Origin of the sequence: Peptostreptococcus sp. (assembly GCF_036639115.1) — a bacterium.
Lineage (GTDB): Bacteria > Bacillota > Clostridia > Peptostreptococcales > Peptostreptococcaceae > Peptostreptococcus.
Genome location: NZ_JAVWJH010000001.1, coordinates 452,199 through 505,616 on the forward strand (window position 1 = coordinate 452,199; position 53,418 = coordinate 505,616).

Annotated in this window: 39 protein-coding genes (1 of these 39 cut by a window edge); 37 read left to right on the top strand and 2 right to left on the bottom strand. The window is 31.8% G+C overall.

Annotation, left to right across the window (positions count from 1 at the left end):
* The 21 genes from RR561_RS01880 to RR561_RS01980 form a co-directional block, all read left to right on the top strand.
* Window positions 1–1,464, top strand: partial view of a hypothetical protein gene (locus RR561_RS01880; RefSeq protein ID WP_332505723.1) — the 3' portion only. The gene continues 636 nt to the left of window position 1, outside the view; 1,464 of the gene's 2,100 nt are visible here — the last part of the coding sequence; its start codon lies beyond the left edge, outside the window; the stop codon is at window positions 1,462–1,464.
* Complete coding sequence (locus RR561_RS01885) at window positions 1,454–2,650, top strand: hypothetical protein (RefSeq protein ID WP_332505724.1); 1,197 nt, start codon at window positions 1,454–1,456, stop codon at window positions 2,648–2,650. The genes RR561_RS01880 and RR561_RS01885 overlap by 11 nt, the downstream gene beginning before the upstream one ends.
* Before the next feature lie 8 nt (window positions 2,651–2,658).
* Entirely contained in the window at window positions 2,659–4,584 is a 1,926-nt protein-coding gene (locus tag RR561_RS01890; RefSeq protein WP_332505725.1) for a vWA domain-containing protein, read from the top strand.
* A gap of 203 nt (window positions 4,585–4,787) precedes the next feature.
* Window positions 4,788–5,378 (top strand): TetR/AcrR family transcriptional regulator, encoded by a 591-nt coding sequence (locus tag RR561_RS01895; protein WP_332505726.1) that lies wholly within the window; start codon window positions 4,788–4,790, stop codon window positions 5,376–5,378.
* Window positions 5,379–5,382: 4 nt separating this feature from the next.
* Window positions 5,383–5,622, top strand: a complete 240-nt coding sequence (locus RR561_RS01900) for a DUF1653 domain-containing protein (protein WP_332505727.1) — start codon at window positions 5,383–5,385, stop codon at window positions 5,620–5,622.
* A gap of 105 nt (window positions 5,623–5,727) precedes the next feature.
* The gene (locus RR561_RS01905; RefSeq protein WP_332505728.1) at window positions 5,728–6,693 is read left to right on the top strand and encodes a macro domain-containing protein; all 966 of its coding nucleotides are present in this window, start codon (window positions 5,728–5,730) and stop codon (window positions 6,691–6,693) included.
* A gap of 533 nt (window positions 6,694–7,226) precedes the next feature.
* On the top strand, window positions 7,227–7,814 hold the full coding sequence (locus RR561_RS01910; protein WP_332505729.1) for a helix-turn-helix domain-containing protein: 588 nt from the start codon (window positions 7,227–7,229) through the stop codon (window positions 7,812–7,814).
* A gap of 352 nt (window positions 7,815–8,166) precedes the next feature.
* On the top strand, window positions 8,167–8,892 hold the full coding sequence (locus RR561_RS01915) for a GntR family transcriptional regulator (RefSeq protein ID WP_332505730.1): 726 nt from the start codon (window positions 8,167–8,169) through the stop codon (window positions 8,890–8,892).
* Window positions 8,893–9,132: 240 nt separating this feature from the next.
* Entirely contained in the window at window positions 9,133–10,818 is a 1,686-nt protein-coding gene (locus RR561_RS01920) for a class I adenylate-forming enzyme family protein (RefSeq protein ID WP_332505731.1), read from the top strand.
* 210 nt (window positions 10,819–11,028) lie between these two features.
* The gene (locus RR561_RS01925; protein WP_332505732.1) at window positions 11,029–12,267 is read left to right on the top strand and encodes a CaiB/BaiF CoA transferase family protein; all 1,239 of its coding nucleotides are present in this window, start codon (window positions 11,029–11,031) and stop codon (window positions 12,265–12,267) included.
* 89 nt (window positions 12,268–12,356) lie between these two features.
* On the top strand, window positions 12,357–13,145 hold the full coding sequence (locus RR561_RS01930) for an acyl-CoA dehydratase activase (protein ID WP_332505733.1): 789 nt from the start codon (window positions 12,357–12,359) through the stop codon (window positions 13,143–13,145).
* Between the two features lie 13 nt (window positions 13,146–13,158).
* Window positions 13,159–14,397 carry a 2-hydroxyacyl-CoA dehydratase subunit D gene (locus tag RR561_RS01935; protein WP_332505734.1) on the top strand — a complete coding sequence of 413 codons (1,239 nt, stop codon included), beginning with the start codon at window positions 13,159–13,161 and terminating at the stop codon, window positions 14,395–14,397.
* Window positions 14,390–15,508 carry a 2-hydroxyacyl-CoA dehydratase subunit D gene (locus RR561_RS01940; RefSeq protein WP_332505735.1) on the top strand — a complete coding sequence of 373 codons (1,119 nt, stop codon included), beginning with the start codon at window positions 14,390–14,392 and terminating at the stop codon, window positions 15,506–15,508. The genes RR561_RS01935 and RR561_RS01940 overlap by 8 nt, the downstream gene beginning before the upstream one ends.
* Window positions 15,509–15,539: 31 nt before the next feature.
* On the top strand, window positions 15,540–16,673 hold the full coding sequence (locus RR561_RS01945) for an acyl-CoA dehydrogenase family protein (RefSeq protein WP_332505736.1): 1,134 nt from the start codon (window positions 15,540–15,542) through the stop codon (window positions 16,671–16,673).
* A gap of 15 nt (window positions 16,674–16,688) precedes the next feature.
* On the top strand, window positions 16,689–17,480 hold the full coding sequence (locus RR561_RS01950; RefSeq protein WP_332505737.1) for an electron transfer flavoprotein subunit beta/FixA family protein: 792 nt from the start codon (window positions 16,689–16,691) through the stop codon (window positions 17,478–17,480).
* Between the two features lie 56 nt (window positions 17,481–17,536).
* Window positions 17,537–18,547 (top strand): electron transfer flavoprotein subunit alpha/FixB family protein, encoded by a 1,011-nt coding sequence (locus RR561_RS01955; RefSeq protein WP_332505738.1) that lies wholly within the window; start codon window positions 17,537–17,539, stop codon window positions 18,545–18,547.
* A gap of 331 nt (window positions 18,548–18,878) precedes the next feature.
* Window positions 18,879–19,868 carry a 2-hydroxyacid dehydrogenase gene (locus RR561_RS01960; RefSeq protein WP_332505739.1) on the top strand — a complete coding sequence of 330 codons (990 nt, stop codon included), beginning with the start codon at window positions 18,879–18,881 and terminating at the stop codon, window positions 19,866–19,868.
* A 73-nt stretch (window positions 19,869–19,941) separates the two neighbouring features.
* Window positions 19,942–21,264, top strand: coding sequence for a branched-chain amino acid transport system II carrier protein (gene brnQ / locus RR561_RS01965; RefSeq protein ID WP_332505740.1), 1,323 nt, complete (start codon window positions 19,942–19,944; stop codon window positions 21,262–21,264).
* 156 nt (window positions 21,265–21,420) lie between these two features.
* On the top strand, window positions 21,421–22,605 hold the full coding sequence (locus RR561_RS01970) for a pyridoxal phosphate-dependent aminotransferase (RefSeq protein WP_332505741.1): 1,185 nt from the start codon (window positions 21,421–21,423) through the stop codon (window positions 22,603–22,605).
* Window positions 22,606–24,102: 1,497 nt separating this feature from the next.
* Entirely contained in the window at window positions 24,103–25,428 is a 1,326-nt protein-coding gene (gene brnQ, locus RR561_RS01975) for a branched-chain amino acid transport system II carrier protein (protein WP_332505742.1), read from the top strand.
* A gap of 148 nt (window positions 25,429–25,576) precedes the next feature.
* Complete coding sequence (locus tag RR561_RS01980) at window positions 25,577–26,761, top strand: pyridoxal phosphate-dependent aminotransferase (protein WP_332505743.1); 1,185 nt, start codon at window positions 25,577–25,579, stop codon at window positions 26,759–26,761.
* A 215-nt stretch (window positions 26,762–26,976) separates the two neighbouring features.
* Here RR561_RS01980 and RR561_RS01985 read toward each other — a convergent pair whose 3' ends face one another.
* The gene (locus RR561_RS01985; protein WP_332505744.1) at window positions 26,977–28,107 is read right to left on the bottom strand and encodes an AI-2E family transporter; all 1,131 of its coding nucleotides are present in this window, start codon (window positions 28,105–28,107) and stop codon (window positions 26,977–26,979) included.
* Window positions 28,108–28,223: 116 nt separating this feature from the next.
* Between RR561_RS01985 and RR561_RS01990 the strand changes: the two genes are divergently transcribed.
* The 15 genes from RR561_RS01990 (at window position 28,224) to rlmD (ending at window position 50,868) form a co-directional block, all read left to right on the top strand.
* Window positions 28,224–28,628, top strand: coding sequence for a hypothetical protein (locus tag RR561_RS01990; RefSeq protein ID WP_332505745.1), 405 nt, complete (start codon window positions 28,224–28,226; stop codon window positions 28,626–28,628).
* 2 nt (window positions 28,629–28,630) lie between these two features.
* Window positions 28,631–30,604: an excinuclease ABC subunit UvrB gene (gene uvrB / locus RR561_RS01995; protein WP_332505746.1), complete on the top strand. Its 1,974-nt coding sequence runs from the start codon at window positions 28,631–28,633 to the stop codon at window positions 30,602–30,604.
* A gap of 209 nt (window positions 30,605–30,813) precedes the next feature.
* Window positions 30,814–33,657, top strand: coding sequence for an excinuclease ABC subunit UvrA (gene uvrA, locus RR561_RS02000; protein WP_332505747.1), 2,844 nt, complete (start codon window positions 30,814–30,816; stop codon window positions 33,655–33,657).
* Window positions 33,658–34,284: 627 nt separating this feature from the next.
* Window positions 34,285–36,099 carry an excinuclease ABC subunit UvrC gene (gene uvrC, locus RR561_RS02005; protein ID WP_332505748.1) on the top strand — a complete coding sequence of 605 codons (1,815 nt, stop codon included), beginning with the start codon at window positions 34,285–34,287 and terminating at the stop codon, window positions 36,097–36,099.
* Between the two features lie 84 nt (window positions 36,100–36,183).
* Window positions 36,184–37,116: an HPr(Ser) kinase/phosphatase gene (gene hprK / locus RR561_RS02010; RefSeq protein ID WP_332505749.1), complete on the top strand. Its 933-nt coding sequence runs from the start codon at window positions 36,184–36,186 to the stop codon at window positions 37,114–37,116.
* A 94-nt stretch (window positions 37,117–37,210) separates the two neighbouring features.
* The gene (gene murB / locus RR561_RS02015; protein ID WP_332505750.1) at window positions 37,211–38,131 is read left to right on the top strand and encodes a UDP-N-acetylmuramate dehydrogenase; all 921 of its coding nucleotides are present in this window, start codon (window positions 37,211–37,213) and stop codon (window positions 38,129–38,131) included.
* A gap of 17 nt (window positions 38,132–38,148) precedes the next feature.
* A complete protein-coding gene (locus tag RR561_RS02020; protein WP_332505751.1) occupies window positions 38,149–38,886 on the top strand; it encodes a PHP domain-containing protein in 738 nt (245 codons plus the stop codon).
* A 22-nt stretch (window positions 38,887–38,908) separates the two neighbouring features.
* A complete protein-coding gene (gene rapZ, locus RR561_RS02025) occupies window positions 38,909–39,772 on the top strand; it encodes an RNase adapter RapZ (protein ID WP_332505752.1) in 864 nt (287 codons plus the stop codon).
* A gap of 12 nt (window positions 39,773–39,784) precedes the next feature.
* A complete protein-coding gene (locus RR561_RS02030) occupies window positions 39,785–40,936 on the top strand; it encodes a gluconeogenesis factor YvcK family protein (protein ID WP_332505753.1) in 1,152 nt (383 codons plus the stop codon).
* Between the two features lie 19 nt (window positions 40,937–40,955).
* Window positions 40,956–41,387: an NUDIX hydrolase gene (locus RR561_RS02035; protein WP_332505754.1), complete on the top strand. Its 432-nt coding sequence runs from the start codon at window positions 40,956–40,958 to the stop codon at window positions 41,385–41,387.
* Entirely contained in the window at window positions 41,387–42,355 is a 969-nt protein-coding gene (gene whiA, locus RR561_RS02040) for a DNA-binding protein WhiA (protein ID WP_332505755.1), read from the top strand. The genes RR561_RS02035 and whiA overlap by 1 nt, the downstream gene beginning before the upstream one ends.
* Window positions 42,356–42,470: 115 nt before the next feature.
* A complete protein-coding gene (locus RR561_RS02045; RefSeq protein ID WP_332505756.1) occupies window positions 42,471–46,082 on the top strand; it encodes a DNA polymerase III subunit alpha in 3,612 nt (1,203 codons plus the stop codon).
* Between the two features lie 394 nt (window positions 46,083–46,476).
* Complete coding sequence (gene pfkA, locus RR561_RS02050; RefSeq protein ID WP_332505757.1) at window positions 46,477–47,445, top strand: 6-phosphofructokinase; 969 nt, start codon at window positions 46,477–46,479, stop codon at window positions 47,443–47,445.
* A gap of 104 nt (window positions 47,446–47,549) precedes the next feature.
* Window positions 47,550–49,289, top strand: coding sequence for a pyruvate kinase (gene pyk, locus RR561_RS02055; protein WP_332505758.1), 1,740 nt, complete (start codon window positions 47,550–47,552; stop codon window positions 49,287–49,289).
* A gap of 220 nt (window positions 49,290–49,509) precedes the next feature.
* Window positions 49,510–50,868 carry a 23S rRNA (uracil(1939)-C(5))-methyltransferase RlmD gene (gene rlmD, locus RR561_RS02060; RefSeq protein ID WP_332505759.1) on the top strand — a complete coding sequence of 453 codons (1,359 nt, stop codon included), beginning with the start codon at window positions 49,510–49,512 and terminating at the stop codon, window positions 50,866–50,868.
* Between the two features lie 175 nt (window positions 50,869–51,043).
* Here rlmD and RR561_RS02065 read toward each other — a convergent pair whose 3' ends face one another.
* Window positions 51,044–51,457, bottom strand: coding sequence for a hypothetical protein (locus RR561_RS02065; protein ID WP_332505760.1), 414 nt, complete (start codon window positions 51,455–51,457; stop codon window positions 51,044–51,046).
* A gap of 639 nt (window positions 51,458–52,096) precedes the next feature.
* On the opposite strand from RR561_RS02065, the gene hydE reads away from it, so the two are divergent.
* Window positions 52,097–53,134: a [FeFe] hydrogenase H-cluster radical SAM maturase HydE gene (gene hydE, locus RR561_RS02070; RefSeq protein WP_332505761.1), complete on the top strand. Its 1,038-nt coding sequence runs from the start codon at window positions 52,097–52,099 to the stop codon at window positions 53,132–53,134.
* Window positions 53,135–53,418 lie beyond the last annotated feature (284 nt).

Genomic DNA, 53,418 nt, shown 5'->3' on the forward strand with positions numbered 1-53,418 from the left:
ACTATAGAAAATAAGATACAAGATTTTTTAGAAAATAAGATGCAAGAGTGGTATTTTGACAATGAAAATACTAGCTTTGAAGAGGTCTTAGAAGTTTTTCAAAAAAACAATGAAGATATTAGGAATCATTATAAAAATATATTGATAAATGGAAGTAAAGAAGATTTGGAAAAAATACAACCCTTGTTTATATCAGGTTCCCATAATCTTACTTATGAGGATATGTTTATTGAAAAAACATTAATTTTAAACAGTAATTTTTCAAGTGAAGACTTTGAGTATTACTTGAACTATCTAAGTGAAAATTTTTTTGGTTGGATTGAAAATCATCAAAAGGAACTTGAAAGTGTACCGATTAAAGAACAATTTCAAATAAAAATGCAAATTTGGAAGTCTCTATCAGATTTACTTGTTGCTAAAAATAGTGCTTTTGGTACAGAAATTAAAAAAATAGAAAAAGAGATACTAATAGCTGTAAAAGAAGGCAGGCCTGTAATAGTGGATGAATTAAATGCTATTGCTATGCAAAATTTAATAGCTTTAAATGATATATTGCAAAAAAATATAGGAAGCTTGGCATATATAACAGGTGTTGGACCTGTCAGAATAAAAAGAGGTTTTGCCTTTATAGGAACAGGTAACTTATCAACTAGATTGGTTAGCTATGAGGGGACAAATGAGCTAAATCCTGCATTTAAATCAAGATTTATGACTATAGAGTACAATTATCTTCCACAAAGTTTGATTGGATCACTGTCTGACCAAGATGATAACTCTAAAAATGAGTTATTTAGAATCATAATTACTAGATTACTTGATGACAATGGGAATTTATATATACCTAATCCTCAAAAAACTTTGGACGAACTGTTTAGATTTGCTCAGTTAAGTAGAGTGACACAAAATGTGTTTATGGGTAAATGGAAAGATGCTGGTGACGAACAGTCTACTTTTGATGAATTAGAGTTGAAAGAATCAGTATTATCAATTAGAAATATATTGCATGTACTAGATGATTGGAACCTAGGAGAAGAAAAGAATATAGATTTAGCACTATGGGATTCATTTATAAGTTCGATTACATATCCAGATGATCAGAGCTATATATTATCTCAATGTTTAAGATTTGGTTTCTTTTCAGAAAGTGAAGGCTGGAGTATTAAAACAAAGTCAATAGGTGAGGCAAGCACTACCTTTGATGAGGTTCGTACTAGACCTTATAAGTATGTACGCCCTAGAATAGAGGCATTAAGTTACCTAGATGTTATTGATATTATCTTTGGGAAAAGCAAATTTCATGAAGATGAAAAACTTTTAGAATTTTTAGGTATAGAGGGTGAAGATAAAACTATTACAGTAGATCAATTACAAAGTTTGGATCAAGAAATAAATCATCTAGAGTATTCAAAAGACATTATGGATTATCTTGATAAAGGAAGAAATGGAGAAAGTAATGAAGGATAAACTAAGTGATGAGATAGATGACTATAAAAATGAGGTAAAGAAATTAAGAGAGAACTTTAATAAAATCAAAAAAACTGGAGTTTTGCTGGAGGATTTTGATGAAAATATCAAAAAAACAAGATTTATTCAAAATGAACTACTAGAAAAATTAATACCATACTATAGAAATAAAAACATAGAGAAGACAAAAATATATTTAAATCAGCTTAAAAAAATTGGGAGTTTTGAAAATAAGGCAATAATTGAATCTGTTGCGATCTTTAATGAAGAGACTTTAATAGTAAGTAATTCAAAGGGTGAGTTGTGTATAGTAAAAATTGACTCTAACCAATATATTGTGGAATGGTCAGAGCTAGTAAATATAGGTGCCAAAATATCATATATAGAAAAGATATCTGATAAAGAATTACTACTATTAGGAGAATCTGGAGAAATGATTCTTATTGAAATTCTAGAAAATATAAAAAATAATACTGCAAGGAAATATTTTAAAATACTTAAACGTAGAGATAAAGTGGATGAGTATGGATTTTTAGAGATTTCAAAGATAGGAGAAAAGTGCTATATAAGGAAGAAAGAAGAAAACTTACTAGAAGTTTTTTACATTGAAGTATCTTTAGAGAACATAGATGTAGTAGAAGAAAAAAGATCTGATATATATATAGAAAAAGAAATAATAGATTCAATTTTAGTTTTTAACACAGAAACAATTTTTATAGGTACTCACTTTGGAAATATGTACTGCTATAGAAGAGATAGCAATAGATATTTTTTAGAAGATAAACGCAATGTATTTGATTTTCCAATATCTAATATATCTAAACTTGAGAGTGATGATGAAAATATAATAGTATTTTCATCAAAAGGTGATTTTAGGATATACTCTTTTAATGAAAGTGAAATATATTTTAAAAAAAGTAGTAGTATTGATGGGGAAGTATTTAGATTGGAGTCTAGAGAATCTACAGGAGTAATGATTAGTCAAGAGGGGAGAACTTATATTATAGAAGAAAACAATAAAAACTGGTATATAAATGAAAATATTACAAAAGGTTTTTTTATAAAAGTATTGGGATACAAAGATTTCAAATATTTGTTGTTTGATTTAGATAGTAATATATACATATTGCAGGTTGATAGAATAAGTTCAGTTGATGATTTGTATAATAAAATAAAATTTAGTTAGGTGATAATATGGTTGAATTATTAGATGAAGAGAGATTAATAGAGATTTCAAAAAAGAATTTGGAAAAGTTCCTGGATAGCGAAGCCAGATCTTTGGCAAGTTTTACATTGGACCCAAGTCTTATGTATGTAGCTGAAGCTAAATTAGAAAAATTTGTATTTAAAGCATCTAAAGGAATTCTATATTTGCCCTTAGCAAGTTTTTTAGAGGAGAAGATCGATCACCAGCAAATGTTATGGCATATATATTATGAGCTTGCCTTGTATCCTGATTGGAAAAAAAATACAAAAAACTATGCTAAGAGATATTTATATTGGGATAAAGAAATAGAATCTGTTACTTTTTATATTATGAAAAAAGTTGAAAAAGTAGGTTTAGAAGATGATGAGGCATATCAAGCTTCAATGATAAAAAACTATGTCAAAAGAGAAATTATGGATTTTCTGTATACTATTGATAGATATATAAGTTTTCTAAGAGTTTTACAATTATGCCCAACATATAGAAAAAAAGAAAATTTTTTAAATATAGTTGATTATATGAAAAAGACTGGTAGAACAATGGATAGTATAACAGCGATACCAAAGCATTATGCTTTTTCTAAGGGATTTTTACTATATGAGCTATATAATGAGAGACCGGATATTAGTAATACAGAAAATCCATTTAAATCCAAAGTATTCAATATGGATTATTTCGATTTTATAAGATCGAATTTTATTGAGCAGATAAACTCTTCTCAAGGTATAAAAGTTCGAGAAGAATTTGTAAGAACTTTTGTCTATAGTGAATTTGAAAGATTGTGGAAAGAAGAAATAGATGCTATGACACTATTCAAATCTAAGGGAAAGACAAAAGATGAACTTAAAAAAGGCAAATCTAGCATTGAAGGTGAAGAAAAGGAACTTCCACAAAATCTTGAGTTATCTAGAGATGAACAAGATGAAATTTTAGAAGAAATGTTAGATGATACAGGAGTAGGAGGAGCTATAGGAGATACTCAGTATTTAGACCTTGTATCATATGGCATAAGCCAAAGTGATCAAGAGATTTTTGACTACTATGCAAATAAAATGAAGTATGAACGAGATGAAATGCAAAAATTTTGGAGAGAGTTAGTAGGAAATGCAAAAAAAGAAGTAAGCAAAAAGAAAAAAAGACAAGCTAAGGGTAAAATAGATATAGATAGCTTTATACAGGCATATCCAGATTTTGTAGAAGCAGAAAAAAAGGCAAACTATAGAAATTTACCTATATTTAGCAGATACCTTTTAGAGGTTGAGAAAAATATACTTCCAAGTAAAATAGAAATATCATTTTTGATTGATAACTCAGGTTCAATGAACCCAATGAAAATTGATGCAGCAAGAAAGGCTTTATCGGTAACATTATTATCGATTGAAGATTTTAATAGATATTTATTGAGTAATTCAGATAAATTAAATCAAAGCATAAAGGTATATACAGAAACTTGGTTTTTTGGAAGTGGATTTTATAATGTTAAGAAATTTAACGAGAAAAGTAATAATGAAAAAGAAAAAAGTGATATCATAAAATCTATTATAAAGTTAAATGCATCAGACGGAGCAACCGATGATGCTGGTTGCTTGAAAAAAATAAATGACTCAATTTCTAAAAAACAAGAAAAGGATCTAAAAAAAGGAAGTGAAATTAAAATTATTTTTGAAATAACAGATGGAGCTTCAAGTTTTCCTGGATTAGCGAAAAATGAAATAGACAGTTTAAAATCTAAAAATGTATTTGTGTATGGATTTCAAATTGGTAAAATTAGTGAAAAGAGTAAGGAAACATTTAATTTTATATGGAATGAGGGCACAGAGGAAAGAGGAATAATATTAGGAGAAGAGGTTAATAGGCTTCCAAGAGAACTATTGAAACTGATAAGATTAAATATGAAATCAATATTTATTTAGGCTACCATGTCCATGGTAGCTTTTATTTATATATATTAGAGGTAAAAGGCAAATAAAAATAAAATTGGATGCAAAAATGAGAATAATCAGATAATAATCAGATAATAAGGTTCTATATCTCTATAAATGGTTGACTTATACTGTTGAGTAAGCTTAGAATTAAGTAAAGGATAGTATAATCATTTATTAAGGAGTTGATTTTTTTGGTTCAACAGTATACAAAAGCGATGATAAGAAAAGAATTTATTGAAATGCTTAATGAAAAGCCGATAAATAAAATTACAGTAAAAGATCTGTCAATTAAGTGTAATATAAATAGAAATACATTTTATTACCACTATTCAGATGTCTACGAACTATTGTCTGAGTTGTTTCAATTAGAACTTGAAAAGGTAATAGATGAGTATAATGATACATTTTCCTGGGAAGAAAGCTTTGTAATGGCAGCAGAGTTTGCTCTTAAAAATAAAAAAGCTGTATATCATGTATATAATTCTATGCAAAGAGAAGAACTTGTTAATTATATTTATAATATAGCAGGCAATATAATGGGAAAATATGTAGAGAAACAGAGTCAATCAATAGATTCATATGAAGAGGATGTAGTTCTGATATCATCATTTTATCAGTGCGCACTAACAGAAATGGTATTGAGATGGATATTGGATGGAATGAAAGAGAATCCAGAGGAAGTAATAGGAAGAATAGGTAAATTATTCGATGGAAATATTAAAATGTCATTAAAAAGAAGTGAAGAACTAAAAAAAGAAGAAAATTTTAAAGAAGTTAGGTGATTTTATGATAGATAGAAAAATAGTAGTTGGGGCATTGTATAAACATTTTAAAGGTAGACTTTACTATGTAAAAGATATTGCCATACACAGCGAGACTGGTGAAAAATATGTGGTATATCAGCAATTATATGGAGATCTAAAAACTTTTATAAGACCACAGGATATGTTTATGAGTGAAGTGGACTCAGTAAAATATCCTAATATAAAACAAAAATTTAGATTTGAGCTAGTCAAAGAAGATTAAAATATTTATATTTGACAGTTTGAAAAAATTAAAACTACTATTTATAGTATAGTATACTCGCTTTAATAAAAAAATAATATTATATTTAAAATCAAGGAGGTATAGATGTCTTTTAATATTATAGAAGAAGATATAACAAAATTGGATGTAGATGTTATTGTAAATGCTGCAAATTCATCACTTTTAGGTGGTGGTGGAGTTGATGGAGCTATACATAAGGCTGCAGGAGATGGCTTGTTAGAGGAATGTAGTACTTTGGGCGGATGTAAAACTGGAGATGCGAAATTAACCAAGGGTTATAATCTTTTAGCGAGCTATGTAATACACACTGTTGGTCCCATATGGAGAGGTGGTGACTATAGAGAAGAAATACTGTTGAGAAGTTGTTATAAAAAATCTCTTGAGATTGCAAAAGAAAGAAAATTAAAAAGCATAGCATTTCCTTTGATTTCCTCAGGTGTGTATGGATATCCAATGAGTGCTGCCATAGACATAGCAATGTCAGAAATTAAAAAATTCCTTAAAGAAAATGATATGAAGGTTATTTTGGTTATATTTAATAGAGAGAGCTTTATAATACCTGATAGCAAGATTAGAGATGAAATATCAAATATCTTAAGAAAAAAAATAGTAGATCAAAAAGACAATATATATAGTTCACAAAAAAAATTAGATGATGGCGAAGAAAATATAGATAATGACAAGGAAAAAAAGGTATATAAAGAGAAAAAACGAAAGAATTTTACTGAAGAATTGGCTGTTTTAATAGATAAAAACAATATATCTATAGATGAGCTATACAAAAAAGCAAATATAGATGAAGATTTACTGAAAGAATTAAAAAATAGTAAGCTATATTGTCCTAGTAAAAATGTACTTATTTCAATTTCTATAGCACTTAAATTGAATATAGCTGATTTAATAACACTATTAGGGGATTATGGATATAATTTATCTGATAGTAGCATATATGATATTATAATAAAATATTTTATAGATAGTAAAAATTATGACCTATTTAAAATTAATTCAGTGTTATTTAAGTATGGTGAGAAGTTATTAGGATTCTAGAAATAAGCCCCAAGATTATTTTTTGGGGCTTATATTTTTTTATAAAAGATAGCATATAAATACCGCTATTTAATATAGGAAAAATGTTAAATAAAAACTATATCGTAAAATATATTTATATCTAGATTAAACACTAGTATTAATTTTGCTGAGAGTATATATAATAAAAGAAATTATCATATTATAGTGAGAAAAAATATTTTAAAAATAAGATTATAATAAAAATATTTAAAACCTATAGGAATGTAAAAGAAAAATATATAAATAAGTAATAAAAATAAAATCAAAAAATATTGTACTATGTGAATAAAAATATAAAAATTCTAAATATTAAAACAATAAAGGTCTACTGAACGTGGATTGTTTACTAGTTAAAAGATGGGTATAATTATATATACTGAAAGTTGTATTTATAAATTTATAAAATTGTGACGTGAGGAAGTAATTATATTAGCTTATGAGTTGCATCTTAATCTTGTATTAGGAAGTGATACATGAGAGCTTAGTTATAGCAAACTTGTGAGGAGGTACATATGGATTGTGCAAAAACAGGGAAATTAATAGCCCAATTAAGAAAAGAAAAAGAGTTTACTCAACAGAACTTGGCAGATGCCATAGGTGTTACAAATAAAACAGTTTCAAAATGGGAGTGTGGTTTAGGATTTCCGGACTCATCTGTATGGTCAGATCTATCTCAGATATTAGGTGTGGATATGATGCAAGTAATGGAAGGTGAAATAACGGCAAATGAGCCAGATATAGGAAATATTAACAGGATTAAGTTTTATGTGTGCCCAGTATGTTCCAATGTGTTGATTAGTACAGGAAGTTCAACAATATATTGTTGTGGTAAAAAACTTGAAGCTGTAAAGTCAACTTGGGAGGTAGAAGAAAGTGAGTATAGTGTCGAATTAATGGATATGGACTACTATGTAAGTCTAAAGCATCCAATGGAAAAGAATGATTATATATTATTTTTTGCCTATGTTAAAAATGATAGAGTTTATTTTTACAGAATGTACCCTGAACAGTCATCTGAAGTAAGATTTCCTATGATGAAAGGGGGCAAATTGTATGTCTACAGTACTAGTAAAGGGCTATCAAAAGCAATAAAAATATAGTTTTTCGTAAAAATGAAATAAAAGCTTTAAAAGACCTAATTATATTTAAAAAATTAGGTCTTTTTTCGTATTTATGAAAAAAATGTATTTTAATGATGTACAAATGGGCTTAGATTCTAAAAATTCAATTTATTGTAAAAGAAATTGATATTGATTAAATTGTACGAAATTTCAAAAAAATAAACGGGCTTTGTTAATGAATACTTTAACTTCTTTTATAAGATAAGCAATTAAGCCTTTTTTATAATGAAAAGTAAGAAACGTTACCATAAAAGAAGTATACGACATAATTAAAATAAATATGTTAAAATTGCTTAAAAATATTGTTAAAAATAGTTGATTAAACCGTAAATTGTGGTATACTAGTATATGTAAAGTGATTGGAGATGATGTTATGGAAAAACCAATCTCTTCGGAGGAAATTTATCAGGATATTCTCAATAGAATTATTGATCTTGAGTTAGAACCTGGTAGTAAAATTAGCGAAAATAGAATTTCAGATGAGTATGGCGTTTCAAGGTCAGTCATTAGGAATGCGTTTGCACGACTTACTCAAGATATGTTTTTGACGGTTTATCCTCAGAGGGGAACATACGTCAACTATATAGATTTAGACTATATTAGAACAGCATTATTGATTAGAATATCGATTGAAAAAGAAATGCTGTATCGCTTTATGAAGAAAAAGGACAAATCTAATATAATAGAAAAGATGAAATTAAACATTAAAAAACAAGAGAACTTTTATTATGCTAATGAGTACATGGAAGAGTTTCAAGGGTTAGATGAAGAGTTTCACGAGTATATAATTGTTAGTGTAGAAAATAAAAATATACTTAATTTGATAAGTGTGCATTTATTGCATATATCAAGATGGAGAAATGTATATATAAGGTTAGGATATAAAGTTTCTCATTTAATTGATGAACACAGACTGATTTTGAAATATATTGAAGAAGATGATTTGGACATGGCATTACAATGTATGACAAACCACATAGAAACAGTAACTGGTGAAATACATATTGATCCTGAGTATAAACACTACTTCATGAGTTCTGAATCTGGCAAGAGGTAAGTTTTAGGGTGAGGTTTAGAGTGGATTTTTGTTTTTAATAAATTTGTTAATTTTTTTTTAACAATTATTTAAATTTGCTTTACTTGATGATAAAAAAATGTTAAACTGTTGTTGAGAAAAAGAACTAGTATACAAGTAGCCAAGGAAAGACATGTTTTTATAGATGTAAATCATATATATAACGGTTGACTAATGGGGGTTAGAACTTGGTTGTTGTTTTGTAGCATTGGGGGTAAAAATATGGAACTGGTAAACATGACGGTGAGCGAATGTTTAGAGAAAAGAGCGCACGAAACACCGAATAGTATCTTCATGAATCATGGAGAAGAGGTTTTTACATGGGGTTGTGTTAATAATGTAACCAATAAAGTGGCGAAAATTTTAATAGAACAGGGTATTAAACCAGGTGATAGAGTTGGAATCTTAGGAGTCAACAGCGCTAGTTGGATAATAGCATTTCTCTCATTACAGAAGCTGGGTGCAGTGGCAGTGTTGATAAATCCTTGTTTTAAGGAAAAAGAATTGATAGACTGTATCAAAATAGCTGATATAAAACATCTTTTCTATACAAATCTTTGTGGTGGTGATTCAACTGAAGATGTTATGGAAAAAGTTAGAAAAGATAGAGAGTCCAGTCATGTTAAGATATACAATATTGAGCGAACTTATAAGCAGTGGTTAAAGTTAGTTGAGAGTAAACTTCCAACAGAAAGAGAATTGCCAAAGCAACCAAACGCTCATGAATTGGCATGCGTTTTATTCACATCAGGTACAACTAATAACTGTAAAGGTGTAATGTTGAGCCATCATTCAATAGTAAATAATGCTAGAGAAGTAGTAAAACAGATGAGATGGGATGAAAATGACAGAATGTGCTTGGCTGTACCGTTATTTCATTGTTTCGGTATAACAGTTAGTTTATTAACTAGCATAATCGCTGGAATGCCAATATCACTTATACATAAATATAAAACAATGCACGTTTGTGATGTTATTGAAAGAGATAAATGTACCATATTAAATGGTGTTCCAAGTATGTTTTTAGCCATGGTTAAAAACCCAAGAATGCAAGATTTTGATCTTAGCAGTCTAAAGAGTGGAATAATAGCAGGTTCTCCGATATATCCTCATGAATATAAAGAAGTATGCAGCAAGCTAAATGGAATGAAGTTGCAAACTTCATATGGATTGACAGAAGCATCACCTTGTGTTTCAATAGCAGGGTATGATGATCCTATAGATTTGAAAGCAAAGTCATCAGGAAAAGTCGTAAGTAATGTAGAAGTTAAAATAATTAATTTGGACACAATGGAAGAATGTAAAAGAAATGAAGTCGGCGAAATATTTGTCAAAGGATACAGTGTCACAAAAGGTTATTTAGCATCAGATCCAGTAGTATGTGATGCAGTTCAATCAGATGGTTGGCTCAGAACAGGGGATCTTGCTTATATGGACGAGGATGACTACCTATATGTAGTAGGAAGAAGAAAGAATTTGATAATAAGAGGTGGAGAGAATATATCTCCAGTTGAGATAGAACAGTTTATAAAAGAATCTAAAAGAGGCTTAGAAGTATATGTATTTGGAATGAAATCAGAGGTACTTCAAGAAGAAATAGTTGCCTGTATAGAACATAAAAAAGACGAGAATTTAGAAATACAGATAAGAGAATACTTGGAAAAAAATATTAGTAAATATAAGATACCTAGTTACTTTCTATTTATAGAAGAGTTCCCTAAGAATCCTACAGGGAAGATAAATGAGAAAGAAATAAGAAAAATTGCGACAGAAGAGTTAAAAGAAGAGGTTGCAAGAAGAAACAGGGAAAGATTAGAGAAGAAAGAAAAGAAAGCTAGAAAGATACATGAAAAAATGGAGAAAGAAAAGAAAAAACACAAAGAAAAACATCATCATGAGAAACACTAAGATGATGGTTTTAATTGCGGCTATTAGATAAGTAAAAAACAAACTAAGTGTTTGTTTAAATATAACTAAGATTGTTAACGATATGTTTAAAATGTTAAGTAAAATAAAAATTTGTAACAAAAAATAATATTAAACTTAATATTGATAGTATCAAAGACATTCAAGACATAATTACATTAAATTAATTAATATTTTGTGGGAGGTAATGTGATGAGCACTAGAAAACAACCATTAAAGGGGATCAAAGTCGTTGAACTTGCTAACTTTATTGCTGCAGCTACAACAGGTAGATTTTTAGCAGATTTGGGCGCAGACGTAATAAAGATAGAAAGCGCTAAGGGGGATCCATTAAGATATACAGCACCTACAGAAGGTAGACCTTTAGATATGTATGAAAATACAACTTGGGAACTTGAAAATGCAAACAAGAGATGTATATCTCTTAACATGAAAGACCCAGCAGGTAAGGAAGCATTCTTTAAATTATTAGATGATGCTGACGTACTTATAACAAACTGGAGAGTTCAGGCATTAGAAAGAGCTGGTCTTGACTATGAAACTCTAAAAGTTAAGTATCCAAGCTTAGTATATGCTCTATGTACTGGTTATGGTGAATTTGGACCAGATAAGGATCTTCCAGGATTTGACTTTACAGCATTCTTTGCTAGAGGTGGATACCTAGAAAACCTTAGACAGAAGTCAGATGTTCCAATGAACGTTGCTCCTGGACTAGGTGATCACAATGTTGGTATAAATCTTGCAGCTGGTGTTCTTGCAGCACTATATCATGCTAAGCTTACTGGCGAAGGTGAAAAGGTTGAAACAAGTTTATTCGAAAGTGCAATATTCAACATGGGTATGATGATTCAGGCAGCTCAGTATCCTGATGTCGGAGTAAAGTATCCAATAAATATTAGAGAATCAAGTAATCCATTCAATGCTTGTTGGAGAACAAGTGAAGGAAGATATATTCAGACTTGTATGCCTGATTACAATACTTACTTCAAGAAATTCCTTACAGCTTTAGGATTAACTGAAATGGTTGAAGACGAAAGATTCTTCCCAGTTCAGAACCTACACGAAAACGGATTAGGAACAACAGTATATGACAGAGTAATGTCAACATTTGAACAAAAGAGCCATGAAGAATGGGCACAGATATTAACTGACGCTGACATTCCATTTGCACTAGCAAAGACTTGGGAAGAACTTCTTGAAGATGATCAGGCTTGGGCAAATGACTGCTTCCATAAGATGGAATATCCAAATGGAGAAAGAGTACTAGTTAAGCATCCAATTAAGTTTGCTGAAATGGGACCTACTCCATACAACAAGGGACCAATGATTGGTGAACACGGTGTTGAAGTAATGAAGGAACTTGGATACAAGGAAGATCAAATAAATGAAATGATAGAAAACAAAACTCTATACATTTGGGAAGATAAATAATACTTTTTATGAGTATTACTAATTCGCCGTTTAAGTATTTTAGTAGAGTGTGTTTGTAACTAATTTAAATAGTGAAGGATGATGAAAAAATGAGTGAAATATATACAATGGGTATTGACATAGGTTCAACTTCATCAAAATGTGTAATACTCAAAAATGGAAAAGATATAGTAAGTAAAGGCGTGGTCAACTTAGGCGCAGGAACAAAGGGCGTAGATCGCGTAATAGATGAAGTGACAAAAAAAGCAAATTTGACTTTAGATGATGTTGAAGTAATTGTTTCTACTGGTTATGGTAGAAACAGTTACGACGATGCAAAGAAAACAATGAGCGAATTAAGTTGTCACGCAAAGGGCGGATCTTATATATTCGGCGATGTAAGAACAATAATCGACATCGGCGGACAGGATATAAAGGTTTTAAAATTAAACAATAAAGGGCAGCTAATGAATTTCTTGATGAACGATAAGTGTGCCGCTGGTACAGGAAGATTCTTAGAAGTAATGTGTGGAGTGCTAGACGTTGAACTAGGGGACTTAGGTAAACTAGATGAACAAGCCACAGAAAAAACACCAATAAGTTCTACTTGTACAGTATTTGCTGAATCAGAGGTAATCTCTTGTATGGCAAAGAAAATTCCAATCCCAAATATAGTAAGGGGAATCCACTACTCTGTTGCTAGTAGAGTTGCTGGACTTGCTAAAAGGGGAGGACTTACACAACCTGTAGCTATGACTGGTGGAGTTACAAAAAACTCTGGAATCGTTAGAGCTTTAAGTGAAGAATTAGAAACTGAAATAATGATTTCTGAAGATTCACAGATGGCAGGTGCGATAGGGGCGGCCTTATACGCATATGAAGAATATTTAAAAGGCTAGAAAGGAGCTTATCATGAGTAATACAGGAATGGTAGAAGAAAAACCAGCAAAGAAAATGTTGGGAGAAATTGTTGCAAAGCACTATCAGGAAGCATGGGATGCAAAAGAGAGAGGGGAAAAAGTTGGTTGGTGCGCGTCTAACTTCCCTCAGGAAATATTTGAAACACTAGACATAAAGGTTGTTTACCCTGAAAACCAGGCAGCTGCAATATCTGCTAAGGGTGGTGGACAGAGATTATGTGAAGTTGCAGAAAATAATGGATATTCAAATGATATCTGTGCATATGCTAGAATAAGCTTGGCTTATATGGATGTAAAGGATGCACCAGAACTTAACATGCCTCAGCCAGACTTCGTTGCTTGCTGTAACAATATATGTAACTGTATGATCAAGTGGTACGAAAATATAGCGAAAGAATTAAATATTCCACTAATATTAATAGATGTACCTTATAATAACGAATATGAAGCTGGAGATGACAGAGTTGAATACCTAAAGGGTCAGTTTGACTATGCTATCAAGCAGTTAGAAGACTTAACTGGTAAGAAATGGGATGAAGATAAGTTTAATGAAGTTATGGAAATATCTCAGAGAACTGGTAGAGCTTGGTTAAAGGCTACTGGATATGCTAAATATACTCCATCACCATTTAGTGGTTTTGATGTATTTAACCATATGGCAGTTGCAGTATGTGCAAGAGGTAAGTTAGAGTCAGCTTTAGCTTTTGAAAAACTTGCAGAAGAATTTGACCAAAACGTTAAGGAAGGTAAGTCTACTTTCAAGGCTGATGAAAAATATAGAATTGTGTTTGAAGGTATAGCTTGTTGGCCACACTTAAGACACACATTCAAACAACTAAAGGATAATGGTGTAAACGTATGTGGTACTGTATATGCAGACGCATTCGGATACATTTACAATAATACTTATGAATTGATGCAGGCTTACTGCGGAACTCCTAATGCTATTTCTTACGAAAGAGCTACAGATATGAGACTTAAGTTGCTAGAAGAAAACAACATAGATGGTATGTTATTCCACATTAACAGAAGCTGTAAGCAGTGGAGTGCTATTATGTATGAAATGGAAAGAGAAATCAGAGAAAAGACTGGAATACCAACAGCTACATTTGATGGTGACCAGGCGGATCCAAGAAACTTCTCAGAAGCACAATATGATACAAGAGTACAAGGTCTTATAGAAGTAATGGAAGCAAGTAAAGCAGCAAAGGAGGCACAAAAACATGAGTAATATAAATTTATTATTAGAAAAGCTAGATGTATGTCCATTTGAACAATTGGATAAGTATACAAATGAAGGCAAGAAGGTAATAGGTTGTGCACCAGTATATGCACCAGAAGAATTAGTATATGCAGCAGGAATGATACCAATGGGTATATGGGGAGCTGAAGGTGAAGTAACTTCAGCAAAGGAATATTTCCCAGCGTTCTATGCAGCTCCAATATTAAGACTTATGGATTTAGGTTTAGAAGGAAAGCTTGACAAGATGTCAGGAATGATAATAGGCGGTTTAAGTGACGGACTAAAGGGTCTTAGCCAGAACTGGAAAAGAGCAGTAAAGAACGTTCCTTGCCTATACATAGGATATGGACAAAACAGAAAGATAAAGGCTGGTATTGATTACAACGAAAAGCAGTATATAAAGCTTAAAAAGCAATTAGAAGAAATTGCTGGTTGTGAGATAGAAGACAGCAAGGTTGAAGAAGCAATAGTTTTATATAATAGACATAGAAAGGCTATGCAGGAATTCAACCAACTAGCATCAACTCATCTAAATACTATAACACCAACATTTAGAGCAAGAGTAATGTCGAGTGCTTATTTCTTTGACAAGGCTGAACACTTAGCTATTGTAGAAGAAATAAACAATACACTAAAGTCAACTCCAGAAGAAAAGTTTGAAGGTAAGAAGATAGTTACTACTGGTATACTAGCAAACAGCCCTGATATCATGAAAATATTAGAAGAATTCAAGCTAGGTATAGTAGATGATAACGTTAACCACGAATCTGGACAGTTTGATTATTTAGTTGATGAAGCTACTGACAATCCAGTAAGAGCTTTAGCTAAATGGATTTCAGATATAGAAGGTAGTGCATTATTGTACGATCCAAGCAAGCTTAGAGGACAGATAGTAATAGACAAGGTTAAAGAACACAAGGCCGACGGTGTATTATATCTTATGACTAAGTTTAGTGAATCAGATGAATTTGATTATCCAATCATCAGAGATGAACTTAATGAAGCTGGAATAATGAACATTCTAGTTGAAGTGGATCAGCAAATGACTAACTTCGAACAAGCAAAGACTGCATTGCAGACATTTGCAGATATGATTTAATTAAACATTAAAAATTTTAAGGAGGCAATCTATGATTTTCGAAAAAGAACACGAATTAGTTCGTCAGCTAGCAAAGCAATTTGCTGAAGAAGTAATAAAGCCAACTGCTGAAGAAGTAGATGAAACAGGCGAATTTCCAATGGAAATATATCACAAAATGGCTGACGCTGGATTTTTAGGTATCAAGATACCAAAGGAATATGGTGGATCAGGAGGAGATCACCGTTCATATGCAATAGTTATGGAAGAGTTAGCTAAGGCTTCTGGTGTTTCAACTATATGGATATCATCTCCAAACTCACTACAGTCAACACCAATATTAAGAGATGGTACTGAAGAACAAAAGGAACAATACCTAAGACCAATGGTTACAGGAGAAAAAATGTTCTGTTTCGCACTTACTGAGCCAGGCGCAGGTTCTGATGCAGGTTCAATATTAACTACTGCAGTTGCTGATGGAGATGACTACATCATCAACGGTAGAAAGACATTTATAACTGGAGCACCAGTATCTGACTATGTAATCTTATTTGCTAAGACTAATCCAGAATTAGGAACTAAGGGAATATCTACATTTATAGTAGATTCAAAGGCAGAAGGTGTATCATTTGGTAAGCCAGAAAATAAGATGGGTGTAATTGGTTGCCCAACTAGTGACGTTGTTCTAGAAAACGTTAGAGTTCCAAAAGCAATGATGTTAGGAAAAGAAGGTAGAGGATTTATCAACGCAATGAAGACACTTTCAGTTGGTAGATTAGGTATAGCTTGCCAGGCACTAGGTATCGCAGAAGGTGCTATGGAAGAAGCTGTTAAGTATGCAAAGGCTAGAAATCAGTTTGGTAGATCAATAGCTAATTTCCAGAACACTCAGTTCATACTAGCTGAAATGGAAACTAAGATTTGTGCTATGCGTCACCTTGTATACGATGCTGCATATCAGATGGATATGGGTAAACCAGCCGATAAGGAAGCTTCAATGGCAAAATTATTTGCTACAGAAGAAGGTAAGTGGATTGTAGATAAGGCATTACAGATTCATGGTGGTTATGGTTATATCAAGGAATATCCAGTAGAGAGAATGTATAGAGACATGAGAGTAACTTCAATATATGAAGGTACTTCAGAAGTACAGAAGATGGTAATAGCATCAAACGTATTGAAATAAGGGGAGGTAGTATAAATGAAAATTGTAGTTTGCATTAAGCAAGTACCAGATACAACAGAGGTAAAGCTTGATCCTGTTAAGAATACTTTAATTCGTGACGGAGTACCAAGTATAATAAATCCTGATGATAAAGCAGGTTTGGAATTAGCACTTCAGATAAAGGAAGATGTTCCAGGAAGTACTGTAACAGTAGTATCAATGGGACCTCCACAGGCACAGTTAGCAATAAGAGAAGCATTAGCTATGGGATGCGATGATGGTGTATTAGTATCAGATAGAGCATTCGGTGGAGCAGATACATGGGCAACATCAACAACAATAGCAGGAGCTTTAAGAAACTTAGATTATGATATAATCATAGCTGGTAGACAGGCTATAGATGGTGATACAGCTCAGGTTGGACCACAGATAGCAGAACATTTACAGATACCACAGATTTCTTATTGTGAAAGCCTAAAGGTTGAAGATGGAAAGTTCATAGTTAAGAGACAATTCGAGGACAGATATCATATTATCGAAATACAGCCACCTTGTCTAATAACTACTTTAAGCGAAGAAATAACTCCAAGATATATGTCAGTTGGTGGAATATTTGACGCTTATAAGAAGGACATAAAGGTTTGGGGACTAAAAGACATAGAAGACAAACTTGATGTAGCAAATATCGGTTTAAAGGGATCACCTACAAATGTTAAAAAGTCATTCACTAAGCAGGCTAAGGGCAAGGGTGTTAAGCTAGAAGGTTTAACTCCAGAAGAAGCAGCAGATGCAATTCTTGCTAAGCTACAAGAAAAGTATTTAATATAATACTGTAAATTTTGAAAGATAACTTTAATACAATAATTTGAAAGGAAGATAACCCAATGAACAAAGATATTTATGTAGTAGTTGAACAGATAGATGGTGTCATTCAGAAAGTAGGCATCGAGCTTATCGGTATAGCAAATACACTAGCAGCAGACCTAGATCAGAAGGTAGTTGCAGTTTTATTAGGAAACAATGTGAAGGGATTAGCTGACACATTAATATACCATGGAGCAGAAAAGGTAATATGCGTAGATGATCCAATATTAGACATATATGCAACAGAACCATACACAAAGGCAGTAAATGCAATAATAGAGGACAAGAACCCAGGAATAGTACTATTCGGTGCTACTTCAATAGGTAGAGACCTAGCTCCTAGAGTTTCTGCAAGAGTACATACTGGACTTACAGCTGACTGTACTAAGTTAGAAATAGATCCAGAAACTAAGTTATTACTTATGACTAGACCAGCATTTGGTGGTAACATCATGGCTACAATAGTTTGTAAGGAATTCAGACCTCAGATGGCAACAGTTAGACCAGGTGTTATGAAGGCTCTTCCAAGAGATACTTCTAAGACTGGTGAAGTAGAAGACTTCAAGGTTGACTTCAAGCCAGAAGATATGAATATCAAGATAAGAGAAGTTGTTAAGTCAACTAATCAGTCAGTAGATATTACTGAATCTAAGGTACTTATATCAGGTGGTAGAGGTATAGGAAGCGCTGAATACTTTGACGTATTAAAGGAACTTGCTGATGAACTTGGCGGATTAGTTACTTCTTCAAGAGCTAACGTTGATGCTGGTTGGATAAGCAGAGATAGACAGGTTGGACAGACTGGAAAGACTGTTAGACCAGACCTATATATGGCTTGTGGTATCTCAGGTGCTATACAGCATTTAGCTGGTATGGAAGACTCTGAATTTATAGTAGCAATCAACAAGGATGAAAATGCTCCTATATTTGGTGTTGCAGACCTAGGTGTAGTTGGTGATTTACATCAGATTATACCAATATTAATAGAAAAAGTAAAAGCCCTTAAGAGTGCTGAAGAAGCAATGATGTAATTCATTGTTCTTAAGAACTAAGAGCATTTAAATAAAGAGTTTATAATAAACAAGTAGTTTAAAAACTTGAAATGATTCAAAATAATATAAAGTATATCTACTTTATATGCAAGACAAGCAATAATTTATAGTTTAATGTGTCTAGGAGGTGAGCGTAATCTCCTAGATACTAACTATAATCGATAAAATATAATCAATAAGTTATAATCAAAATAAAATGTTATTTATTTTCTTGTTTTAGTGTGGATTGTTAACAAAGAAGGTAAAATTTTTTAACAGTTTGGTTAAATAAATAACGAAAATAACTCAAATTTCTAAGGGGGAAGCAAAAATGGTTAAGGTTAGAGTCACTTGTAACAAAAACATTATTGAAAGATTCGGTGTAAAGAAGCCTGAAGGATGGGATTTCCAGTATATTAACTACCCATGTAGCGATGAAGAATTAGTAGCACAGTGTAAGGATGCTGACATAATATTCTGTGGTCCAGTAGACCATTTCAGAAAAGAAGTTGTTGAACAACTTGACAACTGTAAGCTAATACATTCACTAGGTGTTGGATTTGATAAGATAGATCTTGCAGCTACTAAGGAAAAGGGAATCTTTGTTTGTAATAATAGAGCTGTTAACGCTGTACCAGTTGCTGAATTAGCTGTTGGTCATATGATTAGTTGTTTAAGAAGAATGCCTGAAGCTGATGCACTAATAAAGGCAAAGGGTGTTGATGGATTCAACGAAAGCTTTAAGTCATACCAGGTTAAGGGACAGAGTGAATTAAGTTCTAGAGTAATCGGACTAGTAGGACTTGGCGCTATAGGTCACGCAGCAGTTAAGATGCTTCAGGCTTTTGGATGCACAATCAAGTATTATGATGTATTTAGAGCTGAGGAATTTGAAAAAGAACACGGATTAGAATACTGTACATATGAAGAAATACTTGAGACTTGTGATATTATCTCTTATCACGTTCCAGTATTGGACTCTACAAGAAATATGGTACGTAAAGAAACTATAGACAAGATGAAGCAAGATGCAATAATAATAAACGTTGCTAGAGGTGAAATAGTAAACAATGAAGATTTAGCAGAAGCTCTAAACAACGGAAGAGTATTCGCTGGATTAGATGTTATAGCTCCAGAACCTCCAACAGCTGATCACCCAATCTTCAATTTAACTGAAGCTGGTAAGGCTAGACTTTCTATAACTCCACATATTGCTGGTACTACAGATGATGCATTTATAAGAATGTCTCAGTGGTCATATGAAAATATGGTTAGAGTTATGGATGGAGAAAGACCAATAAACATAGTAAACGGTTTATAAGAACTTTGTAAGTTAAATATTTTTAAAAAATAGTTGCTGATTATCTATTTTAGAAAAGGTGAAAAAAAAGAATATGGAAATTAAAAAGAAAGATATAATAATTTGTGGGTTTGCATTATTTGCAATCTTCTTTGGTGCGGGTAACTTGATATTCCCACCGTATCTTGGAGTATTAGCAGGTGACAGATGGTACGTTGCAATGTTTGCATTCTTATTATCTGACCCAGTACTACCTATACTTGGTGTTGTGGCAACAGCAAAGTTAGGCGGCAAAGCAGATGACATTGGTAAAAGAATAAGCCCTAAGTTTGCTAAGTTAGTAGGTACAATAGCAATACTTACAATAGGACCTTTATTTGCTGTTCCAAGAACAGGTGCTACAACGCATGAAATACTAATAAGACCACTATTCCCAGGAGTTCCTGGTTGGTTGACAAGTGTAGTATTCTTTGCAATAACATACTATATAGCATTGAATCCAACAAAAGTAATAGAAATAATAGGTAAGTATCTTACTCCATGTCTATTATTAATACTTGGATTAGTAGTTGCAGTAGCAATAATAAATCCTCCAGATCCAATGGTAACTACAGGAACACCTCAGTTATTTACATTAGGATTTAAGGAAGGTTACCAAACAATGGATGCTTTGGGAGCCCCACTTATGGCAGGTATAGTTATATCGGACCTTGTCAGACGTGGCTATAATGATGAAGAAACAAGATTAAAGGCAAGTTTACAGGTTGGCCTAGTAGCATTTGTTCTTCTTGCATTAGTATACGGAAGTTTAACTTATGCAGGGGCAACAGTTGGTGGTCATTTTGATGGAAATACAGAAAGAACTGCATTATTAATTGGTATGGTTGAACTTATGTTAGGTGATGTAGGTAAGGTATTTATGGGTCTTGCAGTAACACTTGCTTGCTTGACAACATCTACAGGACTTACTTCTACATGTGGTAACTATTTCGAAGACATATCAAATGGTAAGATTAAATATAAGCAGGTTGTAACAATTGCTGTACTAGTATCATTCGGACTTTCATTCTTAGGAGTGGACGGCTTGATATCAGTAGCAGTTCCTATTCTATCTGCAATATATCCAGTAATGATCGTGTTGATCTTAATGTCATTATTTGATAGTAAGATTAAGTATAATTGGACATACACAGGAGCTGTTTTAGGTGCGTTTTCAGTATCTTTAGTACAGAGCTTGAATATGGCATCTACAATGAGAGGTGGGAGCTTCTTGTCAAGTACAGTAGAATTTATACAAACACTACCACTTGCTAAATTTGGTTTTGAATGGTTGCTTCCAGCAGTAATAGGAGCAGTTATACTTACATTAATTAGTAAGTACGCTAGCGTTGGTAAGACAATAGCAGATCCAGTTTAAAGTATAGTTGAGTTTAAAGTACAATAATTATTAGAAAAAGATATATGTAAAATTTTAAGAATAGTTACTCAATACATACAAAAGTAGTTGTTGAGTTTGTACGGCTAGAGGTTGAGAGTAACACATATTTTTTATGTAAATTTAGGAGGTAATATTATGATTTCTCAAGATATGGTAAAGTTAGGTACATCTAAATCTGTGATAAGAGAATTATCAGGTTTTGGTGCAGTAAGAGCTGCTGAAATAGGTGCAGAAAACGTTTTAGACTTCAGTTTAGGAAACCCAAGTGTTCCAGCTCCAAAGGAAGTTCAGGACGCTATAATAGATATAATTAAAGATAATTCACCAAAGGTATATCACAGTTACAGTTCAGGTGCTGGACACAATGGAACTAGAAAAGCAATAGCTGATAACTTAAATAAGAGATACGGAACTGATTATACATTAGATAATCTATTAATGACTTGTGGTGCAGCTGCATCATTAAACATAGTTTTCAAGGCTTTAGTAGCTTCTAACGAAGATGAAATAATGGTACTTGCACCATTCTTCCCTGAATATACTGTATTTATTCAGGCTCAAGGAGCAAAGCAGGTATTAGTTCCAGCTCAGAACGATATGCAGTTAAACCTTGATGGTATAAAGGCAGCTTTAACTCCAAATACTAAGGCAATAGTAGTAAACTCTCCAAATAACCCATCAGGTGTTGTTTATTCTTTAGAAGAAATAAAGGCTTTAACTGAATTATTAGAAGCAAAGTCTAAGGAATATGGACATACTATATACCTAGTAACTGATGAACCATATAGAGAATTAGTATTAATAGATGGATTAGAAGTACCATTTATACCAAATTACTATGATAATACAATAGTTTGTTACTCATGGTCAAAATCACTTTCACTACCAGGTGAACGTATAGGGTATGTTCTTGTACCAAACAAGGTAGAAGAAAAAATGGTAATGGCTGCTTGTGCAGGAGCTGCAAGATCACTAGGATTCGTTTGTGCACCAACTCTATTCCAGATGGTAATAGAAAGATGCGTAGATGTAGAACCAGATCTAACAGTTTACAAGAAAAATAGAGATTTACTATATGATGGTCTTACTAAGATGGGATACAATGTTGCTAAGCCAGCAGGAGCATTCTACTTATTCATCGAAGCTCCAGATGGAGATTCACAGAAGTTCTCAGATAAGGCTAAGGAACATGATATGCTAGTAGTACCTGGAGCAGGATTCGGTTCAGCATCACATATGAGATTATCATACTGTGTTGAAACTGAAAAGTGTGAAAGAGCTCTTCCAATATTTGAAGAACTAATGAAGGACTACAAGTAGTCAATATAGAATACTTTTAAATAAACTTAACAGTATTATTTTGCCAAAAGCAGGGGGAATTCCCCCTGCTTTTTTAATTACAAAAATTTATATTATCGAAATAAATTATAAAAATTAAACTTAACATAATTAGGTGATTTACAAAAATAATAAGAGTAAAAGTATTAGGATGTAATAATATAAAAAATATTATATAAATAGACTAAAAACATACTAATAATTTTTAAAAAAATAGATATAAAAAAAAATTAAAAGCATAATAAATAAAAAGATATTATTTTATATTTGAAATTAAGTAAAAAAAGTAAGTATAAAAAAGTAATAGAGTATTTAAAATTAAAGCTGCAAAAGAAGTCGTTAAAAAGCAAACAATAACTACTAAAAGTTTTACTATTTCTATTATTTGAAAAATCAATCGTTAACGCTTATACTATAAGTAATATATTAAAAAGACTATACCTGAAATTAGTATAGTATATAAGTATTGAATTAAGGAGAGTTTATATTATTAAATTAAATGATTGGGTTAAACAGAATAGCTACAGAAATTAAAAAATAAACAATTTGTTTATAGAAAGTTGATAAGATTCGGAAAACTTAATAAAATAAAACTCAAAAGGTAGAAAAATTCAGTAATATATAGTATAATAATATATGTAGACAAGGGGACTATTTGATAATTAACTTTTAGTAAAGTGGTTTATTATTTTGTTTATATAAAGATAAACGAAAAATCATATAGGGTGCCTACATTAAAGAATAAACAACTTTAAAATAATAAAAAAAGAAGGAGGTTAAACTGAAAAATTTTAGAAGGTTAGTTATTTTAATATAGTGAGTCAACTAGAATCTGCAAGTTAACCTAGCAATGCCTTATAAAAATATTTCATTATTATTTAGGAAAACGATTTATAACTATGGTTATAAAAGTTAAAAAATTAGTAAAATGCAATTTTAATTATCTGAAAATTCATTATTAATAAAAACTTCAGATAAGCAAAGCGATTAAATGTAGAAAAAAGTAGTAATAACCTAAATTTTAAATTGAAATATGTAAAAGAAAACTGATTAAATATTGTTTATATAAATCCGTTTTTAAAATTATTTTAAGGTGTTAAGGAATGTCTAAGAATTGAGATATATGAAAAGTAATTGCGAGTTTACTTGTTGGATAATGGTAATCTTGTATACAAGTATGTCAATTTTATATATTTGATTACAATAGTATTATATTTATTGGCCAAATACTAGATCTTCCAAATTTAGACTTTATGTAATTAATCTGATGCAGCGAATATTTTTATAAACTCCGCACTTTAAGTAAGTAGTAAAAATAAAAATCGTTTTGTTGATATCAATTGATTCTCAGGTCGTGGTTTAAATAAGCTTTTGAAAAAGTTTATGGTTATTCTTAAGAAGTTAAGTACTTCAATTTAAAAGCGTGATGTGCTTTGATGGAAAGCACTTTGCTGAGTATTTTAGAAAAGGTGAAAGAATATGGAAATTAAAAGAAAAGACATAATTATTTGTGGTTTTGCATTATTTGCAATCTTCTTTGGGGCTGGTAACTTAATATTCCCACCATATCTTGGTGTATTGGCAGGGGATAGATGGTACGTAGCAATGATTGCATTCTTGCTATCAGACCCAGTACTACCGATTCTTGGTGTTATTGCAACAGCTAAGTTGGGTGGTAGAGCGGACGACCTTGGTAAAAGAGTTGGTCCAAAATTCGCCAAGTTGGTAGGTACAGTAGCAATTTTAACAATAGGGCCATTCTTCGCAGTTCCAAGAACAGGTGCTACAACTCATGAAATATTTATAAGACCGTTATTCCCAGCAGTACCTAGTTGGTTAACTTGCTTGGTATTCTTTGCAATAACATTTTATATAACTTTGAACCCAACAAAGGTAATAGATATAATAGGTAAATATCTTACTCCTTGCCTATTGGTAATACTAGGATTCATAGTAATAACTTCTATAGTAAACCCTCCAGGAGAGATGGTTGCTACTGAAACTACTAAGTTATTTACATTAGGATTCAAGGAAGGTTACCAGACAATGGATGCCTTGGGATCTCCATTGATGGCAGGTATAGTAATATCTGACCTAATCAGACGTGGATATAAAGATGAAGAAACACAGCTTAAAGCCAGCTTACAGGTTGGTTTGGTAGCATTCGTTCTTCTAGCACTAGTATACGGTGGACTAACTTATGCAGGTGCAACAGTTGGTAAGTTCTTCGATGGAGATACTGAAAGAACAGTTCTTCTAATAGGAATGGTAGAACTTATGCTTGGAAACGTAGGTAAGGTGTTTATGGGTCTTGCAGTAGCTCTTGCTTGCTTGACAACATCTACTGGACTAATATCTACTTGTGGTAACTATTTCTCAACTATTTCGGATGGAAAACTAAAATATAAGCATGTTGTAACAGTAGCTGTTATAATTTCGTTTATAATTTCATTATTGGGAGTTGATGGAATAATTTCAATAGCAGTTCCAATTTTATCAGCTATATATCCAGTAATTATAGTACTAATCTTAATGTCATTATTTAACAGTAAGATTAAGTATAACTGGACATATACAGGCGCAGTTATAGGTGCATTTGTAATAGCTTTGATACAGAGTTTAAACCTAGCATCAGTAATGAGAGGTGGAAATTTATTAGCTGGTCCAACAGCATTTATACAGACATTACCACTTGCTAATTTCGGGTTTGAATGGATACTACCTGCAGTAGCTTGCTCAGTCATACTTACACTTATAAGTAAGTTTGCTAAGGTTGGTAAAACAATAGACGATCCGTTAGTTTAATAGAGATATTAGTAAATATTGGCTATAAAATATAAATACAATTTAAATAAGACAATAATATTCATTAAAATATATTTACTTCAATGATAGGTGTGGAGATTGAGAGTAAAGTAGAGGAAGTTTTATATAGTTATTAGGAGGTAGTAATATGATTTCTCAAGATATGGTAAAGTTAGGTACAGCAAAATCTGTAATAAGAGAATTAGCAGGATTTGGTGCAGTTAGAGCAGAAGAAATAGGAGCAGAAAATGTATTAGATTTCAGCTTAGGTAATCCAAGTGTTCCAGCTCCAAAAGAGGTTCAAGACGCTATAATTGATATCATTAAAAATAATCCACCTAAGGTATATCATAGCTATAGCTCAGGTGCAGGATTAAATGCAACTAGAAAAGCAATAGCAGATAACTTAAATAAGAGATATAATACAGATTATACATTAGATAATTTGTTGATGACTTGCGGTGCAGCTGCATCTTTAAGCATAGTATTTAAAGCATTGATTTCTTCTGAGGATGACGAAATAATGGTACTTGCACCATTCTTCCCAGAATATACTGTATTTATCCAGCAGCAAGGAGCAAAACAAGTTTTGGTTCCAGCTCAGCCAGATATGCAGCTAAATATAGAAGGAATTGAAAGTGCAATTACTCCAAACACTAAGGCAATAGTAGTAAACTCTCCAAACAACCCATCAGGAGTTGTTTATTCAGAAGATGAAATAAAGAAATTGGCAGAGTTACTATCTAATAAGTCAAAGGAATTTGGACATACAATTTATTTAATAACAGATGAACCATATAGAGAATTAGTATTAATAGATGGATTAGAAGTTCCATTTTTACCAAACTACTATGACAATACAATAGTTTGTTATTCATGGTCAAAATCACTTTCACTACCAGGTGAACGTATAGGATATGTTCTTGTACCAAATAAGGTTGATGATAAGATGATAATGGCTGCTTGTGGGGGAGCTGCCAGAGCATTAGGATATGTGTGTGCGCCTACATTATTCCAGATGGTAATAGAAAGATGTGTAGATGTAGAACCAGATCTTACTGTATATAAGAAAAATAGAGATATATTATATGATGGATTAACAAAGTTAGGATATAATGTTGCTAAGCCAGGTGGAGCATTCTACCTATTTATTGAAGCTCCAGATGGAGACTCTGAGAAGTTCTCAGAAAAGGCTAAGGAATATGATATGCTAGTAGTACCTGGAGCAGGATTTGGCTCAAAGGCACACATGAGACTATCATATTGTGTTGAAACAGAAAAGTGTGAAAAAGCACTTCCAATATTTGAAAAGTTGATGAAAGAATATAAATAGAAAGAAATTTAAAAACGCTATATAGGAAACTTTTTCTATAAATTTAATCAGCAAAGAAGGGACATACAATTGTATGTCCCTTCTTACTTTTTGTATCTTATTAATAATTTAAACACTTATCTTTAAGTGGTTTATCTGAAAATTAATGATTTTATATCATAGATCTAATCTAAATAATATTGAAATATTAGAGAAAAGAATGAATGAAATACACACTAAGTCTCACTTTTTTCAACAATGCAGGATTGATCCTTACTTACATAATGTCTTAATATTTTATATAATGTGGCTGCTATAGGAACTCCAAAGAATACGCCAGGAATACCAGCAAGTCCGCCACCAACTATTATCGATGTTAAAACCCAAATTCCAGGAAGTCCAACGGAACCACCTACAACTTTTGGATATATAACGTTTCCTTCAATTTGTTGAAGTACTGTTAGAAAGATTATAAAAAGAAATGCCTTTAATGGACTCTGTGTAAATATCATGAAAAAACCAAAAATTCCTCCGATATATGCTCCTACAAGTGGTATCAAAGCGGTAAAGCCAACCACAGAACCTATCATAGGTGCATATGGGAAACCAAATATGAATAGACCTAGTGTACATAAAGAACCAAGTATAATAGCTTCTATAAACTGTCCTGCAAAGAATGATGCAAATGTTGAGTTTGCAACTTCTAGTACATAATATATTTTCTTTAGTATTTTATTAGGTATTACCTTTTTAAATAACTTATCAAACTGACTTCCTAATTTTTCTCTGCTGCCAACAATATAGATAGATAATATTGCTGCCATAACAAAATTAGCAATTAGGGCAAATACAGATCCGATAATATTAAATAGACTGCTAGTCCAAAGAGAAGCTGTTTTTAATATTTTTTGGATAGCTTCTTGGCCTGTTTTATCAGAGGATAAAAGCTTTTCTTGAAGACCAGGAACAGAGCCAGAAAGTTCGATTGTTTTTCTTCTTAAGTCATCATACAACTCAGGAAACTTATTTGTAAATACTGACATAGATTTGATTAGTTGTGGGATTACCAACATAAAAACCAAATATATTATAAGTATTATAGATAAAAAAGATAAAAGTATACAGACAGCTCTTCTGCTTTTTAGTATAAATTTATTTTTAGAATTAGGAAAATAAATCTTCTCCCAAAGAGATACTATTATATTTAGAATAAAAGCAATTACACATCCTAAAAATACAGGTTTAAAAACACTTAAGAAATTTGAAGCACCACCTAAAAATTCCTTTGCATTTAGCGATATAGCTAGCACTACTCCGAACATAATAAAGATCGTACATAAATTCTTGTATTTAAACCGATTCTCCATTTTGAAACCTCCTATTCAATTAGTTATATTCTATTTTACAATATATGAAAAGTAAATACAATGTTGAAAATATATGATAAAATATAATAAAGAAGATTTTTAATGGAGGTGTAGTTATGACAGCAAAATATAATGAAGAAAATGTTTTAGTTAGCTTTACAACACACAGAAAGTTAAGTCGTACAAATCTTGGTACCAATATGGTTGCTAATTCTCTTTTGGGACATAGTAGAACCTCTGGACCGGCTCCTGATTTGTATACTATATACTTAACTGAAGAAACTTTCTTTGCAGAATATAGTAGAAAGAGCCTTCATGGAAGTATGCCTAAAAAAGTCACAAAGTTAGATATACCGATTGAGGATATAGTAAATATTGAGTTAGTAAGTAAAGATGGTGACGAGTTTCTTCACTTAAGAAGTGACTGGGGTAAGGAGTATCTTTTCAACATAGAAAGCGATACAACTAGAGAGCTAGCTTTACAGATGATAGAATATATTGAAAATAAAAAGAGGAAATAATAATGGATTTTAAATTGGTTTCAGATTTTAAGCCTACGGGGGACCAACCACAGGCTATAGAAAAAATTTCGGAGTCTATAGAAAAAGGCAATAAATTTCAGACGCTTCTAGGTGTTACTGGATCAGGAAAAACATTCACAATGGCAAATATTATTCAAAATGTGAAAAAACCAACTTTAATCTTGGCTCATAATAAGACTTTAGCAGCACAGCTTTATAGTGAATTTAAGGAATTTTTCCCTGAAAATGCTGTAGAGTATTTTGTCAGCTATTATGATTATTATCAACCAGAAGCATATGTTGCACATAGTGATACATATATAGAAAAAGATGCAAGTATAAATGATGAAATAGATAAGCTTAGACATTCAGCTACAGCATCAATACTTGAAAGAAGGGATACAATAATAATATCTTCTGTATCTTGTATATATGGTTTGGGTGATCCCGAAGACTATAAAGAACTGATGTTGTCTTTAAGACCGGGAATGATTAAGGATAGAGATGAAGTAATAAAGAGATTGGTAGAAATACAGTATGAAAGAAATGATATAAACTTTGTTAGAGGAACATTTAGAGTTAGGGGAGATATTTTAGAAATATTTCCAGCAAGTAACGATGAAAGAGCTATAAGATTAGAATTTTTCGGAGATGAAATAGATAGAATAACAGAAATAGACTATGTTACAGGAAAAGTATCTGGTGAGAGAAGTCATGTTGTAATATTTCCAGCATCACATTATGTTACTACTCCTGAACGTATAGAGGCAGCTATTATAACAATAGAAGAAGAATTGGCACAAACCGTCAAAAAATTTAAAGAAAATGATAAATTGCTAGAAGCACAAAGAATTGAGCAAAGAACTAACTATGACATAGAAATGCTTAGAGAGATAGGCTTTTGCCAAGGTATCGAGAACTACTCTAGACATATAACAGGTCGAGATAAGGGTGATAAACCATATACACTGATGGACTTCTTTCCAGATGATTACTTAATTATAGCAGATGAATCTCACGTAACAATACCACAGGTTCGAGGTATGTATGCAGGGGATCAATCCAGAAAAAAATCATTAATAGAAAATGGATTTAGACTTCCATCTGCCTATGATAATAGACCTTTAAATTTCAGTGAGTTTGAGGAAAATATAAATCAGATACTATTTACCACTGCAACTCCAGGGCCATACGAGATGGAGCATAGTCAAGAGTTTGCTGAACAGATTATAAGACCAACTGGACTTTTAGACCCTGTGATAAGCGTTAGACCAGTTGAAAATCAAATAGATGATTTAGTTGTTGAAATCAATAAAAATATCGAAAAAGGGGAAAGAGTATTAGTAACAACTTTAACTAAAAAAATGAGTGAGGACTTGACTGATTATCTAAAAGAACTAGATATAAAGGTAAAATATCTTCATTCAGATATAGTAACCCTAGAAAGAACAGAAATAATAAGAGATTTGAGATTGGGTAAATTTGATGTATTGGTTGGAATAAACCTTTTAAGAGAAGGTCTTGATATTCCAGAGGTATCTCTAGTAGCAATATTGGACGCTGATAAGGAAGGCTTCCTAAGGTCTGAGACCTCTTTAATACAGACTGTCGGGCGTGCAGCTAGAAACTCAGAAGGTAGAGTAATAATGTATGCAGATAAAATTACAGACTCTATGAATAGGGCTATCTCAGAAACGGAAAGACGTCGTGAAATTCAAAGTGATTACAATGAAGAACACGGAATAACACCAAAAACTATTTCAAAACAAATAAGAGCAAGTATAGAAGCAACCAAGATAGCTGAGGAAGAAACTTCATATGACTCAATAGATGTTAAAAAGTTAAAGGGTGAAAAGGAAATTAGTGATATGATAATAGTTTTGAAATCAGATATGATGGAAGCAGCAGAAAAGTTAGAGTTTGAAAAAGCCGCAAAAATTAGAGATAAGGTCATGGAACTAGAAAAAAAGTTATAATAAAAAGAATCTTGTAATATCTTACTTGATATTGTAAAATCTTGCTGAAGAGGTTACACATATGTAATATTGCAGGAGTTTAAAAACTACTAAAATAAGGTAATAATATAATAGACTAATTGAGACACTCATGACTTCGGTCACGAGTGTTCTTGCTTAAAATAGATAAATATAAAAGAAAAAGTTAATAATATATAAGGAGGAAAAATTTGAACGATCAAATTATAATTAAAGGTGCAAGAGAAAATAATTTAAAGGACATTAACCTTACACTTCCAAGAAATAAATTCATTGTTTTTACGGGTTTGTCTGGATCTGGAAAGTCATCTTTAGCTTTTGATACTATATACGCTGAGGGTCAAAGAAGATATGTTGAGAGCTTGTCATCATATGCCAGACAGTTTTTGGGTCAGATGAACAAGCCAAGTGTTGATTCTATAGAAGGATTGTCTCCAGCAATATCAATTGATCAAAAGACTACATCTAAAAATCCTAGATCTACAGTTGGAACAGTAACGGAAATATATGATTATTTGAGACTTTTGTTTGCTAGAGTTGGGGACGTTCATTGTCCTGTGTGTGATCGATTGATAAGTCAAATGACTGTACAAGAGATTGTAGATAAGGTAATGGAATATAGTGAAAGAAGCAGATTACAGATACTTTCTCCAATGGTTAGAGGAAAAAAAGGAACTCACAAAAAAACATTGGAGTATATTCAAAAGGAAGGCTATGTCAGGGTAAGGGTCGATGGAGAAAACTATGACATAGGAGATGAGATAACTTTAGAAAAAAATAAAAAACACACTATAGAAGTAGTCGTTGATAGAATAGTTGTAAAGGATGGAATAGAAACTAGATTGGCGGATTCTATAGAGTCTGCTGTGAAATTATCTGAAGGTCTAGTTATAGTTCAAGAGCTTGGAAGAGATGGTAAAGAAGATAAGGAAGTATTATTTTCAACAAAGTTTGCCTGCCCAGATCACGGAATAGGGATAGAGGAGCTTTCTCCAAGGATGTTCTCTTTCAATGCACCATTTGGAGCGTGTGAGGTATGTAATGGACTAGGAGAGAGCATGGAAGTGGATGTTGATCTAGTAGTACCGAATAGAGACTTGAGCTTGAAACAGGGAGCTATAGCAGCGTGGTCTTCGAATGGATTAAATGATAATACATACTATTCAAAGATGATTTTGGCACTTTGTGATAAATTTAAAGTGTCTATAGATACACCATTCAAGGATTTGCCAGATGATTTTGTAGAAGAGTTGTTATATGGAAAAGAGAACACAATAGTATCATTTATGTTTGATTCAAAATTTGGTGGATTGAAAGAATATAAAAATTATTATGAAGGTGTAATTGTAAATATTGATAGAAGATATAAAGAGACTCATTCAGAAGCTATGAGAGACAGGCTAGAAGATTTTATGGCAGAAAAGCCTTGTCCAAAATGTAAGGGAAAAAGATTAAAAGCAGAAGTTTTGGCAGTGAAAATAGACAATAAAAATATAATGGAAGTTACTGATTTATCAGTAGAAGAGTTATTTGAATTTGTTGAAGGCATAAAATTAAGTGAGAAGAAAGCATTTATAGCAAGGGATATCTTAAAAGAAATAAGAGAAAGATCAAGTTTTTTGAAAAATGTTGGACTTGGATATCTTACTTTATCAAGAAAAGCAGGGACACTTTCAGGAGGAGAAGCACAAAGAATTAGGCTCGCAACTCAGATTGGATCAGCTCTAACAGGAGTGCTATATGTATTGGATGAGCCAAGCATTGGTCTTCACCAAAGAGACAATGACAAGTTGATAGGGACACTAAGAACGCTTACAGATATAGGAAATACTTTAATAGTGGTGGAACACGATGAGGATACTATGAGAGCAGCAGACTATATAGTTGATATAGGACCAGCGGCGGGTATTCATGGTGGAAAGATTGTAGCACAAGGAAATGTAGATGAAATAATGGCAAATCCAAACTCTATTACAGGTAAATATTTGAGTGGTGAAATAACAATTCCAATGCCAGAAACTCTTCGTGAAGGAAATGGAGAAGTAGTAGAGATTAAGGGCGCAAAAGAAAATAATCTGAAAAATATAGATGTGAAATTTCCTTTAGGTAAGTTTACATGTGTTACAGGTGTATCAGGCTCTGGAAAATCTACTTTGGTAAATGAGATTTTATACAAGGGCTTGGCTCACAAGATTAATAGATCTAGAGTAAGACCAGGAGAGCATAAAGAAATTACAGGTATAGAAAATATTGATAAGATAATAAATATAGATCAGAGTCCTATAGGAAGAACACCAAGATCAAATCCTGCTACTTACACTGGCGTATTTGATATGATTAGAGACTTGTTTGCTTCTACAAATGAAGCTAAGGCAAGAGGATATAAAAAAGGAAGATTTAGCTTTAATGTAAAGGGAGGAAGATGTGAAGCTTGTAAGGGCGATGGAATATTAAAAATAGAAATGTTTTTCCTACCAGATGTATATGTACCATGCGAAGTTTGTAAGGGGGAGAGATATAACAGAGAAACCTTACAAGTAAAATATAAAGATAAGAGTATATCAGATGTTTTGGATATGAATGTTGAAGAAGCTTTGGAATTCTTTGAAAATATACCGAGCATAAAAAGAAAGCTTGAGACATTAATGCAGGTTGGACTTTCCTATATAAAGATGGGACAGCCATCGACTCAATTGTCTGGAGGAGAAGCTCAGAGAATCAAGCTTGCAACAGAGCTAAGTAAAAGACCAACTGGTAAGACTATGTATATACTAGATGAGCCAACTACAGGCCTTCACTCTGAAGATGTAAGAAAATTAATAGAGGTCCTTCAAAGGTTGGCAGACACTGGAAACACAGTAGTGGTAATAGAACATAACCTAGATGTTATCAAAACAGCGGATCATATTATTGATTTAGGTCCTGAAGGTGGTAGTCAGGGTGGAACAATTGTTGCAACAGGAACTCCTCAGGAAATAGCAAAGGTAAAAGAAAGTTATACTGGACAATATCTATCAAAGATGATATTTAAATAATATTATTAAAATTTTAATAGATAATAGATGTTTTTAAATATTATCATATAATCTGATACTATGTAAAAAAGTGAAAAGGACTGGTTTTTTATCAGTCCTTTTTGATGTAAAAAATATAAAATTTAGTGTATAATATAGTATAAAGAAAAAAAATATTTATAGAAAATATTTATGTTTAAATCTTAAAAAAAATAATAGTATAAAAACTATATTAATAAATAGAAAATATTTTATAAAACGACGAATTGATTATAAATAATAATAGAAAAAAGGCTATTAAAATCTTATAAGTGAAAATAAAATATAACAAAAAAAATATATAAAAAAGTAAGATCTTGTAAAATCATATAAATAAAAACAGAACAAGATGAAAAATTGAAAGGTAATTTTTGAAATTAGTTAATCATTTATATTTTAAGGGTATTTATATAATGATTATATTTTTACAAATGATATATTTATAAAATGATTGATTTGTAAAAAAAACACAAAAATCAATGAAATTAAAATAAGCTGAGGAAAATAAAAATAAAAATAATATAAAAAAGGATAAAAATAAAAAATTAAAATAGTAGATAAAAAATAGAAATATAGATAGTAAGATTATTTGAAAAGATGGTGAATAGATTGTTTGATATAAGAGAACATTTGAAGACACTTCCTGCAAGCCCAGGAGTGTATTTGATGAAAAATAAAGCAGGAAAAGTGATTTATGTAGGAAAAGCCATCTCACTAAAAAACCGTGTGAGGCAATATTTTCAATCGTCTAAAAATCATTCTGACAAAGTAAAATCGATGGTGAAACATATTGATAGCTTTGAATATATTATTACTGATTCTGAACTAGAGGCATTAATCCTAGAGTGTAATTTAATAAAAAAATATAAACCCAAATATAATATATTATTGAGAGATGATAAAACATACCCATATATTAAAGTTACGATGAAGGAAGATTTTCCAAGAGTAATGAAGGTAAGAAGAGTGTTAAAAGATGGGGCAAAATATTTTGGACCATATACAAATGTTACAGCTGTAAATGATACTTTGGAGATCATAAAAAATATTTATCCTATAAGGACTTGTAATATAGATATTCAAAAGGCAATAAAAAACAAAGCGAGACCTTGCCTAAATTATCATATTAAAAGATGTGTGGGTCCTTGCACTGGAAGGGTATCAAAAGAAGAATATATGAAAATGATAGATGAAATAGTCCTGTTTCTTTCTGGTAGGGAAGAAAGCCTAATATTATTACTAGAAGAAAAAATGAAGCTAGCATCTATAAATCTTGACTTTGAAGAGGCAGCAGATTACCGAGATAAAATATCAAGTCTTAGGGACGTAATAGAAAGACAAAAGATATCAAATGTACAAAATGATACAGATCAGGATGTTATAGCAATGGCTAATTTTGATGAAGAAGCTTGTGTTCAGGTATTTTTTATTAGAAATGGCAAGATATCTGGTAGAGAAAACTTTATGTTAGAAGGGGTAAAAGACAGTGAAAGATCAGTGATTTTAGGATCCTTTATAAAACAATTTTATATGAATCAAGAGTATATACCCAAGGAATTAATCGTAGAAGAAGATTTTATGGATATGGAAATTGTAGAAGAAATGCTTTCTAACAAGCGTGGAAACAATGTATATGTTAGAGTTCCACAAAAAGGAGAAAAAAGGGCATTAGTAATGATGGTAAGAAAAAATGCTGATGAATATCTAGTTAAGTTTGACGACTTAAATAAGAAAAAGTATGAAAGAAGTGTAGGTGCTCTTGAAGAATTAAGAAAGCTGTTGGAAATAGAAAAACCACTTCATAGAATAGAATCCTATGATATCTCTAATATACAAGGTGTTGACTCTATAGGAACTATGGTAGTATATACGAATGGAGTAAAGGATAAAAAAGAATATAGAAGGTTTAAGATAAAAACAGTAGAAGGTCCAGATGATTATGCATCTATGGCAGAGGTGTTAGATAGAAGATTAAAACATGGTAACCTACCAGATCTGATACTATTAGATGGTGGCAAAGGACAAGTGTCTGCAGTAAAAGAGGTAATGAAATTTAATGATGAAGACATACCGCTTTGGGGTATGTATAAAGACGATAAACATAGGACGAAAGGTCTTACAAACATAGAAAAAAGTATAGATTTAGATACGACTTCAAGTTTGTACAGATTTGTGGCAAATATTCAAGAAGAGGTACATAACTACTCTATATCATATCATAGAAGTCTAAGAGATAAGAAAATGACCAAGTCAGCACTAGATGACGTGGCTGGAGTTGGACCAAAGAGAAAGAAGGCTCTTATGTTAAAGTTTAAAGACGTTGACAATATTAAGAGGGCTACTGTAGAAGAAATAATGACAGTAGAAGGAATAAATGAACAGTTGGCTCAAGATATAGTACTGCATCTTAAAAAAGTTAGGTAAATAAATTGAAAATAATATAATTATATAAAAATCAATGAAAAATACAGGAAATTTCAATAAAAGTAATATATGAAAGGAAAAGCTATGAAAAAAGTGACCGTTAGAGATTTAATAGATAACTTGGGGTTAAAAGAAATAATCTCTCCAAAAGGTAAGGCAGAAAAAACAATTATAACAGAGAAAGAAATAAATAGACCAGGTATACAACTTGCAGGGTATTTTGACTATTTTACTCCAGAAAGGATACAAATAATTGGAAAGACCGAATATACTTTCTTTGGGATATTCAAAGATGAGGATAGAGAAAATACACTTCGCCAATATTTTTCACATGAAATACCTATAGTTATAGTGACAAGAGATATGGCACTAAGGGCTGATTTTTATAAATGGGCTCAAAAAACAGGCACAATTGTTTGTTCTACTAAAAAAGAAACAACTAGATTTATAAATAAACTATCTTCTTATTTAGAAGATAGAATGGCACCGAGACAAACAGTTCATGGAGTGTTGGTTGATATAAATGGAGTTGGGGTGCTGATAAAGGGTGAAAGTAGTATTGGAAAATCAGAAACCGCGCTTGAATTGGTACAAAATGGAAATAGGCTAGTAGCAGATGACGCAGTAGAAATAAAAAGATCAGATGATGGGGTTTTGTCAGGTCAAGCGCCAGAACTACTTAGAAACTATATAGAAATAAGGGGAATAGGAATAATAGATATAAAGAGTCTTTATGGAGCGAGAAGTATAAATCCAATAAAGAGAATAGATCTAGTTGCATATCTTGAAATGTGGAATCCAGAAAAATATTATGATAGACTAGGTTTGGACAAGGATTATGAAGATATATTAGGTACTAGAGTAGAAAAGATAGTAGTTCCTGTTAAACCAGGTAGAAATGTTGCTATGGTTTTGGAGGTAGCAGCAATGAACTACAGGCAAAGACAGTTGGGGAATGATGCAGCTATAGAGTTTTCTAATAAATTGACAGATGTAATAGAAAATAAAGCGAAATAAAGAAAAATAAAACACAAAAAGTATTGTTATTTTTACATATTTTAGATATTATATAAGTTGGTATGTATTGTTTAAAATACGAAAGGAGGATATGATGGATAAGAAGGAAGTGTACGAATCTTTAAGAAGAATACTAAATGAAGATTTAATATTTATAGATGAGCCAATGAAAGACCATATTTCTTTCAGAGTAGGCGGGCCAGCGGATATTTTGGTTAGACCTAGAACGGAAGAAGAAATACAGGCGGTATTTAAGCTTGCTACAGAAAATAAATTACCATTCTTTGTAAAGGGGAACGGTACTAACATATTAATAAAAGACGGTGGATTTAGAGGGCTGGTAATAGAGCTAGCAGATAATTTCAGTGATTATAAAATAGATGGAAAGCTTGTAACAGTCCAAACAGGAGCACTATTATCAATAATAGGAAGAGAGGTAATGAAAGAATCTCTAACTGGATTTGAATTCGCATCAGGAATACCAGGATCTTTAGGTGGAGCCCTAGCAATGAACGCTGGAGCATATGGTGGCGAAATGAAGAACATAGTGAAGTCAGCAAGACTTATGGACTGTGAGGGAAATGTAACAGAATATACTAATGAAGAAATGAACTTTGGATATAGACACAGTAGACTTACTGATGAAAAGAAAATAGCTATATCTGCAGTGATAGAGTTAGAAGAAGGAAATTATGAAGAAATAAAAGAAAAAATGGCCGATTTAGCGTATCAAAGAAGAAGCAAACAGCCATTAGAATATCCAAGTGCAGGTTCTACTTTTAAGAGACCAGAAGGATATTTTGCAGGTAAGTTGATACAGGATTCAGACCTTAAGGGGGCATCAATAGGCGGTGCACAGGTATCTGAAAAACACTCTGGATTTGTTATAAATAGCAATAGAGCTACAGCTAATGACATAATAAGTCTAATAGAGCATGTCAAGACTAGAGTTTACGATATCCATGGTGTACAGCTTGAGGAAGAGGTAAAGATTCTTGGGGAGGATAAAGAGTAATCTGGAGGTGAATACTTATGAAGATTCTTGCAGATTACCATAATCACACTATATTTAGCTGTGGTGGTAATGACAACAGAAGGCACGCAACAGGAAAAGTTGAAGATAATGTATCGGCAGCTTTGGAAAAAGGATTGGACAAAATAGGAATTTCAGAACATGGATTTAATCATGCATTTTATGGTCTTTCTAAGGAAAATGCAAAAAAGGAAAGAGATGAAATAGATAGGTTAAACAAGAAATATCCACAAATTGAAATACTGATGGGGATGGAGTGTAACATATTAGATGATAGTGGAAGAATTGATATGCCAGATGATATGAAAAAACATTTTGACTATGTTTTAGCTGGCTACCACTTTGGATCAAAGCCAACATCTTTAAAGTCACTTTTTCATCACATAGATAATTTCATTACTAAAGGTTTTTTTTCTAAAAGTTACAATACAAGATCTGTGGTAAATGCTATGAAGAATAATGATTTATTATATATTACTCATCCTGGTGATAAAGGAAGGGTAGATATAGAAGAAATAGCTAAGGTAGCTGAACAAACAGGTACCGGTCTTGAAATAAATGGACACCATAATAGATTGAGTGCAGATATGATAAGACAGATAAAGCATAGAGATATCAAGTTTTTTATAGGATCTGATGCACACGATCCTAAAAATATAGCAAACTTCGATAGGGCTATAGCAATAGCAAAAGAAGCACAACTAGATTTAAATAGAATTGTAAATATAAAAATATAATAGATGATTGGGGGAATAAATAATGAAGTTTGTAATAGTAACAGGCCTGTCTGGATCTGGAAAAAGTGAAGCGATGAATGCATTGGAAGACATGGGATTTTACTGTGTGGACAACTTACCTCCAGCATTGATAATAAACTTTGCAGAACTATTCTTTCAGGCAAATTCAAATATTGATAAGGTTGCCTTGGGAATAGATATAAGGGGAAGAGAATTCTTCCAAGCTTTAAACACTGCTTTAGAGCAATTGAGTGCAGCCAATTACAAGTATGATATGATCTATTTGGATTGCGATGATGATGTATTGATCAAAAGATACAAAATGACTCGAAGAAATCATCCTCTTGCAACGAATGCTCAAATACCAGACGGTATAAAAAAAGAAAGAGTAATAATGGAACCTTTGAAGAAATATTCTAATATGATAATAGATACTAGTAATATGAAACCAAAGGATTTAAAGGCTGAAATAGCCAGTATGTACGATTCAGGTGATGGATTGGAAAGTCCTAATATAACTATATCAGTAGTTTCTTTCGGATTTAAATATGGCCTTCCAATTGATGCAGATTTGGTATTTGATGTAAGATTTTTACCAAATCCATACTATGTCCCTGAATTAAGACCAAAAACGGGTGATTATGAAGAAGTTAGAGATTTTGTTATGGATTCAGACATCAGCCATGAATTTTTGGACAAACTATTTGATATGTTGGATTTTTTGATTCCACAGTATATCAATGAAGGAAAGCAGCACTTAGTAATTGGTATAGGTTGTACTGGTGGAAGACATAGATCAGTAACAATTACCAATTTTACATATGATTATTTGTGTGAACATGGATATAGAGCGGTAAAGAAGCACAGAGATTCAAAGTTAGATTAATGGAGGAAGAAGATGCAGATACAAATAAGCGGCGTGGAACTAGTATTGTCACTTCTTGCATTTTTGGGAGTCGTAGCTTTTATAGTAGCTCTCTATGTTTCATATAAGTTCTTAAAACTATATAGAAAAACACTACGTCAAAGTCAAATGACTTTCCAAAAGATGGAAGAAAAAATATTTGAACCACATGTAGTGGTAATCGGTGGAGGAACTGGCCAATCAGTATTTCTGAGAGGTTTAAAACATGTTACAAAGAATATTACGGCAATAGTAACTGTTGCAGATGATGGTGGAGGATCTGGAGCACTAAGAGAGGATCTAGGAATGCTACCACCAGGAGATATCAGAAACTGTCTCTTGGCACTTGCAAATATTGAGCCAACTATGAATGAAGTGATGCAGTATAGATTTCCAGAAGGAGCCTTAAAAGGTCAAAGCTTCGGAAACTTATTTATAGCTGCTATGACTGGACTTTATGATAATTTTGAAACAGCAGTGTACAAAATGAGTCAAATCTTTGCTATAACAGGTAGGGTATTGCCAGTAACAATGGACGATATTAACTTGGTAGCCGAACTAGAAAATGGTAAGGTTATAAAAGGTGAATCCAATATACCTACTGAAGCAAAAAAAATGGACACTAAGATTAAAAAAATGAGTCTAGATAAAACAGACGTAAAACCATTAGATGAAGTAATCTCATCAATAAAAAATGCAGATACAATAGTAATTGGACCAGGAAGTTTATATACAAGTATTCTTCCCAATATACTGATGGATGACGTTGTGGATGCACTATCAACTACAAAGGCTCCAAAGATATATGTGTGTAATATTATGACTCAGCCTGGAGAAACAGATGGCAAAGATGTTTTGGACCACGTAAAGGTACTAATAGAGCATGCAGGAATCAACTTTATAGATTATGTTGTCGCAAACAATGAAAGACTCCCAGCAGGCGTATTTGAAAGATATGCAAATGATGGTGCAGAGTTGGTATTGTTAGATGATGATCAAAAAGATGAATTAAACAGAATGGGAATTACATACGTAGAACAAAAATTGATAGAAATAAAAAATGGATATATAAGACATGACGCAGAGTTGGTATCCAATTCTGTAATGAAAATAGCAATAAAGCACAGTTATACAAACAACATTTGATTTTGTGAGGAGTGATATTATGAGAGAAGAGGTAAGTGCAGGTGGTGTAGTTGTCCTTGGTAATACTATATTGCTACTGAGAAAATATAACGGAGACTGGGTTTTACCTAAGGGTAAGGTTGAAAAAGGTGAAAATCATGAACAAACAGCCCTAAGAGAGGTAAAAGAGGAAACCGGAGTAAAAGCCAGTATAGTAAAGTACTTAGGAGAGATACATTACACTTACAAGGAAAACTGGGATCACCAAAAGGGAGTCCATAAAATAGTCTTTTGGTATCTAATGCATACAAAAAATATGGAAACAGTACCGCAGAGAGAAGAAGGATTTGTAGAAGCTAAGTTTGTACATATAGACAGAGTTTTAGATATTGCTAGATATGATGATGAGAAAGAAATAATAAAGGTAGCTCTTAAAGAAATAGAAAAAGAAAATAAGAAGGATGCTAAGTAATGTCTTTTTCAACAGATACTAAAAATGAATTATCTAGAATAGAAAACAAAGAAAAACGTCTAGATTTGGCTGAACTCTCCGCAATTGTAAGACTTTCAGGTACAATACAATTATCTGGTAATATGCAGATAAGCCTTAAAATTACTACTGAGCTAAATGCAATAGCTAGAAAAGTATTTAAGATGTTAAAAAATAACTTCGATATCAATACTAGTATCACTGTAAATAAAAATCAAATGTTGAAAAGAAATAATAGTTATGTACTCACTGTAACTCCAGAAATGGGGGCAAGTGATTTACTGATCGGATTAGGAATATTGAAAAGTGGAAATAGCTTTTTCCCTAGAAATGATGTTCCTTCAGAAATTGTGAGAGAGGCCGATGAAGCAAATGCATATATAAGAGGAGCCTTTTTAGGTAGTGGATCAATCAATGATCCTGAAAAAAATTATCATATGGAATTTGTGACAAATAATGAAGATTATTCATATGAACTCAGTGATTTAATAAATTCTATGGGATTTCATACCAAAATAGTGGAAAGAAAGAATAATCATGTGGTTTATCTCAAAGAAAGTGAGCAGATTTCAGATCTTCTGACAATAATGGGAGCTAACAGTGCGATGTTTGTACTTCAAAATGCTAAAATTGTCAAAGATATGAGAAATAAAGTAAATAGAATAGTAAATTGTGAAACAGCTAATCTATCAAAAACGGTAGATGCTGCTGTAAGACAGGTTGAAAGCATACTTATAATACAGAAAACAATTGGTATAAGTAAGTTGCCAATGAATTTACAAGAGCTTGCAATGTTGAGGATGGAATATGAAGATATGAGTCTCAAAGAATTAGGAGAAAAGCTACATCCTCCACTTGGAAAATCTGGAGTAAATCATAGATTTAAAAAAATAGAAGAAATAGCAGATCGCTATAGAGATCAAGTCGCACCAGAAGAACTATTTAGATAGGTCCGTGCGACTTATTTTTGCTTGAAATATTAAAAAATTAGTGGTAAAAATAATAATATGAATTTAAAATATATATGAATGTATACTAAATTAAAAATGAAGAAAGGAGGATATAATGAGTAAATTATTAAATGACAAAAAAGTAGAAAATAAAGTTGCGAAAAATAAAGATTTTGCACATCTACATGTTCATACAGAGTATAGCTTACTAGATGGATTTTCTAGATTAAAATGGCTTATTCCAAAAGTTAAAGAACTTGGTATGACTTCGTGTGCAATTACTGATCATGGATCTATGTTTGGAGTAGTTGATTTTTATAAAAGTTGTAAAAAAGAAGGAATAAAGCCAATAATAGGGTGTGAAGTATATATTGCAGCTAGATCTATGAAGGACAAAGACCCTAATCTAGACAAGTATTCATCACACTTAATACTGCTAGCAGAAAATAATGAAGGATACAAAAATTTAATAAAAATAGTGTCTGACTCTTATGTAGATGGCTTCTATTACAAACCTAGAACGGATAAAGAACAACTTAGAAAGTATTCTAAAGGAATAATATGTCTATCAGCCTGCCTAAATGGTGAAATTCCAAAGGCGCTTTTGCAAAGAAATTATGATCTAGCTAGAGATTTGGCTATTGAATATAGAGATATTTTTGGAAAAGATAATTTCTTTTTGGAGATACAAGACCATAAGCTAGCAGAAGACAAGGAAGTAAATGCTGGGATATTAAAAATTTCAAAGGAATTGGATATTCCAATGGTAGCGACAAATGATTCGCACTATGTAAACAGGGAAGATGCCAAAAATCATGATGCTTTATTGTGTATACAGATGCAAAAGACTATAGATGATCCGAGTAGAATGAAATTCCCAAATGATGAATTTTATGTAAAGTCTAGAGAAGAGATGGAGTCCTTATTTCCATTTGCTCCAGAGGCAATTGATAATACATTAAAAATAGCAGACAGATGTAATGTAGAGTTTGATTTTGATACTTACCACATACCATCTTTTGATGTACCTGATGGACTTACTCCTTTGGAATATTTAAAGAAATTGTGCTATGAAGGTCTTTACGAAAGATATACAAGTCCTACAAAAGAAGAGATTGATAGATTAGAATATGAAATTGATGTAATCTCTAGTATGGGATATATAGAATATTTCCTTATAGTGTGGGATTTTATAGATTTTGCCAAGAAAAATAATATAATGGTTGGTCCAGGAAGAGGTTCAGCAGCGGGTTCTATAGTTGCTTATACGCTCAATATAACAGATATTGACCCTATAAAGTATAATTTATTGTTTGAGCGTTTTCTAAATCCAGAAAGAGTGACCATGCCTGATATAGACATAGACTTTTGCTATGAAAGAAGAGAAGAAGTGATTGACTATGTAAAAGAAAAATATGGAAAAGATCATGTAGCTCAGATTATAACATTTGGTACTATGGGAGCCAAGCTAGCCATTAGAGATGTAGGAAGAGTAATGGATGTAGCATATAATAAAGTAGATTCTATAGCAAAAGAGATTCCATTTGCACTTGGAATGACTATAGACAAGGCCTTTGATGTCAATCCAAACCTTGTGAGTATGTATGAAAGTGATACAGAAGTCAAGGAAATAATTGATACTTCTAAAAAGATGGAGGGAATGTTAAGGCACGCATCTACACATGCAGCAGGTGTCGTAATATCCAAAAATCCAGTATATGAATATGTGCCACTATATAAGAATCAAGATTCAATAACGACTCAATTTACAATGACTACACTTGAGGAGTTAGGTCTATTAAAGATGGACTTTCTTGGTCTTAGAACACTTACTGTTATAAGAGATGCACTTGATTTAATAGAGCTTAATAGAGAAAAAAAAGGATATACTGAACATATAGATTTCTCAAAAATGGAATATGATGATCAAAAAGTTTTTGAACAGTTGGCACTAGGAAATACACTAGGAGTATTTCAGTTAGAAAGCAGCGGGATGAGAAACTTTATGAAGCAACTAAAACCGAATAGTTTTGAAGATGTTGTCGCTGGAATATCTTTGTTTAGACCAGGTCCAATGGATTCTATACCAACATATATAGAATGTAAACATAACCCTGAAAAGGTAACATATCTTCATGAAAAATTAAAGCCAATATTAGAAGTTACTTATGGTTGTCTAGTCTATCAGGAACAGGTAATGCAGGTAGTTAGAGAGTTAGGTGGCTATAGTTTTGGACGAAGTGACCTAGTAAGACGTGCCATGAGTAAAAAGAAAATGGACGTGATGGAAGAAGAGCGTCAATATTTTATATATGGTAAGCTAGATGATGAAGGGAAGATAGAAATCTCGGGCTGTGTAAGAAATGGAGTGCCAGAGGATATTGCAAATCAGATATTTGATGACATGATAGATTTTGCGAAATACGCCTTTAATAAATCACATGCCGCTGCATACGGCGTGTTGGCATATGAAACTGCATATCTAAAGACTTACTATCCAGTTGAATTTATGGCAGCACTTATGACTTCAGTTATGGGAAATACTGACAAAGTAGTAGAATATATTAGAGAATGTGATGCAATAGGTATAGATGTGTTACCACCAGATATAAATAAATCTTATTCAAAGTTTTCTGTTGATGACAAATGCATTAGATTTGGTTTGGCAGCAGTTAAAAATGTTGGATCAAATGTCATTGATAGTATTGTCAAGGAAAGAGAAGACGGCGGGGATTTTACTGATTTTACAAATATGCTCAAAAGGTTGGACTCAAAGCTAACGAATAAGAGAGTAATTGAGAGCTTAATAAAATGTGGAACATTTGATTCTATGGGAGAAAATAGAGCTACTCTTATGTTTGGTTTTGAAGATTTGTTGGAAAGTATTAATAGCGATAGAAAAAAGAATGTTGAGGGTCAGATTTCCCTATTTGAAATAGTTGCTGATGATAGCGAAGAAGATATTATAGAGGAACAAGTTCCTCTTAAATTTATTCCTGAATATAAAGAAAAAATAAGGTTAGATATGGAAAAAGAAGTATTAGGAGTATATGTTACGGGGCATCCGCTAGCAGAATATGGAGAGTTACTTTCAAAAAAAACTTCAATAGATAATGGTGAAATCAATAAATTGAGAGAAGATCCAGAGAAGCTCCAAGAACTAAATGACCAAGATAATATTATAGGTGGTATGATAATAGCCAAAAGAATGATGACTACTAAAAGAAATGAGTTAATGGCATTTATAACAGTGGAAGATTTATTTGGGAGTATTGATATGGTTATATTTCCAAATGTATTAAAAAAATATCAAAACTTATTAAATGAAGACTCAATAATTTTGGTTAAAGGCAAGACGAGTGTTAGGGGCGATGATGATGTATCTTTTATAGCAAATAACATAAAGGATATAGATGATGATAGTCCATTTGAAGAAAAAAAGGATAATGGATTTAGATATTACAATACCAAAAAAAGAAATAACGGAACAGGTAAAAAACTTTTTATAAGAATAGATTCTATGCAGGATGAAGAGTTAGTAAACGAAATTTATTCAGTAGTTAGAAAAAACCAAGGTACAGATACAGTTGTATTATTTCCCACTGATGAAAACAAAAATGGAAGTAAGAAAACTTACCAATTATCTGGATTAGGAGTATATGCTGATGAAAAAGTAAAAGATGAACTAATTAACTTTTTACCAGAATCAGATATAATAATCAAATAAAAATATTTAAATAGACAGTAAATTTATATTTGCTGTCTATTTTTTAATGCAAATAATGTAAGCATTGATAACTATAAACTAACCTTTACTTTATTTTATGAAATAGATATAATAAATTAAAATTATGTTATGAAAACAATATCCTTATTTAAAAAGGCAAAAAGTGTTCAAAATAATGTAAAAATATGGTAAAGCTATTCTTTAAATCCCTATCTTATGTTATAATAACAAAAGATGCAATCGCAATATTTTTTTAACCATTATGGGCTGCTGAGTGTACGGCAGGGTCTTAAACAGTCCCTTTAAAAACTTAGATTGCTTATTAAATTGTTATGTGATTTGAGTAAATTAGTTATAGATTAAGTTATTTGCTAATGCAATGGGAGGAAGATATATGAAAGCAATTGGTATTTTAACTAGTGGAGGAGACGCTCCAGGAATGAATGCAGCTATAAGAGCTGTCGTTAGAACTGCTATATATTATGGATATAAGGTATACGGTATTGAAAAGGGATATAAAGGTCTTCTTGATGAAGAATTCATCGAAATGGACCTGTCTTCAGTAGGAGATATTATCCAAAGAGGTGGTACTATACTGAAATCATCTAGATGTGATGAGTTTAAGACTCCAGAAGGAAGAGAAAAAGCAGTAGAGATTTTGGAAAACTATGGAATAGGAAGTTTAATTGTAATAGGTGGAGATGGTTCATTTACAGGTGCCAAGATGCTTAGTAAGCTAGGCGTTGCCACTATTGGTATACCTGGTACTATTGACAATGATCTTGCTTATACAGATTATACAATAGGATTTGATACAGCTATGAACACTGTATTAGATGCTATAGGAAAAATTAGAGATACATCATCTTCTCATGATAGAGTAAACATTGTAGAAGTAATGGGCAGAAACTGTGGAGATTTAGCGCTTTTCTCAGGCCTTGCAGGTGGTGCGGAAACGATTATAGTTCCAGAAATGGAAATAAGAACCGATGAAATAGTAAATAAATTAAAGACAACACAAAAAAGAGGCAAAAAACACAGTATTATTGTATTAGCTGAAGGTGCTGACGTTGATGGTGGTGCTTTGGCTCTTAAAGAAATATTAACTGAAGAAGATGACGCTGATGTAAGAGTAACTGTACTTGGCCATGTTCAAAGAGGTGGCTCTCCATCTGCATTTGATAGAATACTTGCAAGCAAATTAGGAAATAAGGCTGTAGAACTTTTAATAGAAGGTGAATCAGGCAAAGTTGTGGGTATGAAAGATAGTAAGATCATAGATATGGATATTGAAGAAGCACTATCTATGAAAAAAGAATTTAATGTAGATATATATGAAATGGCAAAGGTACTATCTATATAGTTACTAAATGGTATAAATTAATATGAAATATGATTATGGAAATATAAAATTGAGTGCAAGTATCTTGGTTTAGACACTCAACTTAGTTTAAATTAGAGGTGATTATGATGGTAAAGTTTAAGAAGACTAAAATAGTATGTACAATGGGTCCTGCTACTGATTCAGATGAAATATTGAGACAATTGGTATTAAATGGATTAAATGTTTGTAGATTCAATTTTTCTCATGGTTCTCATGAAGAACATAAGGAAAGAATGGACCGTACAAAGAGAATAAGAGAAGAATTAAATGAACCAATCGCAATATTATTAGATACAAAGGGGCCAGAAATAAGAACTGGTGACTTTGAAGAAGCAATAATACTAGAAGAAGGTGCAAAATTCGTTGTTACAATGGATGACTGTATAGGCAACAAAGATAGATGTACAGTATCATATAAGGGTATGATTGATGACGTGAAAGTAGGAGACACTATACTAATAGATGATGGCTTAGTGGCTTTAAAGATTGTGGAAATAAAGGGAAATGATATAATAACAACAGTAGAAAATTCAGGAAAGGTATCTTCTAAAAAGGGAGTAAACTTACCTGGTGTAGTGATAAATCTACCTGCAGTAACAGATAAGGACGTATCTGATATCAAATTTGGTATAGAACAAGGTATAGACTTTATTGCAGCTTCTTTTGTTAGAAAAGCAGCTGATGTTATAGAAATAAGAAAAATATTAGAAGAAAATAATGCTTCAGATATTCAAATTATATCTAAAATAGAAAGTCAAGAAGGCGTTGAAAATATCAATTCTATACTACAGGTATCTGATGGTATCATGGTAGCAAGAGGTGATATGGGTGTTGAAATACCAAGTGAAGAAGTTCCAATAGTTCAAAAGATGATCATAAAGAGATGTAATGTATTATCTAAGCCAGTAATAACAGCCACTCAGATGATGGACTCTATGATTAGAAATCCTAGACCAACAAGAGCAGAAGTAACAGATGTAGCAAATGCTATATATGATGGAACAGATGCAATCATGTTGTCAGGAGAAACAGCAGCAGGTAAGTATCCAATTGAAGCTGTAAAAACAATGAATAGAATTGCTATAAGAACTGAAGAAACACTTGACTATAGCACAGTATCAAAGCATGCATATATGAGAGGTATAACTGTAACAGATGCTATAAGCCATGCTACTTGTACAACAGCTATGGATTTAGGTGCTCAGGCAATTATAACTTGTACATCTTCAGGATATACAACAAAGATGGTATCAAAGTTTAGACCAAAGGCTCCAATTATAGCAGCTACTCAGAGTGACAAGGTAATGAGAAGACTATCACTTAACTGGGGTACTTATCCAGTAAAAAGTGATCTTGGAGAAAATACAGATGAGGTTGTAAAGGCTTCTATTTTAGCTACAAGAGAGGCAGGATTTGCAAGCTCTGGAGATACAGTAGTTGTTACAGCAGGTGTTCCAGTAGGTAAGACTGGAAAGACTAATCTAATCAAGGTAAGTGTAATAGCAGACTTCTTAGGTAGAGGTATAGGTATCGGCGATGATGTAGTTGAAGGTGTTGCAAGAGTAGTTATTCCAGGAGAAGATTGCCCTGAATTTAATGAAGGTGATATACTAGTAACTGTAGGTACAGATAGAGATATGGTTAAGTATATTGAAAAGGCAAGTGCAATAGTAACTGAAACTGGTGGAATGACATCACATGCTGCAATAGCAGGTATAACTTTAAATACTCCAGTAGTAGTATCTGTAGATGATATTACAACTAAGCTTAAGAGCGGAGAAAAAATCAGAGTAGAGCCATCAAGTGGTGCTATAACAAGATAGTAATATATAAAATATAATTTATGATAATATAAAAGCTGTTGTGATATGGATTGTGTCTATATTTACAATGGCTTTTTATTTTTGTAAATATATATTATAATAAATGGACATAGCTAAATTTAAAATATAGTAGTATATATACAGATTATAGAGTAAAATATATAAGGCGATATTAATAATTAATGGAAACAGTTAAATATAGATAAGGAATGGTGTAAAAATGCTTGAAAAAGGTAAAAAGTATGAGTGTGAAATAGTAGATATAGGTCAAGGTGGAGTAGGAATAGGAAAACACAATGGCTTTACAGTATTTGTAGATTCGGCTCTTCCAGGAGAAATAGTAGATGTCAAAATTACGAAATCTAAGAAGAAATATGCTGAAGGTGTGATTTCTAAGATAAAAAAGGAGTCAGATTTTAGAGTTGATAGAGTCTGTTCTATGAAGTATAGAAATTGTGGTGGTTGCCAGATACAAGAACTTGATTATAAAAAACAACTAGAAATAAAAACTGATGAAGTAAGACAAGATATTAAAAGAATTGGTAATTTAGAAGATGTATTAATACACGATGCAATAGGTATGGAAGAACCTTTTAGATATAGAAATAAAGCACAATTTCCAATTCAAAAAATAGATGGTAAAGTAAAAATAGGTTTTTATAAAAAGAAAAGCCATGATGTAATAGATATGGATAAATGTGTGATTCAGCATGAAAAGAGTGACAAAGTAATAGAAATAGTAAGAGAATTTATAGAAGAAAACAATATAAGTATATATGACGAAAAGAGTAACAGGGGTCTACTAAGACATATAGTAACAAAGGTAGGCTATACTACTGGAGAAGTAATGGTGGTATTAGTTGCAACTAAGAAAGAAATAGCAAATATAGATAAATTAGTAGAATCCTTAAAAGTTAATATAGATGGATTCAAAACATTAGTTATAAATATAAATGACAAGAAAACAAATGTTATTTTGGGAAGAAAAAATATAAATATTTATGGAGAGGGTAAGATTATTGATAATATAGGAAGCCTCAAATTTGAGATAAGTCCATTGTCATTTTTCCAAGTAAATCCTGTTCAGACAGAAGTTTTATATAATAAGGCTCTTGAGTATGCAAATCTATCTAAAGAAGATACTGTATTTGATATTTACTGCGGTATAGGAACAATTTCTTTATTTCTAGCAGAAAAAGCTAAGAAAGTATTTGGAGTAGAAATAGTTGAAGATGCAATAAACGATGCTAATAAAAATGCAAAATTAAATGATATAGATAATGTGGAGTTTTTTGTAGGAAAGGCAGAGGAAGTAGTACCTAAATTATATAAAGATGGCAAAACTGCTAATGTTGTAGTTGTGGATCCTCCAAGAAAGGGATGCGATGAAAAGGTATTGGATACAATTGTAGAAATGAATCCCGATAGAGTAGTGTACGTAAGCTGTAACCCCTCTACTTTGGCCAGAGATCTTAAATATCTTGATGCAAAGGGATTTGTTTGCAAGGAAATTCAAGCAGTTGACATGTTCCCTCATAGCGTTCACATTGAGAGTGTAGCACTTATAGAGAAGAACTAGAGTTTTCTATAAGTTTAGATTGTTACAAAGATAAAAAAGAAGTAGCTTTTAGCTACTTCTTTTTTATTAATTTATATAATACTTGCAGTTATACTCATCATTTAGTGGTAGTTCTCTCTACTGTGTTTAATGTTTTATAGTTAAGAGAGGGGGTGAAATATTTATCCTCAAATTTCTACTCTCTCATGTTGCTGTGCTCTCTCATGTTGCTGTGCTCTCTCATGTTGCTGTGCTCTCTTATATTGCTGTGCTCTCTCATGTTGTTGTGTTCTCTCATGCTCTTGTGCGCTCTCATATGTTTTTTTTGAGAGCTTAGACTTTGATAAACATAGTTTGTACAATTGATACTTTGCACATCATGTCTGAAGTGATTTTTATGATAATAGAAGTCATCATTTATTGAATAGATATTATTGTAATTAAATTTGTTATCTAAACTTAAAGTGCATTCTCCAGAAAATTCATTAGATAAAATTTCATCAGTATTATACTGTGATTTTATTTCGCCTGCAAACACAGGGTTAATTAGAGATATTCCGGATAAAACTACTGATAAAAATATAGCCAAAGCTTTAAAAGATTTTTTCATAGTAAGTACCTCCTTATAAAATAATGAAAAACAAAAGATTTTTACAAAGTTATTTGCTTCCATTTTACATTGTTATTCATGCTAGGTCAAATTATTTTTGAAAATTCTGTGAACAATTAATTATTCAAAAATAATTAATTAGATTTTTATATATTATACAAATTATGCATTAATATTAAATAGATAATATAAGAAAAAATTAAAAAAATTTTACAAGATTAAATTTGGATGATATCAAGCTTTTATTAGGTTAATATATATTAAAGCACATCCATATTATATATTACATTTAAATCAATTATAAAGATTTATACTATTGAGATTTTAAGCGACTAAGAGTTATAATACAGAAGGTAAGTTATATGAAGAGAAAAATATATAAAAAAAGTATAAAAAAGTAATACTTTAGAAGTGAAAAATAATTTTTACATTATATTTAATCAAAATATCAGTGTTTCATAGAAATAATGCATGGTGGGATGAATCTAAAGATTGACTTTTATTTACTTCTAATATAGAATATAGATGTCAAAATTAAATAGCTATAATATAAATTGAAATTGTATTAAATATATTTAAATTTAATACAAGATTTTAATATTAATTAATTTGTAAGATTGTCTTTATGGGGGAACATTTATGAGTATAGAACTTATTAAAAAAGCTGAAAAAAATCATGTTTTAAATAGAGAAGAAATAATATCCTTATTGAAGGATGATAGCATCGATGCTGCTCTTTTTAGAGCGGCAAATAAGGTTAGAGGAAAATATATGGGTGAAGAAGTCCATCTAAGAGGTATTATAGAGTTTTCTAATATATGTAAGAGAGATTGCCTTTACTGTGGTCTAAGAAAGTCAAATGAAAATCTTGAAAGATACAGAATTATGCCAGAAGAAATACTTGATTTGGCAAAAAAGGCAGCAGAATATGGATATAAAAGTATAGTCTTACAATCTGGTGAGGATTCATACTATACAGTTGACATTCTTCAAAATATAATAAGAGAGATTAAAAAACTGAACGTGGCAGTTACATTGAGTCTAGGTGAAAAAACTTTTGAAGAGTACAAAGCTTACAAAGAGGCTGGAGCAGATAGGTACCTTATTAGAATAGAAACTACAGATAAGAGTCTATATGAAAGTCTTGATCCAGGAATGAGTCAAGATGAAAGAATGAGATGCCTAAAAGATTTGTCATCTTTGGGATATGAGGTTGGAACAGGAAACTTAGTGGGATTGCCTGGGCAAAGTCTAGAATCTATTGCAGATGATATATTGTTTTTCAAAGAGATAGACGCAGATATGATAGGTCTAGGTCCATTTATACCAAATGAAGATACTCCGCTAAAAGATGTGAAAGTAGAAAACTTCCAAATGAGCTTAAAAGTAATGGCTTTGGTGAGATTGCTGCTTCCAGATGCGAATATACCTGCAACAACTGCAATGGAAAGTCTCAATAAAAATGGAAGAATGATAGCTCTATCTAGTGGTGCTAATGTCGTAATGCCAAATATTACAGAGGGAGAATACAGAAGAATGTATGCTATATATCCAGGTAAAATTTGTATTAACGATACTCCAAATCAGTGCTGGAATTGTATCAATGGTAAAATAGCATCAATAGGAAGAACAGTTTCAAAAGAGCTGGGCTCTAGAGAAAAAATATTTGCCTTATAGGTTCATATAAAATTAATAAAAAAGTTTCTCTATCTACATTAATTAGCTAGAGAATTTTTTTGTTTAAATTAGGGTATTATAGTATAAAAGATGAATTTAAATCAGTGCTAGTTTAAAATAAACAATCAAAAAAATAAAAAAATTTAAAAATGGAATTTAAATAGAAGCTTATAGCTAAAATTTTTATAAGTAATGATTTTACCATTGAAAACATTTAAAATCGAGTTAAGAGTTAAGAGTTAAGAGTTAAGAGTTAAGAGTTAAGAGTTAAGAGTTAAGAGTTA

What these genes read in the sequence shown, in the direction of transcription:
- RR561_RS01970 (WP_332505741.1), top strand. Translation starts at nt 21,421, where the DNA reads ATGATTTCTCAAGATATGGTAAAGTTAGGTACATCTAAATCTGTGATA.
- RR561_RS02035 (WP_332505754.1), top strand. Translation starts at nt 40,956, where the DNA reads ATGAGAGAAGAGGTAAGTGCAGGTGGTGTAGTTGTCCTTGGTAATACT.
- RR561_RS01910 (WP_332505729.1), top strand. Translation starts at nt 7,227, where the DNA reads ATGGATTGTGCAAAAACAGGGAAATTAATAGCCCAATTAAGAAAAGAA.
- pyk (WP_332505758.1), top strand. Translation starts at nt 47,550, where the DNA reads ATGATGGTAAAGTTTAAGAAGACTAAAATAGTATGTACAATGGGTCCT.
- RR561_RS01950 (WP_332505737.1), top strand. Translation starts at nt 16,689, where the DNA reads ATGAAAATTGTAGTTTGCATTAAGCAAGTACCAGATACAACAGAGGTA.
- RR561_RS01930 (WP_332505733.1), top strand. Translation starts at nt 12,357, where the DNA reads ATGAGTGAAATATATACAATGGGTATTGACATAGGTTCAACTTCATCA.
- RR561_RS01885 (WP_332505724.1), top strand. Translation starts at nt 1,454, where the DNA reads ATGAAGGATAAACTAAGTGATGAGATAGATGACTATAAAAATGAGGTA.
- uvrB (WP_332505746.1), top strand. Translation starts at nt 28,631, where the DNA reads ATGGATTTTAAATTGGTTTCAGATTTTAAGCCTACGGGGGACCAACCA.
- RR561_RS01955 (WP_332505738.1), top strand. Translation starts at nt 17,537, where the DNA reads ATGAACAAAGATATTTATGTAGTAGTTGAACAGATAGATGGTGTCATT.
- RR561_RS01980 (WP_332505743.1), top strand. Translation starts at nt 25,577, where the DNA reads ATGATTTCTCAAGATATGGTAAAGTTAGGTACAGCAAAATCTGTAATA.
- RR561_RS01905 (WP_332505728.1), top strand. Translation starts at nt 5,728, where the DNA reads ATGTCTTTTAATATTATAGAAGAAGATATAACAAAATTGGATGTAGAT.
- brnQ (WP_332505742.1), top strand. Translation starts at nt 24,103, where the DNA reads ATGGAAATTAAAAGAAAAGACATAATTATTTGTGGTTTTGCATTATTT.
- RR561_RS01925 (WP_332505732.1), top strand. Translation starts at nt 11,029, where the DNA reads ATGAGCACTAGAAAACAACCATTAAAGGGGATCAAAGTCGTTGAACTT.
- whiA (WP_332505755.1), top strand. Translation starts at nt 41,387, where the DNA reads ATGTCTTTTTCAACAGATACTAAAAATGAATTATCTAGAATAGAAAAC.
- rapZ (WP_332505752.1), top strand. Translation starts at nt 38,909, where the DNA reads ATGAAGTTTGTAATAGTAACAGGCCTGTCTGGATCTGGAAAAAGTGAA.
- RR561_RS02065 (WP_332505760.1), bottom strand. Translation starts at nt 51,457, where the DNA reads ATGAAAAAATCTTTTAAAGCTTTGGCTATATTTTTATCAGTAGTTTTA.
- RR561_RS01960 (WP_332505739.1), top strand. Translation starts at nt 18,879, where the DNA reads ATGGTTAAGGTTAGAGTCACTTGTAACAAAAACATTATTGAAAGATTC.
- brnQ (WP_332505740.1), top strand. Translation starts at nt 19,942, where the DNA reads ATGGAAATTAAAAAGAAAGATATAATAATTTGTGGGTTTGCATTATTT.
- murB (WP_332505750.1), top strand. Translation starts at nt 37,211, where the DNA reads ATGGATAAGAAGGAAGTGTACGAATCTTTAAGAAGAATACTAAATGAA.
- RR561_RS02020 (WP_332505751.1), top strand. Translation starts at nt 38,149, where the DNA reads ATGAAGATTCTTGCAGATTACCATAATCACACTATATTTAGCTGTGGT.
- RR561_RS01985 (WP_332505744.1), bottom strand. Translation starts at nt 28,107, where the DNA reads ATGGAGAATCGGTTTAAATACAAGAATTTATGTACGATCTTTATTATG.
- RR561_RS01945 (WP_332505736.1), top strand. Translation starts at nt 15,540, where the DNA reads ATGATTTTCGAAAAAGAACACGAATTAGTTCGTCAGCTAGCAAAGCAA.
- RR561_RS01935 (WP_332505734.1), top strand. Translation starts at nt 13,159, where the DNA reads ATGAGTAATACAGGAATGGTAGAAGAAAAACCAGCAAAGAAAATGTTG.
- RR561_RS01990 (WP_332505745.1), top strand. Translation starts at nt 28,224, where the DNA reads ATGACAGCAAAATATAATGAAGAAAATGTTTTAGTTAGCTTTACAACA.
- rlmD (WP_332505759.1), top strand. Translation starts at nt 49,510, where the DNA reads ATGCTTGAAAAAGGTAAAAAGTATGAGTGTGAAATAGTAGATATAGGT.
- RR561_RS01890 (WP_332505725.1), top strand. Translation starts at nt 2,659, where the DNA reads ATGGTTGAATTATTAGATGAAGAGAGATTAATAGAGATTTCAAAAAAG.
- hprK (WP_332505749.1), top strand. Translation starts at nt 36,184, where the DNA reads ATGAAAAAAGTGACCGTTAGAGATTTAATAGATAACTTGGGGTTAAAA.
- RR561_RS01940 (WP_332505735.1), top strand. Translation starts at nt 14,390, where the DNA reads ATGAGTAATATAAATTTATTATTAGAAAAGCTAGATGTATGTCCATTT.
- RR561_RS01920 (WP_332505731.1), top strand. Translation starts at nt 9,133, where the DNA reads ATGGAACTGGTAAACATGACGGTGAGCGAATGTTTAGAGAAAAGAGCG.
- RR561_RS01900 (WP_332505727.1), top strand. Translation starts at nt 5,383, where the DNA reads ATGATAGATAGAAAAATAGTAGTTGGGGCATTGTATAAACATTTTAAA.
- RR561_RS02045 (WP_332505756.1), top strand. Translation starts at nt 42,471, where the DNA reads ATGAGTAAATTATTAAATGACAAAAAAGTAGAAAATAAAGTTGCGAAA.
- RR561_RS02030 (WP_332505753.1), top strand. Translation starts at nt 39,785, where the DNA reads ATGCAGATACAAATAAGCGGCGTGGAACTAGTATTGTCACTTCTTGCA.
- pfkA (WP_332505757.1), top strand. Translation starts at nt 46,477, where the DNA reads ATGAAAGCAATTGGTATTTTAACTAGTGGAGGAGACGCTCCAGGAATG.
- hydE (WP_332505761.1), top strand. Translation starts at nt 52,097, where the DNA reads ATGAGTATAGAACTTATTAAAAAAGCTGAAAAAAATCATGTTTTAAAT.